This window comes from Pseudomonas sp. HMSC076A11 (genome assembly GCF_001810205.1).
Classification (GTDB): domain Bacteria; phylum Pseudomonadota; class Gammaproteobacteria; order Pseudomonadales; family Pseudomonadaceae; genus Pseudomonas; species Pseudomonas aeruginosa.
On record NZ_KV800319.1, the window covers coordinates 488415 to 538611 of the forward strand.

The following is a 50197-nucleotide window of genomic DNA, read 5'->3' on the forward strand; positions in this document are numbered from 1 at the left end:
TAATACTGTCTACTTATACAGTTGTTCGTGGCCGTCCGGCCGCCCTGACTTCGCGAGGACTTCAATGGACGAGAACAAGAAGCGCGCCCTGGCCGCGGCCCTGGGACAGATCGAACGCCAATTCGGCAAAGGCGCGGTCATGCGCATGGGCGACCATGAGCGCCAGGCGATCCCGGCCATCTCCACCGGCTCCCTGGGCCTGGACATCGCCCTCGGCATCGGCGGCCTGCCCAAGGGCCGGATCGTCGAGATCTACGGTCCGGAATCCTCGGGCAAGACCACCCTGACCCTCTCGGTGATCGCCGAGGCCCAGAAACAGGGCGCCACCTGTGCCTTCGTCGACGCCGAGCACGCGCTCGATCCCGACTATGCCGGCAAGCTGGGCGTCAACGTCGACGACCTGCTGGTCTCCCAGCCGGACACCGGCGAGCAGGCCCTGGAAATCACCGACATGCTGGTGCGCTCCAACGCGGTCGACGTGATCATCGTCGACTCCGTGGTCGCGCTGGTACCCAAGGCCGAGATCGAAGGCGAGATGGGCGACGCCCACGTCGGCCTGCAGGCACGCCTGATGTCCCAGGCGCTGCGCAAGATCACCGGCAATATCAAGAACGCCAACTGCCTGGTCATCTTCATCAACCAGATCCGCATGAAGATCGGCGTCATGTTCGGCAACCCGGAAACCACCACCGGCGGTAACGCACTGAAGTTCTACGCCTCGGTCCGCCTGGACATCCGTCGTACCGGCGCGGTGAAGGAAGGCGACGAGGTGGTGGGTAGCGAAACCCGCGTCAAGGTGGTGAAGAACAAGGTTTCCCCGCCGTTCCGCCAGGCCGAGTTCCAGATCCTCTACGGCAAGGGCATCTACCGTACCGGCGAGATCATCGATCTGGGCGTGCAATTGGGCCTGGTCGAGAAGTCCGGCGCCTGGTACAGCTACCAGGGCAGCAAGATCGGCCAGGGCAAGGCGAACGCCGCCAAGTACCTGGAAGACAATCCGGAAATCGGTTCGGTACTGGAGAAGACCATTCGCGACCAGTTGCTGGCCAAGAGCGGCCCGGTGAAGGCCGACGCCGAAGAAGTGGCTGACGCCGAAGCCGATTGAGGCCAATGGCGATCGTGCTCGATACGCCCGTCGCCGTGCGGCGGGCGGCCATGGATCTGCTGGCGCGCCGTGAGCACGGGCGCGCCGAGCTTTCCCGCAAGTTGCGCCAGCGTGGCGCGTCTGCCGAGTTGATCGATCCTGCCCTCGACCGCCTGGCCGAGGAAGGTCTGCTCGACGAATCCCGCTATCTCGAAAGCTTCATCGCCAGTCGCGCCCGTAGCGGCCATGGGCCGTTGCGCATCCGTGAGGAACTGGCGCAGCGCGGTCTGCCGCGCGCCGATATCGAAAGGGCGCTGGGTGCCTGCGAGGTCGACTGGAGTGCGCAATTGCGTGAGGTCTGGCGCCGCAAGTTCGCCCGCCTGCCGCAGGACGCCAGGGAAAAGGCCCAGCAGGGCCGCTTCCTGGCGTACCGGGGTTACTCCATGGAGTCGATCAGCCGCCTGTTGAACGGCCGCAGCGACGATTGAGCGCGTGCCGGAGCGGCAGCTTCAGTCCCAGTTTTCCGGCAGGTTGATGTAGTCCAGCAATTCCCGCAGCCGCCCCTGGTCGCGCCCGTTGAACACGAAGGCGAGGCGGGTCAGGTTGCGGAACTCCGGTTCGTCCTGTTCCTGCTCGCTGTAGGCCTGCTGCTGGAAGCCGCCGCTCAGGCAGAGGCTGGCGAAGTGTTCGTGCAGGTGCGCCAGCGCGGCTTCGTTCAGGGCGTGGTTCAGGCGAATCACGAAAGTGCCTTTCAGCCAGCGGCTGGAGTGGAAATTGCGGTAGAACTGGGCGATTTCCTTCACCGCGTCTTCGGCCGAATGCACCAGGCGCATCAGGCGCATGTCGGCCGGCAAGATATAGTGATTCTCCAGCAACTGTTCCTGCATGAACTCCAGGGCGTGTTCCCAGTAGCGGCCGCCCGGCTGGTCGAGCAGCACGATCGGCACCAGCGGACTCTTGCCGGTCTGTACCAGGGTCAGCACTTCCAGTGCCTCGTCTAGGGTGCCGAAGCCGCCGGGGCAGAGCACCAGGGCGTCGGCTTCCTTGACGAAGAACAGCTTGCGCAGGAAGAAGAAGTGGAACGACAGCAGGTTGCCGCTGCCGTCCACCGTATGGTTGGCGTGCTGCTCGAAGGGCAGGGTGATGTTGAAGCCCAGGCTGTTCTCCAGCCCGGCGCCTTCGTGGGCGGCGGCCATGATGCCGCCGCCGGCGCCGGTGATCACCATCAGATCGTAGCGGGCCAGTTCCTCGCCCAGCTTGCGCGCCAGGGCATAGACCGGATGTTCGACCGGCGTGCGCGCCGAGCCGAACACGGTGACCTTGCGTCGCCGCTTGAACTGCTCGAGGACGCTGAAGGCATGCTCCATCTCGCGCAGGGTCTGCAGCATGATCTTGGCGTCCCAGCGGTTGCGGTCGGCCTGGGCCATGCGCGTCACGGTGAAGAGCATCTCGCGGTAGAGCGCGAGATTGGGGCTGTCGCCGGGAGCCGCAAGGGCCGCCAGTTCGTCGACCTTCCGCGCCAGGTCGGTGCCGCTGGTCTGGAAGTGCCGGGAAAGATAGTCATCGGCTTCGTAGGGCATTCGCATACTCCTTCTACAACCACCCTGGACAGGCGGTCATCCGCATACTGCCACGGACTGCGTGACAGTTGCGGACGGCGGCTCAGATCTCGATGCGTTCGCCGGGCTCGGGTATCTCGGCATCCCAGTCGAGGCGCTCGCGGATCGCGCCCCGCAGCGCTTCCATCTTTTCCCGCTCGCCATGTATCAGGTATAGCGCGGGACGGTGGGCGAAGTGAGCGACCCAGTCGAGCAGCTGCGATTGCCCGGCGTGGGCGGAGAAGCCGCCGAGGGTATGGATCTGCGCCTTGACCGCGATGCGCTGGTGGAACACGCGAACCGCGCTGGCGCCGTCGACGATGTTGCGGCCCAGGGTGCCGCGCGCCTGGAAGCCGGGGAATACCACATGGCATTCCGGGCGCCAGAGGTTGTGCTTGAAGTGATGGACGATACGGCCGCCGGTGCACATGCCGCTGCCGGCGATGATGACCGCGCCGCTCTTGATCCGGTTGATCGCCATCGACTCGTCGGCGCTGCGGGTGACGCGCAGCACCGGCAGCCATTCCTCCAGGCGGGTGGTGCCGGTGCCGCGAATGTACTCGCGGTCGCGGTCGTCGAACTCGTTGCTGTGGCGCAGGTAGATGCCATTGGCACGGGCGGCCATCGGGCTGTCGAGGAATACCGCCTGTTGAGGCAGGCGGCCCTCCTGGTAGAAGCGGCCGAGGTAGTAGAGCAGGTCCTGGGTGCGACCGACGGCGAACGACGGGATCAGCACGTTGCCGCCGTCGCGATGCGCCTGGTCGAGAATCGCCGCCAGTTCCTCCAGGGTGTCGTTGCTGTCGCGGTGATCGCGATCGCCGTAGGTGGATTCGAGCATCACCACGTCGGCCCGGCTCAGCGGCGAGGGCGCGCGCATCAACGGCGAGCAGGTGTTGCCGAGGTCGCCGGAAAACACCAGGCGGCGCGGTTGCACCTGGTCGTGGAATTGCACTTCGACGATCGACGAGCCGAGGATGTGCCCGGCGTTGTGAAAGGTCACCCGCACGCCGCGAGCGACCGCCACTGTGCTGCCGAGGCTGATCGGCCGGCGCAGCTTGAGCGCGCGTTCGGTGTCGGCCTGGGTATACAGCGGCTTGATGCTCGGCTTGCCGATCCGGTTGCGCCAGCGGTTCTCCCACTCGGCGTCCTTTTCCTGGATGTGCGCGGAGTCCAGCAGCATGAGTTCCAGCAGTTCGCAGGTGGCCTCGGTGGCGAAGATCGGGCCCTTGAAGCCCTCGGCCGCCAGGCGCGGCAGCAGGCCGCTGTGGTCCAGGTGGGCGTGGGAGATGACCACCGCGTCGATGCTCGCGGGATCGAAGGGGAAGGGCGCGCGGTTGCCGTTGTCGGCTTCGCGGCGCCCCTGGCGCATGCCGCATTCGAGCAGGACCTTCACGCCATCGAGGGTTTCCAGCAGATAACAGGAGCCAGTGACCTCCTGGGTGGCGCCTAGAAACGTCAGTGATGCCATCGAGCCTCCTCCGTCAGAGCTCTGTCGACACCCCGATACCTTTCGGGGATCGTGGAATGCCATGGAACCTTCGTACAGGGCCAGGGTGAACGAATCGGGGGCGGGGAGCTTGATGCAGGTCAGCGCCCTTTGCCGTGTGCTGCCTAGACTGCAAGGCACCACTAGGGAGGCTACCCACCATGAGTCAGATTCTGCCCAGTCAGGACGAGTTGCTTGCCCATGCGGCGGCCGAGCCGGCGTTTGCCGCGTGGCTGCAAGGCCATGGTCCGCTCCAGCATAGCGCAGAGACCCGCGCCGCCGTGTTCCGCACCGCTCATCAATTGGTCCAAGCCGGGCTGCAACCGGACCTGGCCAGCGTCTACCAGCTGTTCCGCGCCCTCGACCGGCTGACCGCCAGCGCCCTGCGCATCGTCGTGCACATGACCTACGCCCGGCGCATCCGCCTGGACGGCCAGCCGTTGCAGGCCGAGGATTTCAAGACACAGCCCGAGGGCCACACCGGCGGAGCCCTGAACATGGTCCCGGCCTACGCCGGCTATCTGGCACTCAACGTCCTGACCGGCAAGACTCGCGCCTGGCTGATGGGCCAGGGCCATTGCGTGGCCGCCATCGACGCGCTGAACGTCCTCACCGGCAACCTGCACCCGGAGCAGGAGCGCGCCTATGCCGACGGCGAGGAAGGGCTGAACCGCTTGCTGCAGGACTTCTACGGCTACGCCCAGGCCCCCAACGGCGCACCGGCGGCGCCACTGGGCAGCCACGTGAATCCGCATACCGCCGGCGGTATCGCCGAGGGCGGTTACCTCGGCTTCGCCGAATTGCAGTACGCGCACATGCCGCTGCCCGGCGAGACCCTGGTGGCGTTCCTCTCCGATGGTGCCGCCGAGGAACAGCGCGGCAGCGACTGGATTCCGCGCTGGTGGCGAGCCGAGGATTGCGGGGCGGCGCTGCCGGTGATGATCGCCAATGGCCGGCGCATCGAGCAGCGCACCGAGCTGGGCACCCATGAGGGGCTGGAGGGCTTCAAGCTGCATCTGCGCCGCTGCGGCTTCGATCCGATCAGCTTCGATGGGCGCGACCCGGCCGCCTTCGTCTGTACGCTCTGGGAGATGGAGCAGCGCCTGGAGCGGCGCGTGCAGGAGAAGAACAGCGGCATCCTCCGCTACCCGCTGCCGATTCCCTACGGCATCGCCGAGACGGTCAAGGGCTTCGGCTTCTATGGCGCCGGCAGCAACGCCGCGCACAACCTGCCGCTGCCGGGCAATCCGCATAACGACGAACAGGCCCGGCAACTGTTCAACCAGCATGCAAACGAACTCTGGGTCGAGCCTGAGGCTCTCGAATTGGCCCGCCGGCTGTTCGCCGAGCAGCGCGGCGAGCGTCCCCTCGAACGGGACAACCCGCTGGCCCTGCGCCATCCCATCGAACCGATCATCCCGCCGCTGCGCTATCGCGACGACGCCTGCTCGCCGATGGCCGCGCTGGACCGCTTCTATACCGAACTGGTGGAGGCCAACCCCGACCTGCGCGCCCGGGTCGGCAATCCCGACGAATTGGCCAGCAACCGCCTCGGCGGCGTGCTCAAGGCGCTCAAGCATCGGGTCAGCGAGCCGGAGAGCGAACTGGAATCGGTGAGCGGTCGGGTCATCACCGCGCTCAACGAGGAGGCGGTGGTGTCCGCCTGCCTGGCCAACCAGGGCGGACTCAACCTGGTTGCCAGCTACGAGGCGTTCTGCGTGAAGATGCTCGGCGCGGTGCGCCAGACCCTGATCTTCGCCCGCCAGCAGAAGGAAGTCGGGCGTCCGGCCGGCTGGCTGGGCTGGCCGCTGGTCGCTACTTCGCATACCTGGGAGAACGGCAAGAACCAGCAGTCGCACCAGGACACCACCTTCTGCGAGGCCCTGCTTGGCGAGATGAGCGACATGGTCCGGGTGCTCTTCCCGGCCGATCACAACAGCGCCCTGGCGCTGCTACCGACGATCTACCGCAGCCGGGGGCAACTGGCCTGCCTGGTGATCCCCAAGCGCGACCGGCCGATGGTGTTCGAGGCCGTCCAGGCCGAGCGCCTGGCCCGCGACGGCGCGATCCTGGTCGAGGAGCGCTGCGGCTCCGATCCGCTGCTGCTGATCGCCAACGGCAGCTACCAGCTCGAACAGATGCGCCGCGCCGCGCAGCGCCTGGCCGAGGCGGGGCAGGCCTACCGGCTGGTCTACCTGCAGGAGCCGGGACGTTTCCGCGCGCCGCGCGATCGCTGGGAGGTCGAGGCGGTGGCCGACGAGGCGCTGGTGGAACGACTGTTCCCGGATAGCCATGAGCGCCGCGTGCTACTCACCCATATGCGCGCGGAAGTGGCGCGCGGTCATCTTTGGCCGATCCTGCCGGATGCCCGGCGCACCTCGGTACTCGGCTATCGCAACCGCGGCGGCACCCTCGACGAGGCGGGCATGCAGTTCGCCAACCGCGCCTGCTGGGGCAACGTGCTGGCGGCTTGCGCCCGCTTGATGGAGGTCCCGCGCACCGCGCTGCTGACCCCGGAGGAAGCGGCGGCGGTGGCCGGCAAGGGCGATCCGGCGTTGTTGCGCTGAGTTCGGCTGCGTATCGGCGGATAACGTCTGTGGCGTTATTCGCCCTGCCGAACGGGGGCGGGTGTCTGGCGAAGGCAGGGTGTGGGCAGGGTATCGGCGGATAGCGTCGGCGACGTCATTCGCCTACGGAGCGGGGGGACGAAGCGGCTTGAGCAGCCCGTCCAGCCCGTCGATCTTCAGTTCCAGGGTCAACTGCATCAGCCGCCCGAGTTCACCAGGCGGGAAGCCTTTCTTGTAGAACCACAGCAGGTACTCCTCCGGCAGGTCGACCAGCATCCGTCCCTGGTACTTGCCGAACGGCATCGGCGTCCTGGCGATCTTCAGCAGATGCTGCTTGTCCAGCATGGCGACCGCGCGGCGCGCTTACTTCTTGCCCTGGATGCGGCAGCTGCCGGCATCGAAGCGTTCGGTGGCGACCGGCTGGTTGGTCTTGTACTCGGTGAAGCTGTAGGTGAGGATCGCGCCGCGGGCGAGCAACTGGCGATAGCCGGTGTTGCTGCACACGCTATCGCCGAGCTGGCTGCGCACGCTGTCCGGGTTGGAGCGCATGCGCTCGGCGTGGCTGGCGCGTACGCTGAGGTGATTGATCAACTGGTTGCCTTCGACGGTGTAGCCCTGGTCGAGGATGTCTTCGTTGATGGCGCGGGGAGTGCCTACGCTGCTTTCCTTGGCCACTTTCTCCAGCATCTTGCTCAGTTCGAAATCCTTGAGCGAGGCGGCATGGGCGGCGGTGGGCAGGACGAAACAAAGGGCAAGGGCCATGAAGCGCGACATCGAAGATCTCCTGGGGCAATAAGCGGATTCGACCGATGGAGGGGGCGAATTGTTTCCGTCGGCCCATTCCCGGGACGGACGGTGGCGAATGGGCGCCATGTTACCGCGTTCGGGGCGGGGCACGGAAACGCAAAAGGGCGACCGAGGGTCGCCCTTTCGTCGATAGCGGTGCGGATCAGCGCAGCTTGATCTCTGTCCAGAGCTTGTTCAGGGCGCGTCGCTGGCGCGAGTTCAGGTCCTTCAGCGGCTCCAGCCTGGCCTGGGTGGTGGCGTCCGGGAACAGGGCGGCGAGCGTCTTGATTTCCGGCTTGATGAAGGGCAGGGCGGCGGCGTTGGGCGTGCCGGTACCGATCTGGTTGGTCAGCTCGGAAGCGTTCCGACCGTCGAGCATGAAGTCGATGAAGCGGTAGGCCAGGTCAGGGTTCTTCGAGCCCTTGTGGATCACCATGTTGTCGATGGCCAGCACCGCACCTTGGCGGGGCAGGGCGAAGTCGACCTTGAAGGCGCGGCCGGCAGCCTCCGCGTCGGCCCTGGCCTGGTACATGTCGCTGGAGTAGCCATGGGCGACCCAGATGTTGCCCAGGGTCAGCTCCTTGATATAGCTCGACGAGTTGAACGCGGCCCAGTACGGCTTGGCCGCGAGGATCAGCGCCTGGGCTTCCTTCCAGTGCTGCGGGTCGGTGTCGTTGGCGGAGTGACCGAGGTACTTCAGGGCGGCGCCGAACAGTTCCTGCGGGTCGTCCATCACCGTGACCCTGCCCTTGATCTTCTCCAGGACCGCCGGGTCGAAGATCACCGACCAGTCGGCGGGGTCGATGCCCAGCTTGTCCAGCTCGGTCTTGTTGTAGCCGACCAGGGTGGTGGTGAAGGCGTAGGGCAGGGAATAGCGGTTGCCCTTGTCGAAATCCTTGTCGAGGTAGCCCGCGGCCTCGTTGTTCAGGTTCGCCAGGCGACTCTTGTCCAGCTCCAGCAGGTCGCCCTTGCGGATCAGCGCCTCGACCGCGTTCTGGGTCGGGATGATCACGTCGTAGCCGCTGGCCCCGGCGGCCAGCTTGGCCATCATTTCCTCGGTGCCGGAATAGAACTCCTGCACCAGCTCGCAGCCACATTGCTGCTCGAAGCGTTTCACCGTGTCCTCGGCGATGTAGTCGTTCCAGTTGAACAGATACAGCTTCTCGGCGGCGGTGGCCTGGGCGGCTCCTGCCATGAGGGTTGCGACGAGCAACAGCTTTTTCATCATGGTTCCTTGTTACGGGGTGGCAGGGCTCCGGAAACCGGAGCAGGGCAAGGCCGCGGGCCTCTCCGGGAGGCCCGCGGGTTTCGGCGGATCAATGGCCCTTGATGGCGCTGGGGGAGAGTTTCGAGGCGATCACGATCAGCACCAGGGTGAGCAGCATCAGCAGGGTGGAGACGGCGTTCACTTCGGGCGTCACGGCGATCTTGATCATGGTGTAGATCTGCGTCGGCAGGGTGGCGAATCCGCCGCCGGCGGTGAAGAAGGTGATCACGAAGTCGTCGATGGACAGGGTGAAGGCCATCAGCGCGCCGGCGACGATGCCCGGCATGATCAGCGGCAGGGTCACCAGGCGGAAGCTCTGCCAGGGCGTGGCACCGAGGTCGCGGGCCGCCTCGGTGAGGCTTTCGTCCATGCCCGACATGCGTGCCTGCACCACCAGGGCGACGAAGCCGACCGAGAAGGTGATGTGCGCGAGGGTCACCGAGAGCATGCCCAGGCTCATGTTCAGGCCGATGAAGAAGATCACCAGCGAGACCCCCATCAGGAGTTCCGGAATGGCGATCGGGGTCAGCACCAGCAGGGGCAGCACGCGCAGCTTGAAGCGATGCAGGGCGACCCCGGCGAGGGTGCCGAGCAGGGTCGCCGCGCTGGCCGAAACCAGCGCGATGACCAGCGAGTTGGCGGCGGCCTGGAGCATGTCGCGGTTGCCGAACAGCTTGCGGTACCAGTCCAGGGTGAAGCCCACCCACTCGGCGTTCAGCCGCGAGTCGTTGAAGGAGTACAGCACCACGATCACCAGCGGTACGTAGAGGAACAGGTACACCAGCGCGGTGGCGCTCCAGAGCAGGTAGGGCCTACGCATGGGCGCCTCCCTTGCGGGCGCGCGCGGCGCCCATGCCGAGGGCGACCAGCAGCAGGATGCAGCCGGTCAGGGCGATCGACAGCGCGCTGCCGAACGGCCAGTCGCGGGAGTCGAGGAACTGGCTCTTGATCAGGTTGCCGATCATGATGCCGTCGGTACCGCCGACCAGGTCGGGGATGGCGAACATTCCCAGCACCGGGATGAATACCAGTGCCGCGCCGGCGGCCACGCCCGGCAGCGAGAGCGGGAAGGTCACCCGCCAGAAGCGTTGCCAACGACCGGCGCCGAGGTCCTGGGCGGCGTCCAGCAGGGCCGGGTCGTGTTTCTCCAGGTTGGCGTAGAGCGGCAGGATCATGAACGGCAGGTGCACGTAGACCATGCACAGGATCACCGCGAACGGGGTGAACATCAGGCTGATCGGCTGCGCGCCGAACAGGTCCAGCGCGGCGTTGATCCCGCGGGTCAGGGCACCGGACGGCGAGAGGATGATCATCCAGGCGTAGACGCGTACCAGCAGGTTGCTCCAGAACGGCAGGATCACCAGCAGGATCAGCAGGTTGCGCCACTTCGCCGGGGCCCGGGCGAGGGTGGTCGCCACCGGGTAGGCGAGCAGCAGGCAGGCCAGGGTGGTGACCAGGGCGTAGCCGAAGGATTTGACGAACAGTTGCAGGTACACCCAGCTCTCGGTGAGCCGGGTGTAGTTCTCCACGCTGAGGTCGTAGACGGTCTGCCCGTCCTCGCTGTACATCCAGGGCGCCAGGCCGCCGTAGTCGCCGGGAAAGCGGAACGAGGCGAACAGCATGATCAGCGCCGGAACCAGGAAGAAGAACAGCAGATACGCTTGCGGCGGCCAGACCAGCAGCCACTTGCCGAGGTTCTTTCTCATCGTGTCAGGCCCTGACCAGATGGCCGGCATCGAAGCGCCAGGCGGCTTCCACCGCGTCGCCCACCTCGAAGAACTTGGCTCGGCCGGGCGTGGCGTTGGGCAGCAGGGTTTCCAGGCGCTCGCCGTTCTCCAGCTCGACGATGTACAGGGTCACGTCGCCCAGGTAGAGCAGTTCGGCGACGCGACCGCGGAAGTGCACCTCGTCGCTGTCGGCGGTGACGCTCTGCGCCAGGCGGATCTTCTCCGGCCGCAGGGTCAGCACGCAGGCCTCGCCGGGCTGGGCGTCGAAGGATTTCAGCGCCTGGACCTCGCCCAGGCCCCGGAGGTCGATGCGCACGCGTTCGCCGTCGACCGCCTCGACCGTGGCGTCGAGCAGGTTGCACTGGCCGATGAAGTCGGCGACGAAACGACTGCGCGGGAAGCTGTAGATGGTTTCCGGGGCGTCCAGTTGCTCCACCCGGCCCTGGTTCATCACTGCGATGCGGTGCGACAGCGCCAGGGCTTCGCCCTGATCGTGGGTGACATAGACGAAGGTGATGCCGACGTCCTTCTGCAGGTTGATCAGTTCGATCTGCATTTCTTCGCGCAGCTTGGCGTCCAGCGCCGACAGCGGTTCGTCGAGCAGCAGCAGGCGCGGCCGGTTGACCAGCGCGCGGGCGATCGCCACGCGCTGGCGCTGGCCGCCGGAAAGCTGTGTCGGCATGCGCCCGCCCTTGTCCGCCAGGCGTACGTCCTTCAGGGCCTGTTCGACGCGGGCGTCGATCTCGCTCTTCGCCACTCCGGCCATCTTCAGCGGGAAGGCGATGTTCTGCGCTACGCTCATGTGCGGGAACAGCGCGTAGCTCTGGAACACCGTATGCACCGGGCGCTTCTCCGGCTCGACGCCGGCGAGGTCCTGGCCGTTGAGGCGGATCTCGCCGCTGTCCGGCTGGTCGAAGCCGGCGAGCATGCGCAGGAGGGTGGTCTTGCCGCACCCGGAAGGGCCGAGGAGGGTGAAGAATTCGCCGGTGTTGATCGTCAGGCTGACATTGTCGACGGCGGTGAAGTCGCCGAAGCGGCGGGTCACGTTGCGGATCTCGAGCAAGGGGGGCGTCACTCGTCTGGAGAGGCAGTAAGGTCAGCGGGCGGAGCCGGCTGCCCGGTGTCGAAAAAGGGGGCGGATTATAGGGATCGCATCCCGCTCTAACTAGACGTCTGAGGCCCCTGTGAAGAATTTTTTTTCGCGGCCTCGGAAGTTGTCCGACAAAGCAGGAGCCACGCGGGCTCTGATAGAATTTCGCGGTCGCTTTCCAGCCCGTTTCCTCGAGTCTTCGATGTTCCTTCGCCCGTCCTTTCCGTATCGGGAGCCTGCCCGATGAGCCATGCCGTTTCCCGCTTGCGCCAGGAGCGCCTGGCGCGCAGCCTGAAACCCTTCGTCGCGCGCGGTTCGCGCATGCCGCGCTGCGAAGGCTGTCGGCTGCTGCCGAGCTATTGCATGTGCGCCTGGCGGCCGCGGGTCGAGGCGCGCGCCGGCATGTGCCTGGTCATGCACGACATCGAGGCGCTGAAACCGACCAACACCGGCTGGCTGATCGCCGATACCGTGGCCGACACCTTCGCCTTCGGCTGGTCGCGCACCGAGGTCGACCCGCGCTTGCTGGAGTTGCTGGCCGACCCGCAGTGGCAGCCATACCTGGTGTTCCCCGGCGAATACGTGGCGGCGGAGCGGGTGGTGAACGAGGTCGCCCCGCTGGTGGAAGGCAAGCGACCGCTGTTCATCCTGCTCGACGCGACCTGGACCGAGGCGCGCAAGATGTTCCGCAAGAGTCCCTACCTGGAGCCGTTCCCGGTGCTCAGCCTGCTGCCCGAGCAGCTCTCGCGCTATCGCCTGCGTCGCTCGACCCGTGGCGAGCACCTGTGCACCGCCGAAGTGGCGGCGCTGTGCCTGGAGCTGGCTGGCGACGAGGCCGCGGGCGAGGCGCTCGGCGCCTACCTGGAGGTGTTCAGCGAGCGCTACCTGGGCGCCAAGCGGCACATTCCGCTGGACGAGGCCAGCCCGGCGCACCGTGCCCTGGCGCCGTTCCGTGGCTGAGTGTCAGGCCGGGCGCGCTTCGGCGGCGAGCTTGCGCGGCCACAACTGCGCCACCAGCATGCCCGCCAGCATCAGCGCGCAACCGAAATAGCCGCGCAGGTGCAGGGTCTCGGCGAGGAACAGGGCGCCGGCGATGGCGGCGAACACCGCTTCCAGGGACAGGATGATCGCCGCATGGGAAGCGATGGCGTGCTTCTGCGCCACCACCTGCAGGGTGAAGCCGGTGCCGACGCCGAGCAGGCCGCCGTATAGCAGGGCGGGACCGGCCTGGACGATGGCGTCCCAGTGGATTTCCTCGAAGACCAGTGCCAGCAGCAGGCTGACCGCCGCGCAGGTGGCGAACTGCAGGAAGGCCAGGCGGATCGGGTCGTAGCGGCTGGCGAACAGGCCTACCAGCAGGACGTGCGCGCCCCAGACCACCGCGCCGGCCAGTTGCAGCCAGTCGCCGGAGGCGACCTGGAAGCCCGGGCCGATGCTCAGCAGGGCCATGCCGAGCACCGCCAGCGACGCCCCCAGCCAGGTGCCCGCGCCGGTGCGCTGGCCGAACAGCAGGCCGAGCAACGGCACGACGATCACGTAGAGCCCGGTGATGAAGCCGGAGTTGGTCACGCTGGTGAACAGCAGGCCGACCTGCTGCAGGTTGATCCCGGTGGTCAGGGCGACGCCGAGGATCACACCGGCGAGCAACTGTCCGCGATTGAAGGGTTGCGCGCCGTCGCGTCGCGAGCGCAGCATCAGCAGTGGCACCAGCACCAGGGCACCGAGGACGAAGCGCAGGCCGGTATAGAGGAACGGCCCGATGGCGTCCATCCCCAGGCGCTGGGCGACGAACGACACCCCCCAGATCATGGCGGTGATCAGCATCAGGACATCGGCACGCAGGGCTTGGCTTCGCATGGCTCGCTCGACGGGGCGGGGAGGGTCCGCCACTCTGCCAGCAAGCCGGGGTGTTTGAAAAGACGAACGCGGTGTACGAGGTATCCCTCATTCGGCTTGACCGGTCCGCCCTCGGTCGGCATCCTGAGCGCCGCCTCGGCTGGGCCGAACAAACTAGGACATGTCATGGCTTCTTACGAGATCCTGATCGCCGACGATCACCCCCTGTTTCGCAGCGCTTTGCACCAGGCCCTCACCCTCGGGCTGGGCCCCGACGTGCGCCTGGTGGAAGCCGCCAGCATCGCCGAACTGGAAGCGCGGCTGAACGAGAAGGCCGATTGGGATCTGGTCCTGCTGGACCTCAACATGCCGGGGGCCTATGGCTTCTCCGGCCTGGTGCTGTTGCGCGGGCAATACCCGCAGGTGCCGGTGGTGATGATCTCGGCACAGGAGGAGGCCGCGGTGGTGCAGCGCTCCCGCGAGTTCGGCGCCAGCGGCTTCATTCCCAAGTCCAGCCCGCTGGAAACCCTGCAGCAGGCGGTGCGCGCGGTGCTCGACGGGGACACCTGGTGGCCGCCGCAGGATGCCGCCGCCGAAGCCCTCAGCGAGGAGGCCAAGGCCGCCAGCGCCGGGCTCGCCAGCCTCACCCCGCAACAGTTCAGAGTGCTGACCATGGTCTGCGAAGGGTTGCTGAACAAGCAGATCGCCTACGACCTGAACGTTTCCGAGGCGACGGTGAAGGCCCACGTGACGGCGATCTTCCGCAAGCTCAACGTGCGCACCCGGACCCAGGCCGCGCTGCTGCTGCAACAAATGGAGACGGTTCCCGCTTCTCATTGAGAGACGGCTTAACGCTTTTTTGACCAGCCGGCGGCTAGACTGCCGGCCTTCCGAATCGATGAGAACCCGACGTGTCGCCTTCCCCCTTCAAAGGCCAGACCGGCCTCAAGCGTATCCTCAACGCCACCGGCTATTCCCTCGCAGGTTTCCTCGCCGCCTTCCGTGGTGAAGCCGCCTTCCGCCAACTGGTGCTGCTCAACGTGGTGCTGATCCCGGTGGCCTTCCTCCTCGACGTCAGTCGCGGCGAACGCGCGCTGATGATCGCGGTGTGCCTGCTGGCGCTGATCGTCGAGCTGCTCAACTCGGCGATCGAGGCCACCGTCGACCGCGTCTCGCTGGAACGCCACCCTCTGTCGAAGAATGCCAAGGACATGGGCAGCGCCGCGCAGTTCGTGGCCCTCACCGTGATCACCGTGACCTGGGCGACCATCCTGCTGGGCTGATCTACGCGGACATGAAAAAGCCGGAGGCAGCGATGCCTCCGGCTTTTTCTTGCGTGCGAGGGCGGCGGCTCAGGCCGCCGCGTCGAAGCTGTCGGCCCGCGCCATGTTCCACATGCGCTCGTAGAACTCGCCTTCGATCTTGCCGGACAGCAGTTCGCCCGGCTTGAGGAAGTAGTGCAGCTGCGAGAACAGGCGGATCTCGGTGTCGGTGATGCGTCGCACCAGGTGCTTGGCTTCGAGCTGCGAGGGATGTTCCAGGCCCGCCGCGGCGAGCATCTCGGCCAGGCCCTTGAGGGTGTTGCGATGGAAGTTGCGCACCCGCTCGGCCTTGTCCGGCACCACCAGCGCGCGCTGGCGCAGCGGGTCCTGGGTGGCGACGCCGGTCGGGCACTTGTTGGTATGGCAGCTCTGCGACTGGATGCAGCCGATGGCGAACATGAAGCCGCGCGCCGAGTTGGCCCAATCCGCGCCGGTGGCCAGGACGCTGGCGATGTCGAAGGCGCTGACGATCTTGCCGCTGGCGCCGACCTTGATCTTGTCGCGCAGGTTGAGGCCGACCAGGGTGTTGTGGACGAACAGCAGGCCTTCGCGCAGCGGCACGCCGATATGGTCGGTGAACTCCAGCGGCGCCGCGCCGGTGCCGCCTTCCTTGCCGTCGACGACGATGAAGTCGGGGAGGATGCCGGTCTCCAGCATGGCCTTGGCGATGCCCATGAACTCCCATGGATGGCCCAGGCAGAACTTGAAGCCGACCGGCTTGCCGCCGGACAGTTCGCGCAGCTGGGCGATGAACTGCATCAGTTCGATCGGCGTGGAGAAGGCGCTGTGGCGCGACGGCGAAACGCAATCCTCGCCCATCGGCACGCCACGGGTGGCGGCGATCTCGGGGGTGACCTTGTGCTTGGGCAGGATACCGCCGTGACCCGGCTTGGCGCCCTGGCTGAGCTTGATCTCGATCATCTTCACCTGCGGGTCGAGGGCCTGGGCGGCGAAGCGCTCGGGGTCGAACTTGCCGTCGCGGGTGCGGCACCCGAAGTAGCCGCTGCCCAGTTCCCAGACCAGGTCGCCGCCGTTCTCGCGGTGATAGGGGCTGATGCTGCCCTCGCCGGTGTCGTGGTAGAAGTTGCCCATCTGCGCGCCGCGGTTCAGCGAACGGATGGCGTTGGCGCTGAGGGCGCCGAAACTCATCGCCGAGACGTTGAACAGCGAAGCGGAGTACGGCTTGCTGCATTGCGGCCCGCCGATGTCGACGCGGAACTCGCAGGGATCGCTGAGCGGCGCCGGACGCATCGAGTGGCTGATGAATTCGTAGCCGGCGGTGTACACGTCGATCAGGGTGCCGAAGGGCTTCTCCGAGCTTTCGTTCTTCGCCCGCGAGTAGACCAGCGAGCGCTGGGCGCGGGAGAAGGGCAGGGCGTCGCCGTCGGCCTCCAGCAGGTACTGGCGGATCTCCGGGCGGATGCCTTCCACCAGATAGCGGATGTTGCCCAGGATCGGATAGTTGCGGCGCACCGCGTGGGGCGTCTGGATCAGGTCGAACAGGCCGAGCAGGCTCAGGGCCACGCCCAGCAGGGTGAACGGCCAGAGCCATTCGGTGCTGCCGAGGAACGGCAGGCTGAGCAAGGTGAACAGGGCGATACAGGCGAAAAACGCATAGCGACTGAGTAGCGACAGATTCATCACGTCTCCAATCTTCAGGCTTCGGTTCAAAATGGTAGTCACCTTCTTCGAGGCGTCTACGACGGGTTCCCCCCGCGCTAACCAAGCGCTGATTATGGGAAACAAACGGGGATAGAAAGCAAGCTAATAATTGTGTCTGGATGGTCGAGCAGCCGAATGGTCGCCGGGAACTCTTTCCGGAGTTGCGAATTATTCTTATCGGAGTAATATGTAACTATATAACATTATGTAGGAGGCATCCCCATGAAACCCGGCATCCATCCCGAATACCGTCCCGTCCTGTTCCATGACACCTCGGCCGACGTGTACTTCCTGATCGGCTCCACCGCGGAGACCGACAAGACCCATACCCATACCGACGGCAAGACCTATCCCTACGTGACCCTGGACGTTTCCAGCGCCTCGCACCCGGTCTACACCGGCGAACAGCGCAAGACCAAGAGCGAAGGCCGCGTGGCCGGGTTCAACAAGCGTTTCGCCGGCTTCGTCGGCGGCAAGGGGGCCTGATGAAAGTCCTCGCCTCGCTGAAACAGGCCAAGCTGCGCCATCGCGATTGCCAGGTGGTGAAGCGCCGTGGCCGGCTCTACGTGATCTGCAAGTCGAATCCGCGCTTCAAGTGCGTGCAGGGCCGGCCGAAGCCGAAGATCAAGCGCCGCTGAGCGGCGACGGGGCGGTCGCCCGTCCCGTCAGCCCTGGGCCTGGAGGAACAGGCCGAACAGCTCGGACTGCGACTTGATGCCGAGCTTGCCGTACATGTGCTTGCGGTGGACCTTCACGGTTTCCGCCGAGATCGCCAGCTTGCGGGCGATCTCCTTGCTCGAGCAGCCGCTGAGCATCAGCCTGCCGACCTCCAGTTCGCGCGCCGTCAGCGGCGTGCCCATCTGCTCCGCGACCTTCTCCAGCGAACCCTGCCAGCCCGGCTCCGGCGCCGCGGGGCTGTTCAACACTTCGTCCTCGAAGGCCAGGCGCTGGCGCATCAGCCCGGCCACCCAGGGCCGCACCAGGCCGAGCACGGCGAGTTGCTCGGGGGTGAAGCGGCGCCGCGAGCCGAGCGACAGGCAGAGGGTGCGTTCGCCGGAGAGCTGGACGTTGATCTGGATTTCATCGGCCACCACGTTGAGGCGGAAGTAACGCTGGTAGTAATCGGTCTGCTCGAAGCATTCCGGTGCCACGTCGGCCAGACGGAACAGGCCGCTGCACGGGTTCTCGCGGCTGGCGATGTAGAACGGGTCGAGCAGGTAGAGGCCTCGCAGGTAGTCCTGGAACAGCGGATCCGGCCCGCCGTCGGCGCCCGGGCATTCGGCGAACACCTGTGGCCGGCCCTGGCTGAACAGCAGGGCCACCCAGCTGTCGAACGGAACGTACTGTTCGAGCAGGCGTACCAGGCGAATCCAGAAGTCCGGCGCATCCAGCGCCTCGACCAGTTGCCCGACGGAGCGGTGCCAGGCGATGTCCTGCAAGGTGAAACTCATCTTCTACCCCTGTTGGGTTAACCCTCGGACGTAATTATCGGCGCGGGGAGCGCCAAGCATACTGTGCCGACCCCTGCATACGAACAGCGCGCGTGCCGAACAGCGCCGAGAACAACAAGGAATTCCGATGAAAGTCGAACTCGTCCAGATCGCCGGTCGCGATGGCGACACCGCGCACAACCTGGAACGCGCCCTGGCGGCCATCGCCGACTGTGCGGCGGACACCGAACTGGTGGTGTTCCCGGAAACCCACCTGACCGGCTTCCCCAGCGAAGACAACATCGCCGCCCTCGCCGAGCCGCTCGACGGCCCGACGGTCAGCGCGGTGCAGCGCGTCGCCCGTGAACGTAACGTTTCGGTGGCGATCGGCATCGCCGAGGCGGACGCCGGCCGCTATTACAACACCACCCTGCTGATCGCTCCCGACGGCATCGCCCTGAAATACCGCAAGACCCACCTGTGGGCCTCCGACCGCGGCATCTTCACGCCTGGCGACCGCTACGCCACCGCCCTGTGGAACGGCATCCGGGTCGGCCTGCTGGTGTGCTTCGACATCGAGTTCCCGGAAAGCGCGCGGGCCCTCGGCCAACTGGGTGCGGAACTGATCATCGTGACCAATGGCAACATGGACCCCTATGGCCCGACCCATCGCACTGCGATCATGGCCCGCGCCATGGAAAACCAGGCCTACGCGGTGATGGTCAACCGCGTCGGGCATGGCGACGGCGGGCTGGTCTTCGCCGGCGGCAGCGCGGTGGTCGATCCCTATGGCCAGTTGCTCTGCGAGGCCGGGCGCGAAGAATGCCGGCAGATCGTCGAACTGGACCTCGGCCGGTTGCAGGATGCGCGTCGGGATTACCGTTACCTCGAAGAGCGTCGCCTGGTCCTGCCCGGCGAGCGCCGCGAGCACCCGGACGGCCTGCGCGAACTGCTGATTCCCTGATTCACCGCGGCGCGACAGGAGCGTCGCGTCGTCCTCCGCCCGCCAGCGAGCGGGCGAGGATCGGCCCGGAAAGCCGTAGCACAACGATGGGCGCCCGAGCGTCCGCCGGTCTCCCAGGTGAGGGGAGGCCCCTGCGCCCCGCGGCCCGGCCGGCTGCGGGCCACTGCCATAACAAACGATAATTCCGGAGTAAGCAGTAATGGCCAGACTCAAGCGCACCCTGTCGCTGGGTTCCGTGGTGCTGTTCGGCATCGCCTACATGACCCCCATCATCGTCCTCGGGACTTTCGGCATCCTCGCCGAGACCACCCAGGGACACGTCCCCGCCGCCTACATCGCCGCTTCCCTGGCGATGCTCTTCACCGCCCTCAGCTACGGGCGCATGGCCGCGGCCTTCCCCGTGGCCGGCTCGGCCTATACCTACGTGCGCAAGGCCATCGATTCCCGGCTCGGCTTCATCGCCGGCTGGGCGGTGCTGCTCGACTACCTGTTCCTGCCGATGGCGATCTGGCTGATCGGCGCCGCCTACCTGCACTCGGCCTTTCCCGCGGTACCCAACGCGGTCTGGGTGCTGGCGTTCATCGGCGTGACCACGACGATCAACATCGTCGGCCTGCGCCTGGCGAAGAACGTCAATGGCCTGCTGATGCTGGTGCAGTTCCTGGTCCTCGGCGCCTTCGTCGCACTCTGCGTGCACTACGTGCTGGGCGACCCGGGCAAGCCGTTATGGTCACTGCAACCGTTGCTCGGTGGCGACCTGCAGGTGCCGCTGGTGATGAGCGGTGCGGCGATCGCCTGCTACTCGTTCCTCGGTTTCGACGCGGTCAGTACCCTGACCGAGGAAACCCGCGACCCGCGGCGCAACATCCCGCGGGCGATCCTGCTGATCACCCTGCTGGGCGGGTTGATCTTCATCGTCACCTCGTACTTCGTGCAACTGGCGCACCCGTCGTTCGCCTTCGACAGCGCGGACTCGGCGGCCTACGAGATCGCCCGCAACATCGGTGGCGACCTGTTCGTGACCTTCTTCCTGGTCGGCCTGATCGTCGGCCAGTTCACCTCCGGTCTCTCGGCCCAGGCCAGCGCCTCGCGCCTGCTCTTCGCCATGGGCCGCGACGGCGTCCTTCCGCGGCCGTTCTTCGGTCGTCTCGGCAAGCGCTTCGAGACGCCGGTGAACAGCATCGTCCTGTGCGGTGTGGGGGCCTTGCTGGCGCTACAGATGGACGTGACCACCTCCACGTCGTTCATCAACTTCGGCGCCTTCCTCGCCTTCAGCCTGGTCAACCTGTCGGTGGTCTTCCACTACTACCTTGGCGCCGAGCGCCGCGGTCCACGGGAAACCCTGTTGTTCCTGGTATTCCCTGGCATCGGCCTGGTCGCCGACCTGTGGTTGATGGCCAGCCTCGACCATCTGGCGATCATCCTCGGCCTCTGCTGGCTGGCGCTGGGCGCGGTGTACCTGGCGGCGATCACCCACGGTTTCCGCGAGCCGCCGCCGGAGATGCGTTTCGAGGAGGGCTGAGAAAGAATCGACGCCCGTTTCGCGGCGGCAAGGCGCAGGCTCCTGGCCTAGAGTGGCTATCCATCGCCTCCCTGGTTCCGGAGCCGGCCATGTCCGACGCAGCGTTGTTCCTTCCCCTTCCCGATGACGACACCCTGTATGCCGCGCTGTTGGCGCGCGACCCCGCCTACGATGGCTTTGCCTTCGTTGGGGTGAAGAGCACCGGGGTGTTCTGCCGCCTGACCTGCCCGGCGCGCAAGCCGAAGCGCGAGAACACCCTGTTCTTCGATTCGATCAAGGGCTGCGTCGAGGCCGGCTTCCGACCCTGCCTGCGTTGCCGGCCGCTGGAGCGGCTCGGCACGCAGGGGCCGCTGGTCAGCGACCTGCTCCAGCGCCTCGGTCGGCAACCGCAGCGGCGCTGGTTCGAAGACGACCTGGCGGCGCTGGGCTATGACCCGTCCACCGTGCGCCGTGCCTTCAAGCGCGAGTTCGGCGTGACCTTTCTGGAAATGGCTCGCCTGCGCCGTCTTGGCCAGGTCGCCGAGCGGCTGTCCTCGGGCGCGCGGGTGATCGACGCGCAACTGGATGCCAGCTTCGACTCTGACAGCGGCTTCCGTAGCGCCTTCGCGCGCCTGCTGGGCGAGCCGCCGTCGCAGTTGCGCGGGCGCGAGCTGCTCAAGGCGGACTGGCTGCAGACCCCGCTCGGCGCCATGCTCGCGGTGGCCGATGCGCAGGCCCTGCACCTGCTGGAATTCTTCGACCGCCCGGCGTTGAGCGGGGAGCTGAAACGCCTGCAGAAGAGCAGCGGATCGAGCATCGGTTTCGGCCGTTTCGCCTCCATCGACAGGATCGAGGCGGAACTCGCCGACTACTTCGGCGGTACTCTAGTGCGCTTCCAGACCCCCTTGGCGCTGAACGCCTCGGCCTTCACCCGCACGGTCTGGCAGGCGCTGCGCGAGGTACCGTGCGGCAGCACGCAGAGCTACTCCGGGCTGGCCAGGTCCATCGGCTCGCCGTCGTCGGTGCGCGCCGTGGCCCGCGCCAACGGAGCCAACCAGATCGCCATCGTGATTCCCTGCCACCGCGTCATCGGTTCGGACGGTTCCCTGACCGGCTATGGCGGTGGCCTGTGGCGCAAGCGCTGGTTGCTGGAGCACGAGCGGCGCATGGGCGCTGCCGGCTAGCCGGGATCGCCGCCCAGAAGCCGGGCGGGGGCGCGCAACACCGGTTCCCGCTCGACCGCTACGGGCCGCTGTAAGTCCTCGGCGTCGGCGCGCTCGGCGGTCGACAGGTCGCTGGCGTGGAACCCGGTGATCCGCAACAGGGCCAGGGTACAGGCCAGCGAGACCAGCGCGTAGCAGGCCGAGGCCAGGGCCACGCCGACGATGCTGCCGGTACTGTTGAGAATCCACTGGGCCAGTACCGGCGTACCGCCGCCGACCAGCAGCGAGCAGAGCTGGTAGGCCAGCGACAGGCCGGTGTAGCGCACCCGCGCCGGGAAGGCTCGGGCGAGGATACCGCCCACCGCGCCGTAGAACATCGCGTGCGGCACCGTGGCCAGGCACATGCCGACCGCGGCGATCCAGTAGACCTTGGTTTCCACGGCGAAGAACATCGCCGGCATCAGGATGAACTCCGGCAGCACCATCAGGCATGCCGCCTTGCGCATGTCGATGCGCGAAGTGAGCAGCGCCCCCAGCGGCTGGCTGAGGAACTGCACCACCAGCGCGACCACGATGATGCTGAGGAAGGTGCCCTGGCTGTAGCCGAGGGTCTTGGTCGCCCAGGAGAGGGCGAAGGTGCTCTTGAAGTAGGTGACGTGGATGATCGGCAGCACGCCGGCGCCGAGCAGGACGATCTTCCAGTGCTTGCCCAGCACCTCGGCGAGCGGCAGCTTCACCGTGCGCTTCTGCGCCAGCACGCGCTTCATGTCTTCCGACTCCTCCAGCTTCAGGCGGATCACCATGCCGACGATGACCAGCACTGCGGAGAGCAGGAACGGCGCGCGCCAGCCCCAGAGAATGAAGTCCGAGGCGGGCAGGGCGCTGAGGGCGAAGAACGCCAGGGTCGCCAGCAGGTTGCCGGTGGGCGAGCCCTGCTGGGCGAAGGCGGCGTACAGGATGCCCTTGCCCTTGGGCGCGCTTTCGCTGGCGATCAGGATCGCGCCGCCCCACTCGCCGCCGACCGCGATGCCCTGGACGATACGCAGCGCCACCAGGGAGATCGGCGCCCAGATGCCGATCTGCGTATAGACCGGCAACAGGCCGATGCAGGTCGTGGCGATGCCCATCATGATCAGGGTGATCACCAGGGTGGTCTTGCGGCCGATGCGGTCGCCGAGATGGCCGAAGATGATCCCGCCCAGCGGGCGAGCGATGAAGCCCGACCAGAGGGTGACGAAGGACAGCAGGGTGGCCAGGCCCGGATCCATGTCGGCGGGGAAGAATACCTTGCCGAACACCAGGGCGGCGGCCAGGCCGTAGATGTAGAAGTCGTACCACTCGATGGTGGTGCCGATGAAGGAGGCGATACCGGCCCTGCGGGCCTTCTTGTGCAGGTCGGCGTCTTCGGGAGAGGGCGTGCGCGGCATGGGTCGAGTCCTGTTTATTGTTGTTCTCGCCGACACGCCGCGCCCTACCGCCCTTCGCTGAAAGGCGGGGCGGAAACGCTGGTTTCCGTGGAGGGAAAGCGTGCGTCGGTGTTGACCCGGGTGCCTCGGAGTCTAGGTGGCACCCCCGCAAATCAATAGTCTTTTAATCTTATGGCTCGATAAGGGATTCCATATCGACGTTTTCCGTCAGCCCTCGCTCAGGCGTCGTCCAGGCCGCTCTTCAGCGTCGCCAGGAACGCCTGCGCCGCCCGGGAAGGTTCGCTGGCCGGAAGGATCGCGTGGATCTCCGAACGCGCGCCGGCCGGCTCGATTTCCAGGTAGCGCACCTCGTTCCGCCAGGCCAGGCAGAGGGTCTCCGGGATCAGCGCGACGCCCATGCCGAGACCGACCATGGCGGCGACGGTCTGCCACAGGCGCGCCTCGTGGCGGATGCGCGGGCTGAAGCCGGCGTCCACGCAGCGGGCGATGATCAGGTCGTGGTAGTGCGGGGAGACATGGCGCGGGAAGAGGATGAAGTCTTCGTCGCGCAGTTCGGCGAGGTCCAGACGCGCCTGGCCAGCCAGGCGGTGCCCGGCGGGCAGGCAGCAGAGGAACGGGTCGCTGATCAAGGGTTCGGAGACGATTTCCGCCGGCAGCCTGCCCCAGTGCACGAAGCCCAGGTCGATCTGCCCGCGCTGCAACGCCTGGGCCTGCTCCGCGCTGTTCATTTCGCCGAGCACCACCTCCATGTTCGGGTGCTCCCGTTCGAAACGGGACATGGCCCTGGGCAGGCCGCGGTAGAGCATGGAGTTGACGAAGCCGACGCGCAGTTGGCCGACGTCGCCCTCGGCGGATAGCTGGGTCAGGCGTTTCACCTTCTCTGCCTGCAGCAGCAGGTTGCGCGCTTCCACCAGCAGGACCTGGCCGGCGCCGGTGAGCTTCACCGACTTGTTGTTGCGCAGCAGCAATTGGGTTCCGAGCTGTTCCTCCAGCTTCTTGATGTCGAAGCTCAGCGCCGGCTGGGAGATGAACAGGCGAGCCGCGGCGCGACCGAAATGCAGTTCCTCGGCGACCGCGATGAAGTAGCGAAGCTGTCTGAGATCCATGGCAGGCACCTGGTTCTACGATCTGTTTTTCTTATCGTCGATGATTTTTTTTGTATTGGATGCTTATCGAAGCACTCGCCTAGTCTCGGCGCAAGACAAGCAGGAGCCGCGCCATGACCGCCATGCCCGAAGTACTTCGCGAAGATACGCTGAACATCCCCGACAGCCGTGGGCTGAATCTCTACACCTGCGATCCGGCCCTGGAGCGGCTGCTGGAGGTATACCTGCCGCCGGCGTTGCTCGCCGAATGGCGGCCGCTCCTCGAACGGCTCGGCGCCCGTGCCGGCGGCGAGCTGGACGTGCTGGCGCTGGCGGCGGACAAGAACCCGCCGGTGCTGGCGCCGCGCACCCGCCGCGGCGAGGATTTGCAGAGCATTCGCAAGCATCCGGACTACGTCGCCCTCGAACGGGTGGCCTATGCCGAACTTGGCCTGGCTTCCATGAGCCATCGCCCGGACGGCCCGCCGCCGCTGGTGAAGTATGCGCTCACCCACCTGTTCGTACAGGCCGAGTTCGGCCTTTGCTGCCCGGTCAGCATGACCGACTCGCTGACCCGCACCCTGCGCAGGTTCGGCGCGCCAGAACTGGTCGAGCGCTACCTGCCGTCCCTCGCCTCGCGGGATTTCGACGAGCTGTTCCAGGGCGCCATGTTCATGACCGAGCAGGCCGCCGGCTCCGACGTGGCGCGGACCCGTACCGTGGCGCGGGAGCAGGGCGGCGAGTGGAAGCTCTACGGCGACAAGTGGTTCTGCTCCAACCCGGACGCCGACCTGGCGATGGTCCTGGCCCGCCCCGAAGGCGCGCCGGAAGGAATGAAGGGCGTGACCCTGTTCCTGTTGCCGAAGGTCCGCGAGGACGGCACGCGCAACGCCTATCGCATCGTCCGCCTGAAGGACAAGCTGGGCAGCCGCTCCATGGCCAGCGGCGAAGTCCGCCTGGAAGGCGCCAGCGCCTACCTGATCGGCGAGATCGGCCGCGGCTTCCAGCAGATGGCCGACATGGTCAACATGTCGCGCCTGTCCAACGGCGTGCGCGCCGCCGGGCTGATGCGCCGGGCGCTGAGCGAGGCGCTGTTCGTCGCCCGCCATCGGCGCGCCTTCGGCAAGCACCTGATCGACATGCCGCTGATGCAGAAGCAGTTGCTGAAGATGATGCTGCCCACCGAACAGGCGCGCTCGATGTTCATGCAGATCGCCACGCTGCTGCCGCGCGCCGATGGCGGCGAGGTCGAGGCGCAGAAATGCGTGCGGATCCTCACCCCGCTGATCAAGTTCCGCGCCTGCCGCGATGCGCGACGGGTCACCGGCGACGCCATGGAGGTGCGCGGCGGGGTCGGCTACATCGAGGAGTGGAGCGACCCGCGGCTGGTGCGTGACGCCCACCTGGGGTCGATCTGGGAGGGCACCAGCAACATCGTGGCGCTGGACGTCGCCCGTGCGGTGAGCCGCGAACAGGCGCTCGAACCCTTGCAGCGCCACCTGCGCCGGCTGCTGGATGACAGCGACCTGCCAGGGGACGCCCGCGACCTCTTCGACGAACTGCTGGTGCGAGTGGTCGCGACCATGGCCGACGTCGCCGAGCGCCGCCAGGATGAACAGGTGCGCCAGGCCGGCAGCGCCCTCTACCACCTGTGCACGGCGATCTTCATGGCCTGGGAAGCCAGCCGCCAGGCACCCGACCAGCGCCGCCTGGCCCTGGCCTTCCTGGTCGCCCGGCACAAGCTGCTGCCGCGCGACCCGCTGCACCTGGAGGGTTGGACCGACCAGGCCGAACTGCTGGCCAGGGTGGTCGGCGAGGTGCCGCTGAGCCAGGCCGAAGCCATGCAATTGCTGCCGGCCTGACTGCCCGCATTCCCGCTCACAACAACCAGAGAGTCGCCATGACCAATCAGACGGGCGCCCTGCGTGGCCTGAAAATCATCGATCTCAGCCGGGTCCTCGGCGGACCCTACTGCTCCCAGGCGCTGGCCGACCACGGCGCCGAGGTGATCAAGCTGGAACCCCTTGGCGGCGACGAGACCCGTGGCTGGGGGCCGCCCTTCGAGGGCGACACGGCGTCCTACTTCAAGGGCGTGAACCGCAACAAGAAGGGCATCGCCGTCGACCTGGCGACGGCGGAGGGCATCGAGCTGCTGCTGCGCTTGCTGGAGGACGCCGACGTACTGCTGGAGAACTTCAAGCCCGGCACCCTGGCGCGCTGGGGGATCGGCTACGAGGAGGTGCTTCGCCAGCGCTTCCCGCGGCTGGTCCACTGCGCGGTATCGGGCTTCGGCGCCGACGGCCCGCTCGGCGGCCTGCCCGGCTACGACGCGGCGATCCAGGCGATGGCCGGACTGATGAGCGTGAACGGCGAGGCCGGCGGCGAGGCGTTGCGCATCGGCCTGCCGATCGTCGACATGGTCACCGGGCTGAACGCCATGGCCGGCATCCTCCTCGCCCTCCACGAGCGCCAGGTCAGCGGGCGCGGGCAGTCGGTGGACATCGCCCTGTACGACTGCGGTATCTCCCTGCTGCACCCGCACCTGCCGAACTACTTTGCTTCCGGACGTACGCCCCGGCGTAGCGGCAACGCCCACCCGAACATCGCGCCCTACGACAGCTACCGCACCGGTACCGAGCCGATCTTCCTCGCCGTCGGCAACGACCGCCAGTTCGCCCGCCTGTGCGAGTACCTGGGAGCGGATGAACTGCCGGGGGACCCGCGCTTCGCCGACAACGGCAAGCGCTCGGTCAACCGCGAGGCGCTGAAGCGCGCCCTGGAGGACTACCTGGCGGCCCACGACGGCCGTGAGCTGGCCGAGCGGCTGATCCGTCTCGGCGTGCCCTGCGGAGCCATCGCCACGGTGGAGCGGGTGGTGGAGCACCCGCACACCCGCCATCGCGGGATGGTCGTCGAACTCGAGGGCTATCGCGGCATCGCCTCGCCGGTGAAGCTTTCGCGCACCCCGGCCAGCTACCGCGCCGCGCCGCCGGTGCTGGGCGGAGACACCCGGGAAGTCCTGGCGGAACTGGGATTGAGCGCCGAGGCGATCGACGCGCTGGTCCGGCGCGGCATCGTCCGCGCCTGAAACCCCTCACGGCACGGCCTGCGCCGTGCAACTCAATCCCCGGGCAATTGGAGATGGCCATGGATTCCTCCCCTGGGGCGGTGCGCCCCGAACTCGTGCTGCTGGAGCGGCCGGAGCAGGGCGTGGCCCTGTTGCGACTGAACCGCCCGGCAGTGCTCAACGCCCTGAACATGCGCCTGCGCGAGGCTCTGGCGGAGCACGTACGGCGCCTCGACGAGTGCGCCGATACCCGGGTCATCGTCCTCACCGGAAATGGCGCGGCGTTCGCCGCCGGCGCCGATCTCAACGAACTGGCGGAGGCGTCCGTGCTGGAGATCCAGCAGCGCGGGGTGGAGCGCCACTGGCAGGCCCTCGCCGCCTGCCGCAAACCGCTGATCGCCGCCGTGGAGGGCCATGCCCTGGGTGGAGGCTGCGAGTTGGCGATGCACTGCGACCTGATCGTCGCCGGTGCCTCGGCGCGCTTCGCCCAGCCGGAAGTTCGTGTCGGCGTGATGCCCGGCGCCGGCGGCACCCAGCGCCTGGTGCGAGCGGTGGGCAAGTTCCAGGCGCTGCGCATGCTGTTTACCGGTTGCACGGTACGGGCGCCGGAGGCCCTGGCCATAGGGTTGGTCAGCGAGGTGGCGGCGGATGGCCAGGCATTGGATCGCGCCCTCGAACTGGCTCGCCAGATCGCCGGCCTGCCGCCGCTGGCGCTGGCGCAGATCAAGGAAGTGGTCCTGGCCGGCGCCGACCTGCCGCTGGACCAGGCCCTGGCGCTGGAGCGCAAGGCCTTCCAGTTGCTGTTCGACAGCCACGACCAGAAGGAGGGCATGCGTGCCTTCCTGGAAAAACGCACAGCGGAGTACCTGGGAAAATGAGCGAACCACCGATCGTTCTCATCGGTATCGTCGGTACCGGTGCCATGGGCCAGGGCATCGCCCAGCTCGCTGCCTGTGCCGGCCTGTTGGTGCTGCTCTACGACAGCCGCCAGGGTGCGGCACTGCAAGCACGCGAGCAGATCGCCACGGTCCTTGCCCGGCAGGTGGAGCGGGGCCGGCTGGAGGCGGAGGCTGTCGAGCGCGCGATGGGCAATCTGCGGGTGGTCGAGGACATGCGGGTCCTACGCGGCTGCCAGTTGGTGATCGAGGCGATCGTTGAGAACCTGGAGGCCAAGCAGGCGTTGTTCCGCCAATTGGAAGAGGTGGTCGGCGACGAAGCGATCCTCGCCAGCAATACCTCCTCGCTGTCGGTTACCGCGATCGCCTCGGCCTGTCGCGATCCCGGCCGGGTCGCCGGTCTGCACTTCTTCAATCCGGTGCCGCTGATGCGTCTGGTGGAGGTGATCGACGGTCTCGCCACCCGCACCGGCATCGCCGAGCGACTGTGCGCCCTGGTGGCGACCTTCGGCCACCAGTCGGTGCGTGCCACGGACAGCCCCGGCTTCATCGTCAACCATGCCGGACGGGCCTTCGGCACCGAGGCGCTGCGTATCCTCGGCGAGGGCGTGGCGCCGGTGGCGGCGATCGACGAAGTCCTGCGCGAGGGCGCCGGCTTCCGCATGGGCCCGTTCGAGCTGTTCGACCTGGTCGGGTTGGACGTCAGCCTGCCGGTGATGGAGTCGATCTACCGGCAGTACTACGAGGAGCCGCGTTATCGTCCGCATCCCTTGCTGCGCCAGATGCTCGCCGCCGGCCGCCTGGGGCGCAAGAGCGGCCAGGGCTTCTACCGCTACGACGGCGCTGGGCAGGTGCCCGCCGCCGCCCCGGCGGTTGCGCCAGGCGCGGCGTTGCCGCCGGTGTGGCTGGGCGTCGACGACGAACATGACCGCGCGCCATTGCTGACGTTGCTACAACGTCTGGGCGCCGAGGTGGAGAGCGGCGAGCGTCCTTCCGGGGCGGCGTTGTGCCTGCTTGCGCCGCTGGGCGCCGACGTCAGCGCCGCAGCGCGGCGGTTCGCCGTCGATCCGACGCGCAGCCTGGCCATCGACGTGCTGTCGGACCTGGAGCGACACCGCTGCCTGATGGCCTGCCCGGCGACCCGAGCGGAGCTGCAGCAGGCGGCTCGCACCCTGTTCGCACGGGACGGCGTGGGCGTCACGCTGATTCGCGACAGCGCCGGGTTCATCGTCCAGCGCACCCTCGCCTCGATCGTCAATCTCGCCTGCGACATCGCCCAGCAGGGTATCGCTTCGGTGGAGCACATCGACCTGGCGGTGCGCCTCGGTCTCGGCTATCCGCTGGGGCCGCTGGAGTGGGGCGACCGAATGGGTGCCGGGCGCGTGCTGCGCATCCTCGAACGCCTGCATGCGCTCAGCGGCGACCCGCGCTATCGCCCCAGCCCCTGGCTGCGCCGGCGCGCCCAACTGGGCCTTTCCCTGCGCCAGCCGGACAGCCCGTTGGCCTCCTGATCCCTTCGCGGAGAAACACACCATGCTCGATGCCTATATCTACGCCGGCCTGCGTACGCCTTTCGGCCGGCATGCCGGTGCACTCTCGACGGTGCGTCCGGACGACCTGGCCGGCCTGCTGCTGGCGCGTCTCGCGGAAACCTCCGGGTTCGCCGTCGACGACCTGGAGGATGTGATCCTCGGTTGCACCAACCAGGCCGGCGAAGACAGCCGCAACCTGGCGCGCAACGCGCTGCTCGCAGCCGGCCTGCCGGCGCGGCTGCCCGGGCAGACGGTCAACCGCTTGTGTGCCAGCGGACTGTCGGCGGTGATCGACGCGGCGCGCGCGATCAGTTGCGGCGAGGGTCGGCTGTACCTGGCCGGCGGCGCCGAAAGCATGTCCCGGGCGCCGTTCGTCATGGCCAAGGCGGAGAGCGCCTTCAGCCGCACGCTGGAGGTCTTCGACAGCACCATCGGCGCGCGCTTCGCCAACCCCAGGCTGGTCGAGCGCTATGGCAACGACAGCATGCCGGAGACCGGCGACAACGTGGCCCGCGCCTTCGGCATCGCCCGCGAAGACGCCGACCGTTTCGCCGCTTCTTCCCAGGCGCGCTACCAGGCTGCGCTGGAGGAGGGCTTTTTCCTCGGCGAGATCCTTCCGGTGGAGGTGCGTGCCGGACGCAAGGGCGAGACGCGGCTGGTGGAGCGCGACGAGCATCCGCGACCGCAGGCCGACCTGGCGGCCCTGGCGCGCTTGCCGGCGTTGTTCGCCGGTGGGGTAGTGACCGCCGGTAATGCGTCTGGGATCAACGACGGGGCGGCGGTAGTGCTGCTGGGCGATCGCGCGATCGGCGAGCGCGAGGGCATCCGGCCGCTGGCGCGGATCCTCGCCAGCGCCAGCGTCGGCGTCGAGCCCCGGTTGATGGGCATCGGCCCGCAGCAGGCGATCCTCCGCGCGCTGCAACGCGCCGGCATCGACCTGGACGAGGTCGGCCTGATCGAGATCAACGAAGCCTTCGCGCCGCAGGTCCTGGCCTGCCTGAAGTTGCTCGGCCTGGACTACGAGGACCCGCGGGTCAATCCCCATGGCGGCGCCATTGCCCTCGGCCATCCGCTCGGCGCCTCCGGTGCGCGCCTGGTGCTCACCGCCGCCCGCGGGCTGCAACGCATCGAGCGGCGCTACGCGGTGGTCAGCCTGTGCGTCGGGCTCGGCCAGGGCGTGGCGATGGTGATCGAGCGCTGCCGATGAGACACCGTTCCCCCTAGAAAAAGAGGCGCCCAGGCGCCCGTTCGGAGTGCGTATGAACAACAACAAGAAATGCGCGTTTTTCCTGCTGCCGATCCTTGCCGGCGATAGCGTTCCCGCCCTGGCCGAGGGCTTCCTCGAAGACTCGCGGGCCAGCCTGGCCTTGCGCAACTTCTACATGAACCGCGACTTCCGCGATGGCGCGGGGCGTGCGAAAAGCGAGGAGTGGGCCCAGGGCTTTCTCTTCGACTACCGCTCGGGCTATACCGAGGGCACCCTCGGCGTGGGTCTCGACCTGCTGGGCAAGCTCGGCGTCCGACTCGATTCCGGCGCGGGGCGTAGCGGCACCGGCCTGCTTCCGCTTCGCGACGATGGCAGCGCGGCGGGCGACTACGCGCGGCTGGACGCGACCGCCAAGCTGCGCCTGTCGCGCAGCGAGCTGAAGGTCGGCGGCCTGGTGCCGAAGCTACCGACCATCCAGCCCAACTACGGGCGGCTATTCCCCCAGGTGTTCCAGGGCGCGCTGCTGACTTCCGGCGAACTGAGCGGACTGAGCCTGAACCTGGGACGGCTGACCGAGGTCAGCCAGCGCAACGAGGCGGGCACCAGCGACCTGGCGCTGTTCAACCGCAACCGGCGTTTCGCCGGCGCGGCGCAGGCGGACCGTTTCGACCTGGCCGGCCTGGACTACCGTATCGCCCCGGACTGGACCGGCAGCTACCACTATGGCGAACTGGAGCAGGTCTACGCCCAGCATTTCCTCGGTCTCAAGGGGCGCATCGGCGTCGCCGCGGATAGCCTGGAGAGCGACTTGCGCCTGGCGCTCAGCCGGGATACCGGCGGCGCTCGCGGCGGGCGCATCGACAACCGTTCCTTCAGCGGGTTGCTCACCTACCGCCTGCGCAACGGCCAGGCCTTCGGCCTGGGCTACCAGCGGATGAGCGGCGACCACGGTTTCCCCTACCTGGAGGGGACCGATCCGTACCTGGTCAATTTCGGCCAGTACAACGACTTCGCCGAGGCCGGCGAGTCCTCCTGGCAACTGCGCTACGACTGCGACTTCGCGCCGCTCGGGGTGCCCGGCCTGAGCCTGATGACGCGCTATTTCAGCGGCCACGGCGCGAAACCGAAGGGCGCCGACGGCAGTCGCGAGTGGGAACGCGACAGCGACCTGCGCTACGTGTTGCAGGGCGGTGCGCTGAAGGGACTGGGGCTGGTCTGGCGCAACGCTACCTACCGTTCGGCCTTCAGCCGCGACATCGACGAGAACCGCCTGTACCTGACCTATGAGCTGCCGCTGTTCTGAGCCGCTCAGCCCTTGGCGGCGCTGACCCCTTCGAGGGTGGCGAAGGAGGTGTCCTTGGCGGTGAGCAGGAAGTCGCGCATGAATGGCGCATCGAACATGTCGGTGCGGATGGCGGCGAAGAGCGTGCAGTACAGGCCCTTTTCACCGAGGCGCCGGGCCGTCACGTAGCCGCGCGAGCTGTACTCGTGCAGGGCCCAGTTCGGCAGGCAGCAGACGCCGCGACCGGAGGCCACCAGCTGCATCATCATCACGGTCAGCTCGGCTATGCGCACCTGCGCCGGCTCCACGTCGGCGGGGTCGAGGAAGCGGGTGAAGACGTCGAGACGGTCGCGTTCCACCGGATAGGTGATCAGGGTTTCCCGCTCCAGGTCCTCCGGGACGACGTACGGCCGGCTAGCCAAGGCATGCTGATTGGCCACCGCCAGCAGCGCTTCGTAGGTGAACAGCGGCACGTAGGTGATGCCGGGCAACTCGACCGGGTCGGCGGTCACCACCAGGTCGAGGTCGCCGCGGGCCAGGGCCGGCAGCGGCGCGAAGGAGAAGCCCGAGGCCAGGTCCAGTTCGACTTCCGGCCAGGCGTCGCGGAACTGGTCGATGGTCGGCATCAGCCACTGGAAGCAACTGTGGCATTCGATGGCCATGTGCAGGCGCCCGGCGGTACCGCCGGCGAGCCGTGCCAGGTCGCGCTCGGCGGTGCGCAGTTGGGGCAGCAGCGAGTCGGCCAGTTGCAGCAGGCGCAGCCCGGCGCTGGTGAAGCGTACCGGCTTGGTCTTGCGCACGAACAACTGCATGCCCAGGCGCTCTTCCAGTTCCTTGAACTGGTGCGACAGCGCCGACTGGGTAAGGTGCAGGCGCTCGGCGGCTTCCACCAGGCTGTCGGCTTCGCGCAGCGCGTGCAGGGTCTTGAGGTGGCGAAGTTCGAGCATGGCGGCCTCTGTATGAGCAAAACTTGATAGCGGTGCGGATTCGTTGAGTTTGTCTCATACGCCAGGGGCTGTCGACAAGCGATGGCCTCGATCCCGCAGAGCGTGCGATCGTGGAGCGACGGGGAGAAGAGCCCGGCACACGGGACGGCGGCACGGAGCAGCGGCGCAACGCCGCAGAGCCACAACGCCACGACCGCCTGGCGGCATTCATCAAACTGTCACGCTACTGTGGCAGCGCGCTGGACGAAATTTAATCAGAATCGCGCTCCACTGGGGTTTTGCGTTCTGGGTTTTCTTCATGCGTGCTTTCATCTTCCTGGCCGCCTTGTTGTGCAGCCTCTCCTCCTTTGCGGCGGCGCGTTGCGACGCACGCGTACCTACCGAGACGGTCGAACTGGGCGACGTGCGCCTGGCCTACCAGAGCATCGGCCGCGACAGCGATCCGGCCCTGCTGCTGGTGATGGGCCTGGGCGGGCAACTGATCCACTGGCCGGACGAGGTGGTCAGCGCCCTGTGCGAGCAAGGCTTCCGGGTGATCCGCTACGACAACCGCGACGTCGGCCTGTCGGCCTGGAACGTGCCGGTGCCCAGTTCGCGGCTGACCTACGAAGTGGTGCGTTATCGCCTCGGCCTGCCGGTCAGCGCGCCCTATACCCTCACCGACATGGCCGGCGATGCCCTGCATCTGCTCGACGCGCTGGATATCCCCCAGGCCCATGTGCTCGGCGCCAGCATGGGCGGGATGATCGCCCAGCACATCGCCGACATGGCGCCGCAGCGCCTGCTCAGCCTGACCCTGGTGATGACCAGCTCCGGCGCCGAAGGCCTGCCGGCGCCCAGCGAGTCGCTGCTGCGCCTGCTGGCGCGGCGCGAGGCGGCCAGCCGCGAGCAGGCGGTCGAGCAGCAGGCCGACCTGCTGGCGGCGCTGGGCAGCCCGGAAGTGCGCGATGATCGCCAGCAGCTCCTGTTGCAGGCCGCACGTTCCTACGACCGCGCGTTCAACCCGGAAGGCGTGCAGCGGCAATTGCTGGCGATCCTCGCCGAACCCAGCCGGGTGCCGCTGCTGAACCGTCTGCAGGTGCCGACCCTGGTGATCCATGGCACCGCCGATCCGCTGCTACCGGTGATGCACGGCGTGCACGTGGCGGCGCATATCCGTGGCTCGGAGCTGAAGCTGATCCCCGGTCTCGCCCATCGCTTCCAGGAGGCCTTCAAGGAGCCGTTGCTGGCGGCGGTAGTGCCTTACCTGAAGGCCCATCGGCAGGCCAGCGTCGTCCAGCTCTGAAGCCGCGCTCGCGGTCTCAGGCGTGCAGGCGTACCCAGAGGCCCACCAGCACGCTTGCCGCCACCAGCCAGGCCAGCGCCGCCAGGGCCAGCGAGGTCTCCAGGCGGAAGCGCTCGACCAGCAGGTAGAGCGCGGCGAGATAGACGAAGTAGGGGATGATCGACCACATGCCGAAGACGATGGTGGTCTTCAGGTCGTCCAGCGAACGGCCCTTGCCGACGATGTAGTGGGCAATCAGGGCGAAGGTGGGAAACAGCGGCACCAGGCCGGCGATGTAGTAGTTGCGGGTCTTCGACAGGACGGCGAGGAGCACGACCACGGCGGCGCCGATCAGCGCCTTGAACATCAGGTCCACGGGATTCTCGACTGCGGCGGCGCCACCGGCTTGGTGGCGTCGCGCATTATGCCCGGATCGTCCCGTACCCTTCCATAACGAACGAGGCCCGCAAAAGCGGGCCTCGACGTTTCTGGCTGGCGATCAGGCCGCATGCACCCGCGGGCGATGCGGATGCTCGCTCTGCAGGTACTGGCCGAGGCGCACCTGCTGGCTCGGCGAGAGGAACAGGCCGAGCTTGCTGCGGCGCCAGAGGATGTCCTCGGCGTCCTGGGCCCACTCGTGCTTGCACAGGTAGTCCACTTCGCGGGCATACAGGCCGCCGCCCAGGTGCTCGCCGAGATCGGCTTCGCCATTGACCCCGTCCAGCAGGCGCCACACCCGGGTGCCGTAGGTGCGCGCCCAGCGCAGCGCCAGTTCGCGGTCGAGCCAGGCGTAGCGGTTGGCCAATTGCTCGGTGAGCGCCTCGACGCTCTGCATCTGCTCGCCGCCCGGCAGCGGTGCCTTGGCGGTCCAGGCCGGGCCGAGATTGGCGAAGAACGGCTGGAGCTGCGCCAGCGCCGATTCGGCCAGCTTGCGGTAGGTGGTCAGCTTGCCGCCGAACACCGAGAGCAGCGGCGGCTCGCCGTTGCCGGCGGAGAGCGACAGGGTGTAGTCGCGGGTGATCGCCGAAGGCTCGTCGGACTCGTCGTCGCACAGCGGACGCACGCCGGCGAAGCTGTGCAGGATGTCGGCGGCCGCGAGTTGCTGCTTGAAATGGGCGTTCACCACTTGCAGCAGGTAGGCGGTTTCCTCTTCGCTGATCGCCACCTTGGCCGGGTCGCCCTGGTACTCGCGATCGGTGGTGCCGATCATGGTGAAACGGTCCAGATAGGGGATGGCGAAGACGATGCGGCGGTCTTCGTTCTGCAGGATGTAGGCGTGCTCGCCTTCGTACAGCTTCGGCACGATGATGTGGCTGCCCTGGATCAGGCGGATACCGTAGGGCGACTTCTGTTTCAGGTCGTCCTGGATGAAGCGCGCTACCCAGGGGCCGGCGGCGTTCACCAGGGCGCGGGCGCGGATCGAATACAGGCTGCCGTCGCCGCGCTCCAGGTGCAGGTGCCAGAGTCCCTTGCTGCGACGGGCGCTGACGCAGCGGGTGCGGGTATGGACGTGGGCGCCGTGCTCGCGGGCGGAGATCGCGTTGAGCACCACCAAGCGCGCATCGTCCACCGCGCAGTCGGAGTACTCGAAGCCACGGCGGATCTCGGCCTTCAGCGGGCTGCTGCCGGTGAAGCGCAGGCCGCGCGAGGCGGGCAGCTTCTCGCGCTTGCCGAGGTGATCGTAGAGGAACAGGCCGGCGCGGATCATCCAGGCCGGGCGCAGGTGCGGACGGTGCGGCAGGACGAAGCGCAGCGGCTTGACGATGTGCGGCGCCTTGGCCAGCAGGACCTCGCGCTCGGCCAGGGCTTCGCGGACCAGGCGGAATTCGTAGTGTTCGAGGTAGCGCAGGCCGCCGTGGATCAGCTTGCTGCTGGCCGAGGAGGTGTGCTGGGCCAGGTCGTGCTGTTCGCAAAGGAACACGGACAGGCCGCGCCCGGCTGCGTCGGCGGCGATCCCTACACCGTTGATGCCACCGCCGACCACGGCGACATCGTAGACTTCGGCGAGTGGAGCGGAGGGGGTGTGCGCTTGACTCATGTGAAAGGCCCTGAAGTCGAAAGTGAACGTAGTTTTGTTCGAATTCGAAAATAGCTTAGTCGATTGCGCAGTTATTGACCAGCCCGATGCATCAGGCTTTTTCAATTTCGAAGGGTTGCCCGGGCGCTACCGGTTTGCCCGTCCGCGCTGGAACAGCCCCTCTTCCGCGTGCGGGAAAGCGGCCGCCGAGGGTCGTGGCGCATGGGCAGGGGGCGGCAGGTGGCTTTTCTGAAACGAACATTCACGGCGCCGAACGGCGCCGTGGCAGGGGAAATGCCTCAGACCAGGTCCAGGTGAACCTTGTGCTGTGCCATCAGGCGGGCGATGGCGGCGGGCGGCGGGCTGTCGCTGATGACCCGGTTGACCAGCGAGATCGGGCCCAGGCGGACCACCGCGTTGCGCCCGAACTTGCTCGAGTCGGCGGCCAGGAACACTTGCCGCGCGTTGTCGATGATCGCCTGGGATACGCGCACTTCCTGGTAGTCGAAGTCGAGCAGGCTGCCATCCTCGTCGATGCCGCTGATGCCGACCAGGGCGAAGTCGACGCGGAACTGCTGGATGAAATCCACCGCGGCCTGGCCGACGATGCCGCCGTCGCTGCGTACGGTGCCGCCGGCGACCAGCACTTCGAAGTCTTCCTTGGCGCTGAGGGTGGCGGCCACGTGCAGGTTGTTGGTGATGATCTTCAGATTGCGGTGGTTGAGCAGGGCGCGGGCGATGGCCTCGGTGGTGGTGCCGATGTTGATGAACAGCGAGGCGTTGTCCGGCACCAGGCTGGCCACGGCTTCGGCGATGCGCTGCTTCTCGTCGCGCATCTGGTCGGCGCGCATGGTGTAGGCGGTGTTCTCGATGCTCGAATCGTAGGCCGCACCGCCGTGGTAGCGGCGCAGCAGTCCCTGTTCGGCGAGCTGGTTGATGTCGCGGCGGATGGTCTGCGGGGTGACCGCGAACATCTGCGCCATCTCCTCGATGCTCAGGTAACCGCGCTCGCGGACCTCCTCGATGATGCTTTGCTGTCGGGGGGGCAGGTTCATGGGTTGTTCTCGTGCTGCCGGGCCGGGACCCTGGAAAGTCGCCAAGAATGCCGCACGCGGGGGGCCGTTGTCAGCCGTGCATGAGTCGTAGAGGGCGCCGCGGCGGCACCCGGCCGCCGCGCGCAAACGTTACCCAGGGCATGCCAGAGCGGCGCCGGGGAACACGCCATTCGCCGCATCGCGGCGGACGAATGGCGCCAGCTCGTCACAGTTCGCCGTCGTCCCAGCCGCGAGTGCGCTCCACCGCTTTTTTCCAGCCGGCATAGAGCTTTTCGCGCCGGGGCTCGTCGCACTCCGGCTCGAACACCCGCTCGATCACCGCCTTGCTCTTCAGCTCGTCGAGGCTGCCCCAGAAGCCGCAGGCCAGGCCGGCCAGGTAGGCGGCGCCGAGGGCGGTGGTCTCGCGCATCACCGGACGTTCCACGCGGGTGCCGAGGATGTCGGCCTGGAACTGCATGAGGAAGTTGTTGGCCACCGCCCCGCCGTCGACGCGCAGAGCGCGCAGGCGTTCGCCGGCATCGCGCTGCATGGCGTCGAGCACGTCGCGGGTCTGGTAGGCGATGGATTCCAGGGTGGCGCGGATCAGGTGGTCGGCCTTGACTCCACGGGTCAGGCCGAACACTGCGCCGCGCGCATAGGGGTCCCAATAGGGCGCGCCGAGTCCGGTGAAGGCCGGTACCAGGTAGACGCCGTTGCTGTCCTTGACCTTGGTGGCGAAGTATTCGGAATCGAAGGAGTCGTTGATCACCTTCAGTTCGTCGCGCAACCACTGCACCGTGGAGCCGCCGTTGAACACCGCGCCCTCCAGGGCGTAGCCGACCTCGCCGCGCGGGCCGCAGGCGATGGTGGTGAGCAGGCCATGGGTGGACTTCACCGCCTTGTCGCCGGTGTGCATCAGCAGGAAGCAGCCGGTGCCGTAGGTGTTCTTCGCCTGGCCCGGTTCCACGCACATCTGGCCGAACAGGGCGGCCTGCTGGTCGCCGGCGATCCCGGCGATCGGCAGCTCGCCGCCGCCGACCCCGCCGATCCGGGCGTTGCCGTAGACCTCCGAAGAGTTGCGCACCTCGGGCAGCATCGAGCGGGGAATGTCGAGCACCTCGAGCATCCGTGCGTCCCAGTCGAGGCTGTGGATGTTGAACAGCATGGTCCGCGAGGCATTGGTGTAGTCGGTGACGTGGACCTTGCCTTCGGTGAGCTTCCAGATCAGCCAGGTGTCGATGGTGCCGAACAACAGGTCGCCGTTGCGCGCGCGTTCGCGGGCGCCTTCGACGTTGTCGAGGATCCACTTCAGCTTGGTCCCGGAGAAGTACGGATCGGTGACCAGCCCGGTGGTTTCGCGGATGTAGTCTTCCAGCCCGTCGCGCTTGAGCTGCGCGCAGATCGCCGCGCTGCGCCGGCACTGCCAGACGATGGCGTTGTGGATCGGCCGACCGCTGTGACGGTCCCAGACCACCGTGGTCTCGCGCTGGTTGGTGATACCGATGGCGGCCACCTGGTCGTGCTCGATGCTGGCCTGGGCGAGGGCCTCGACCAGGGTCGAACTCTGCGTGGCCCAGATTTCCATCGGGTCGTGCTCGACCCAGCCGGCCTGCGGATAGAACTGGGCGAACTCGCGCTGGGCCTGGCTGACCACGTTGGCATCGCGGTCGAAGACGATGGCGCGGGAGCTGGTGGTGCCCTGGTCCAGGGCGACGACGTATTTCTTGTTGTGCTTGTCGGTCATGGCTGTGGCCTTGTGGCTATGGCAGGAAAGAGCGGGCGGTCAGGAAGCGCGAACCTTCTCCGGCTCGGCTTCGGCGGGCGCCGCGGCGCTCGGCAGATGGCGCGCGATCAGTACACGATAGCCGCCGGCGCCGAGGCAGGCACCGAGGATCGGGGCGAAGATCGGCACCAGGAAATAGGGAATCTCGCGGCCGCCGGTGAAGGCGATGGGCCCCCAGCCGGCCAGGTAGGTCATCAGCTTGGGGCCGAAGTCGCGCGCCGGGTTCATCGCGAAACCGGTCAGCGGGCCCATGGCGCTACCGATCACGGCGATCAGCAGGCCGATCAGCAGCGGCGCCAACGGACCGCGCGGCAGGCCGTTGCCGTCGTCGGTAAGGGCCATGATCACCGCCATGAGGATGGCCGTGATCACCACTTCGACGAGGAACGCCTGGCCGACCGACAGCGCCGGGTGCGGATAGGTGGAGAACACCGAGGCCAGGGCCAGGCTGTCCTGGCTGCCGCGGACGATGTTCTGCGCCTGTTCGAACTCGATGAACAGGCTGCTGTAGAGGGTGTAGACCAGCGCTGCGGCGCAGAACGCACCGGCCACCTGGGCGGTGATGTAGAACGGCAGCTTGCGCCCCTCGAAGCCGGCGAACAGCCACAGCGCGATGCTCACCGCCGGGTTCAGGTGGGCGCCGGAGACGCCGGCGCTGAGGTAGATCGCCATGCTCACGCCGACCCCCCAGATGATGCTGATTTCCCACAGGCCGAAGCTGGCGCCGGCGACCTTCAGGGCCGCGACGCAACCGGTGCCGAAGAAGATGAGGAGGGCGGTGCCGAGGAACTCGGCCAGGCATTGGCCGAACAGGGACGGGGTCGGGGCGGCGGTGGTCATGGGGCCTCTCTTGTCTGTTCTTGTAATTATGGCGGGCAGCCGTGAAAATTGTTCAGTTTCGAAAAAATATATTCACAAAGGAATGCTGTCAAAGCGCGAAGATGAACGTTTGTCCGAAAAACGACCCTCCGGTTTCGTTTTCGCGGCCAATCGAATATCGCTACCGAGGCACGCGGGCCGCGGCATCGGCGCCCGTGCAGCAGGGGCGGCGATGGCTTAAGGTAGGCGCCGGTTTTCAGCCAACGTTCTTCTCCGGGAGTGACCATGACCCCTGCCATCGACCTGCTGAAAAAGGCCCGCGCCGCGCACAAGGTGCTCAGCTACAGCCACGACCCCAAGGCACCTTCCTATGGCCTGGAGGCCGCGGAAAAGCTCGGCCTGGACCCGCAGCGGGTGTTCAAGACGCTGCTCGCCGCCACGGAGAAGGGCGAGTTGCTGGTGGCGGTGGTGCCGGTGATCGGCAGTCTCGACCTGAAGGCCCTGGCCCATGCGGCGGGGGCGAAGAAGGCCGACATGGCCGATCCGCAGGCGGCGCAGCGGGCTACCGGCTACCTGGTGGGCGGGATCAGCCCGCTGGGGCAGAAGAAGCGCCTGCGTACCTTCATCGATGAAAGCGCGCGGCAGTACCCGAGCATCCATGTCAGCGCAGGACGGCGCGGGCTGGAAGTGGAGCTGGCGGCCGAGGTGCTGGCCCAGCTGACCCAGGGTTCGTTCGCCGCCATCGGCCGTGAATGAGCCGCTAATCCCGCCGGCCTAGCGGTCGGCATTCGTCTTACTTTTCAATCTGTCAGGTTTTCCATGTCCCACTATCTCCTCGCCATCGACCAGGGCACCACCAGCTCCCGCGCCATCGTGTTCAGTGCCCAGGGCTTGCCGGTGGCGAGCTGCCAGCAGGAATTCAAGCAGTACTTCCCGAAGGACGGCTGGGTGGAGCACGACGGCGAGGAAATCTGGCTGACCACCCTCCAGGTCTGTCGCGACGCGCTCGCCCGCAAGGGCTTGCGCGCGGCCGACATCGCCGCCATCGGCATCACCAACCAGCGCGAGACCACGCTGGTCTGGGACGCCGCCAGCGGCGACCTGATCCACCCGGCCATCGTCTGGCAGGATCGTCGTACCGCCGACTACTGTGCCGAACTCAAGGCCGCCGGCCACGAGGCGAACGTCAGCGCGCGCACCGGGCTGCTGATCGATCCGTATTTCTCCGCCACCAAGCTGCGCTGGATCCTCGACAACGTGCCCGGCGCCCGCCAGCGCGCCGAACGCGGCGAGCTGCGCTTCGGCACCGTCGACTGCTTCCTGCTCTGGCGCCTGACCGGCGGCCGCTCCCATCGCACCGACGCGACCAACGCTTCGCGCACCCTGCTGTTCAACATCCACAGCCAGGACTGGGACGAGGAATTGCTGGCGCTGTTCGAGATCCCGCGCAGCCTGCTGCCGGAGGTACTCGACTGCGCGGCGGAGTTCGGCGTCAGCGAGCCGTCGCTGCTTGGCGCGGCGATCCCGGTGCTGGGCATGGCCGGCGACCAGCAGGCCGCGCTGATCGGCCAGGCCTGCTTCCAGCCGGGCATGGTGAAGAGCACCTACGGCACCGGCTGCTTCATGATCCAGAACACCGGCGAGCAGCCGGTGACCTCGAAGAACCGCCTGCTCACCACGGTCGGCTACCGTCTGGACGGCAAGGTCAGCTACGCGGTGGAGGGCAGCATCTTCGTCGCCGGCGCCGCGGTGCAATGGCTGCGCGACGGCATCAAGCTGATCGACCACGCCCACGAGAGCGAAGCCCTGGCGATCCAGGCCGGCGACTCCAACGGCGTCTACCTGGTGCCGGCCTTTACCGGCCTCGGCGCGCCCTACTGGGACCCGAAGGCGCGCGGCGCGATCTTCGGCCTGACCCGCGACACCGGAATCAAGGAGATCGTCACCGCCGGTCTGCAATCGGTCTGCTACCAGACCCGCGACCTGCTCGAAGCGATGCGCCAGGACGGCACGCCGCCCAGCGCGCTGCGGGTGGACGGTGGGATGGTGGTGAACAACTGGGTGATGCAATTCCTCACCGACATCCTTGGTGTCACCGTGGAGCGCCCGGAAGTCACCGAGACCACCGCCCTCGGCGTGGCCTACATGGCCGGGCTGAAGGCAGGCTTCTATCGCGACCTGGACGACATCGCCAGCCACTGGCACCTGCAGCGCCGCTTCGCCGCACACATGGCCGAGGAGCGCCGCGGCGAACTCTACGCCGGCTGGCAGAACGCGGTGCGACGGGTGCGCAGCGAGGCCTGAGCGGCGTTTCGCGGAAAAAGGCGGCGTTTTTGCCGGCGGCTTCACAACGCCGGCAGGTCGCCGCAAACGCCCGCTCGGGCAATGGGTCGAAGGCAGGGCGAAGTCCCACTGTTACGATCGGAAAAGATCGCACTGTATCGCCCATCCCGGAGCCTGCGGCGGCATGCTGTGGCGATCGTTCCCAGGAGGTCTGCCATGCAGCTCGAGTTCCACCAGGTCGACGCGTTTTCTTCCCGTCCGTTCAGCGGCAATCCCGCCGTGGTCTATCGCCTCGACGCCTGGCTGGCGGACGAGCTGATGCAGATGATCGCGACCGAGCACAACCTCTCCGAGACCGCCTTCGTCGTTCGCGAAGGAGAGGCCTGGCGGATCCGCTGGTTCACCCCGAGCGTCGAGGTGGCGCTCTGCGGCCACGCCACACTGGCTGCGGCCCACGTACTGTTCGAGGTCTACGACGAGCCGGGCGAGCGCCTGGAATTCATCTCGCGCTCCGGTGCGCTGCGGGTCAACCGCGAGGACGAGCGGCTGGTCCTGGATTTCCCCGCGCAGTATCCGAGCGAGGTCGGTAGCACCGTCGAGCTGGAGCAGGCCCTGGGCCTGCCGCCGGTGGACGTGCTGGGCTCCACCGACAAGCTGCTGGTGCTGCTCGAGTCCGAAGAGGCGGTGCGCGCCTGTCGCCCCGACTTCGCGGCCCTGGCGCGGCTGCCCTGGCGTGGAGTGATCGTCACCGCGCGGGGCCTGCAGAAGGATTTCGTCTCGCGCTTCTTCGCCCCGGCGATGGGCGTCGACGAAGACCCGGTCACCGGCTCCGCGCATTGCAGCCTGATTCCCTACTGGGCCCAGCGCTTGAACAAACTGTCGCTGACCGCCCAGCAGTGCTCGGCGCGCGGCGGCGAGCTGTGGTGCCGGTTGGAGGGCGAGCGGGTGAGTATCGCCGGGCATGCGGTGCTGGTGGCGAGCGGAAGGATTCGATTGGGCTGAGGGGCGCTTCAGGAGGGGGATGACCTCGTGCATGCCAGACTTCCACATACCGAAGCCCTGATCCGTAGAGTGAATAACCGCTTGCGGTTATCCGCCCTACGGATCGGGTTCCTGGCATGCACGAAGTGAGGCTTGCCCTCCAAGTGGTGGGGCGGCAAACCCGCCCCGTCAGGAGGCCGAGCGGAATCGTTGCGGAGGGGGATGAGTGGCAGGATGCCGGGGCGAGTCTTTTGGTTCCTTTTGGACGCTTGCAAAAGGAACTCGCCTGGGAAGGCGAAACAAGAGGTCAAGGCAGGCACAGAAAACAGCTTGACCACCAAACATGACGCCCGCTCAAGCGCTAAGCAACAGCGCCCCCCCTCACTGCCGTGTAGCTAAGAAATCGCGAGCGATATAGTCACGTAGGGCGAATACCGCCACAGGCGGTATCCGCCGATGCCCCGGACAGCCGGCGGATAACCGCAAGCGGTTATTCGCCCTACGGATCGGGCTCCTGGCATGCCCTCCGAGTGGTGGGGCGAGTCTTTTGGATGCTTGCAGAAGGAACTCGCCTGGAAAGGCGAAACAAGAGGCCAAGGCAACCACGACGCCCGCTCAAGCGCTAAGCAACAGCTTCCCCCCTTAGTGCCGTGCAGGCAGCGACGGGAGCTGGGGGCCAGTGCACGCATTCACGGCCCGCCAGGCAGTCCCCGTGCACCCGGTGCCGAAACGCCACCTTCGTGCCCTGAGTCATGGCCAATGCTCCACGGCAAGTCGCTACCCCTCAGTACCCATCCGCCACCGGTGCCAGGTAGAGCCCGCCCGCACCGAGGGTAATGCGCAGGTTGCGGATCTCTCCGGCGCGCAGGGTCAGGGTCTGTCCGGCGAGGATGGTCATGCCGTTCCGGCAGGCGTCGCCAGGACCGTTCGGCGCAAGACGCACGTCCACCGCGCCGGGTTGCAGGTTCAGGGCCAGGCTGGCGCCCGGTTGCAGGTTGCCGACCAGTTCGTCGTGGACGTACAGGCCGACATCGCAGGCAGTGCCGGACTCGACCCGCTCGCGGGAAACGTTCAGCACCGCATAGCCGATCGGCGCCGGGTCGGGTTGCGCCCAGCCACCGCTGGCCGGTTGCGGGTCCGCGGCGAGCGCCGGGAGGGCGCAGGCCAGGGCGGCGGTATGGAGCAGCGGGCGAAGAATGGAGAACATGGCGGGCCTCGGCGGCGGGGGCGTAGGGAAAAGCTTGGCCGAAGCCGGGGCCCGGGACAAGTCGGGACGGGCATCCGCGTGCCCGTCCGTCGCTGGGGTCAGGCGCCGCGTTGCGGCAGCATGGCGCGCAGTACGTCGTCCTTCTGCACGCGGTGGTGCCAGATGGCCGCGGCGGCGTGGCCGAGGATCAGCGCGAAAAGCAGGTACTGGACGGTGACGTGGGTGCCGCCGGCGAACGCCTTGAAGGCTTCCGGCAGGTCGAACGGGCCGATCTGCACCAGCCAGAACAGGTCCAGCGGACGCTTGCCGGCGAGCATGCCGGAGAGCGGCATGACGATCAGCACCGCGTACAGCAGGAAATGCCCGGCCTTGGCGGCCGCGCGCTGCCAGTCCGGGTTCCCCTCCAGGGTATCCGGGACACCTTGGACGCGGCGCAGCGCCAGGCGTGTCAGGGTCAGCAGGAGTACCGCCACGCCCAGCGACTTGTGCAGGGTGAAGACGTTGCCCTTGCCGCCGAGCAGGCCGGCGAAGAAGTCGGCGCCGTAGGGCAGGGCGATGATCAGCAGGACCGCGACGGCGCTGAGCCAGTGCAGGGCGATCTGTGACGGGGAATAGCGGCGGATGGATATGGTTCTACCTCGTGAAGAACAAGGTGAACATGTTAACCATGTGCTTTGTAGGGTTTAAGCCTCTTTACTCCGCCTTTACCCGTTCTTGACGCTTTGTCGGTTACCGGATATTTCGAGGATTGACCTTGACACCATGTCAAGGTCGAAAATCGCCCCATCGATGACCAACAGGAGGCAATACCATGCAAGTCTTCAAGGTTCAGGGCATGACCTGCGGCCACTGCGTACGGGCGATCACCCATGCGGTGCAGGCGAAGGATTCGGCGGCGGACGTCCAGGTGGATCTTGGCGCCGGCGAAGTCCGGGTCGCCAGCCGGCTCGACAGCACCCAGGTACTCGAGGCGATCCGCGAGGAGGGCTACGGCGCCGAGCTGGCCTGACCCCAGTCGCGCACCAGGCCACGGAACATCGGCTCCAGCAGGTGTTCCGCGTCCGTATCCGGGTCGAACAGGCGCGGGTCGCGCAACCAGTCGTTGAACAGGCCCAGGATCAGCGCGTGCAAGGCGCGCGAGGCGATCCTCGGGGTCATGCCCGGATGCAGCCGCACACGGCATTCGTCGCGGGCGAACAACTGCTCGCAGAGTTCGATGAACATCTGCACGAAGGCGTTGTTGCGTTCCTGCGCCTCGCGCAGTTCCTCGGTGAATTCGCAACGTTGCATCAGGATGGTCAGGATGCGGCGCTTCTTCTCCTGCGTCAGCAACGATTGCACGGCCTCCAGGCAGAGGTCGTAGAGCGAGCGCAGCGGGTCGCTGCCATCGCAGCCGGACAGGCGCTCGGTGAGTTGCTCCGGCGGCAGGCGTACCTGGTTGAGCATCTCGTTGAACAGGTGGGCCTTGTTCTGGAAGTGCCAGTAGACGGCGCCACGGGTCACCCCGGCGGCCCTGGCGATCTGTTCCAGGCTGGTATGGGACACGCCCTTTTCCAGGAACAGTTCCTCGGCGGCCAGGAGGATGGCCGTACGGTTTTTTTCAGAATCTTCCTTTGTGCGTCGCATGCTGTGCTGGGTAGTCGAATCGGTCTCGGCAACGGGGCGGGGAGTGTACCGATTTTAGCCGCGCTCGGGCGGACTCGAAGTATTTCGACACCACCTTTGTCTAATGCTGCTCATTCATGAGTCGTGGATTCCGCGGTTCCACGGTCTCCGGCCATGATCGGCGGGCGTCTTCGGTGTTATGCTGCGCGCTGCTTTTTCGGCGACTCCCCGGCTGTCCGTAGCATCTTCCCGCCAGTACCGGCCTTCAGGCCTGGAGCCGCCCGCCCTCACAGACGATTCAATGATAGGCGTCGTCGTCCCGCTTGCCGGGAGCCGCGCAGGGAAGTGCCTTGCCTGCCACCGACGCGCCCCGTGCCGAGCGATCCATGAACCTGCGCATCCTGCTGATACTGGGAGCCCTGAGCGCCTTCGGGCCACTGGCCATCGATTTCTACCTGCCGAGCTTCCCGACCCTGGCCAAGGCCTTCGCCACCGACGTCGAGCACGTCCAGCTGAGCCTGGCCGCCTACTTCGCCGGCCTGTCCATCGGCCAGTTGCTCTATGGCCCGGTGGCCGACCGCTATGGCCGGCGCCTGCCGCTGCTGGTGGGGGTGAGTATCTTCACCCTGGCCTCGGCCGCCTGCGCCCTGGCGCCGAGCCTGGAGTGGCTGATCGCCGCGCGCTTCGTCCAGGCCCTCGGCGGCTGCGCCGGGATGGTCATCTCGCGGGCAGTGGTGCGTGACCTGTGCGATCCGATCGGCGCCGCCAAGGCGTTTTCCCAGTTGATGCTGGTAATGGGCCTGGCGCCGATCCTCGCCCCCGTGGCCGGCGGCCTGCTGCTGGACTGGCAGGGCTGGCAATCGATCTTCGTCTGCCTGACCCTGTTCGCCGCCCTGGCCGGCCTCGGCGTGGCGTTGTGGCTGCCGGAAACCATCCCGGCCGACGGCGAGCGACCGCCGCTGTCCGGCGCGCTGGGGCAGTACCGGCGGCTGTTCGCCGACCGCCTGTTTCTCGCCTATGGCCTTTCCGGCGGGGTGGCGATGGCCGGGATGTTCGCCTACATCGCCGGTTCGCCCTACGTGTTCATCCAGCTCTACGGGATTCCCGCCGAGCACTATGGCTGGCTGTTCGGCAGCAATGCCGCGGGCTTCATCGTCATGGCACAGGTCAACGCGCGGCTGCTGCGCTATCGCGGGCCGGCGTTCTGGCTGCGGCGGATCATCTGGGGCTACCTGGCGTGCGGCCTGGCCCTGCTGGGCATCGCTTCGCTGCAACCGGCCACGCTGTGGCCGCTGCTGGTTCCGCTGTTCGGATGCGTGGCCAGCCTCGGCTGCATCATTCCCAACGCTTCCGCCTGCGCCATGGCCGGACAGGGACAGCACGCCGGCAGCGCCTCGGCGCTGATGGGCAGCCTGCAGTTCAGCGTGGCGGCGGGCGCTTCGGCGCTGGTCGGCGTGCTCCACGACGGCACGGCGATCCCCATGACTCTGGTGATCGCCGTCTGCGGCGCGGTCGCGACCCTGCTCGCCTGGCAGACCGGGCGCCTGGAGCGCCAGGCCGCCTGAGCGCGGATCAGGCCGTTCGCTGTTTCAGTTCGGGCAGCACATGGGGCGCGCGCAGGCGCGCCTCGAGGCGGTCGACGAAACGCCGGGCCTCGCTTTCGCTACGGAAGTTGACGGCCTGCTGGTCGAGGCAGACTTGCCAGCATTGGCCTTTCGGGGTTTGCGACGGGCGGACGAGGATGTTCATGGCGATTCATCCATCGGGGCTGGAAAGGGAGCTTCAGTCTAGTCCTGTCGGCCCGGAAAACACTGACCGGGATCAGTTTGCCGACAACTGGTCGCCGCTTCGTTTACAGCCCCGCCGCAGAGCGCTTCAGGCTCCTCCCTCGCCCTGCCTTACCCGCTGCCGGTAGGCGCTCGGCGACAAACCCATGACCTTGCTGAACAGGCGCGAGAAGTAGTAGCTGTCGTCGTAGCCGACCGCCTGGCCGACCCGAGCCACGCTCTGGTCGCTGCTGTCCAGCAACTGGCAGGCGTACTCGATCTTCAGGTGCAGGAAGTGCTGGATAGGCGTACGGCCGGTGATCGCCTTGTAGCGACTGACGAAATGGAACTTCGACAGGTTGCAGAAGGCCGCCAGGCGTTCCAGTTCGAGGCGCGCATGCAGGTGTTCGCGCATGTAGGCGTGCAGCCCGTCGAGGTCCAGGCTGCCCTCGCGCAGCGGGCGCAGCAGCGGTAGCTGGCAGAGCAGGCTGCGCAGGCGGCTGGCGGCGAGCAGGAAGTGCTGGAAGCGGTAGCCGCTGTGGCGCACCTCCAGCAGTTGCTCGAAGCCGCCGAGCAGGGCGTGTTGCAGGCCCCAATGGCGCAGCGGGGTGTCGCGGTAGCCGGCGCTGTGTTGCAGCCAGGTGGCGCTGTCGCCGCGCAGGTGGGTCCAAAAGATGGTCCAGGGTTGGCGGTCGTCGGCGGCGTAGTCGTGGGCCATGCCCGGCGGCAGCCAGAGCAGGTCACCGCTGCCGACCCGGTATTCGCGCCAGGCGTCGCCCTCGCGCACGCGCAACAGGCCCTGGCCTTCGCTGCAATAGATCAGCAGGTGCTCGTCATGGCGCTCGCGGCTCATGCGGTGGTCGCGGGCGCGCCGGTAGTGGCCCAGGGAGGTGGGGTAGAGGTCGCGGCTGAGCGGGTGGACCGCCAGTTTCTCCAGCAGCGCCGCCGGGATCGGCAAGCGCAGGCTGTCGGCCGGCAGGGGCCAGTCGGAGGTGTGCGACATGTCGGTAGCCGGCTCCGCAATATAGTCCATGAACAACACAATTTAGTCGATCTCGCGACCTTCCGCCCAGTGATAGCTTCTTGGCCAAAGCGAGGTCCGAATCGACCTCGTACCAGTCCGCCACAACAATAAAAGCCGGCCTGGCCGGTGCAGGAGGGTTCATGTCAGTCCCAGTCCGCCACCTCATCGCGGGAGCCTTCGTCGAAGGTCTCGGCGCCCAGCGCATCCCGGTCAGCAATCCCCTCGACAACAGCACCCTGGCGGAGATCGCCTGCGCCAGCGCGGAGCAGATCGAGCAGGCGGTGGCCAGTGCCCGCGAAACCTTCGCCAGTTGGAAGGAAACCCCGGTTTCCGAGCGCGCGCGGGTGATGCTGCGTTACCAGGCGTTGCTCAAGGAACACCACGACGAACTGGCGAAGATCGTCTCCAGCGAGCTGGGCAAGACTTTCGAGGACGCCAAGGGCGACGTCTGGCGCGGTATCGAGGTGGTCGAGCACGCCTGCAACGTGCCCTCGCTGCTGATGGGCGAGACGGTGGAGAACGTCGCCCGCAACATCGACACCTACAGCATCACCCAGCCGCTGGGCGTGTGCGTTGGCATCACCCCGTTCAACTTCCCGGCGATGATCCCGCTGTGGATGTTCCCGCTGGCCATCGCCTGCGGCAACGCCTTCATCCTCAAGCCTTCCGAGCAGGTGCCGCTGACCAGCGTGCGGCTCGCCGAGCTGTTCCTCGAGGCCGGTGCGCCGAAGGGCGTGCTGCAGGTGGTGCATGGCGGCAAGGAACAGGTCGACCAGTTGCTCAAGCACCCGCAGGTGAAGGCGGTGTCCTTCGTCGGCTCGGTCGCCGTCGGCCAGTACGTCTACCACACCGGCACCGCGCACAATAAGCGCGTGCAGAGCTTCGCCGGGGCGAAGAACCACATGGTGATCATGCCCGACGCGGACAAGGCACAGGTCATCAGCAACCTGGTCGGTGCCTCGGTGGGCGCGGCCGGGCAGCGCTGCATGGCGATCTCGGTGGCGGTGCTGGTGGGGGCCGCCCGCGAGTGGATTCCGGAAATCCGCGACGCGCTGGCCAAGGTCCGCCCCGGCCCATGGGACGACAGCGGCGCCAGCTACGGCCCGGTGATCAACCCGCAGGCCAAGGCGCGCATCGAGCGCCTGATCGGCCAGGGCGTGGAGGAGGGCGCGCAACTGCTGCTGGATGGCCGCGGCTACAAGGTCGAGGGATACCCGGACGGCAACTGGGTCGGCCCGACGCTGTTCGCCGGGGTGCGCCCGGACATGGCGATCTACCGCGAAGAGGTGTTCGGCCCGGTGCTCTGCCTGGCCGAGGTCGACAGCCTGGAGCAGGCGATCCGCCTGATCAACGAAAGCCCCTACGGCAACGGCACCTCGATCTTCACCAGCTCCGGCGCCGCGGCGCGGACCTTCCAGCACCACATCGAGGTCGGCCAGGTGGGCATCAACATCCCGATCCCGGTACCGCTGCCGTTCTTCTCCTTCA

Annotated in this window: 48 protein-coding genes; 24 read left to right on the forward strand and 24 right to left on the reverse strand. The window is 67.2% G+C overall.

From position 1 onward, the window contains the following. Positions 1-64 precede the first annotated feature (64 nt). Positions 65-1105 (forward strand): recombinase RecA, encoded by a 1041-nt coding sequence (recA, locus tag HMPREF2716_RS26675; RefSeq protein ID WP_070622057.1) that lies wholly within the window; start codon positions 65-67, stop codon positions 1103-1105. Positions 1106-1110: 5 nt separating this feature from the next. Beyond that, a complete protein-coding gene (gene recX, locus HMPREF2716_RS26680; RefSeq protein WP_003098485.1) occupies positions 1111-1572 on the forward strand; it encodes a recombination regulator RecX in 462 nt (153 codons plus the stop codon). A 21-nt stretch (positions 1573-1593) separates the two neighbouring features. Here the strand turns inward: recX and HMPREF2716_RS26685 are convergent, their stop codons facing one another. Beyond that, the gene (locus tag HMPREF2716_RS26685; protein WP_003092255.1) at positions 1594-2664 is read right to left on the reverse strand and encodes an LOG family protein; all 1071 of its coding nucleotides are present in this window, start codon (positions 2662-2664) and stop codon (positions 1594-1596) included. Between the two features lie 82 nt (positions 2665-2746). Beyond that, on the reverse strand, positions 2747-4150 hold the full coding sequence (locus tag HMPREF2716_RS26690; RefSeq protein ID WP_023517891.1) for an MBL fold metallo-hydrolase RNA specificity domain-containing protein: 1404 nt from the start codon (positions 4148-4150) through the stop codon (positions 2747-2749). Between the two features lie 179 nt (positions 4151-4329). On the opposite strand from HMPREF2716_RS26690, the gene HMPREF2716_RS26695 reads away from it, so the two are divergent. Beyond that, entirely contained in the window at positions 4330-6735 is a 2406-nt protein-coding gene (locus tag HMPREF2716_RS26695; RefSeq protein WP_023517890.1) for a phosphoketolase family protein, read from the forward strand. Positions 6736-6858: 123 nt separating this feature from the next. Here the strand turns inward: HMPREF2716_RS26695 and HMPREF2716_RS26700 are convergent, their stop codons facing one another. The 6 genes from HMPREF2716_RS26700 to HMPREF2716_RS26725 form a co-directional block, all read right to left on the reverse strand. Beyond that, a complete protein-coding gene (locus HMPREF2716_RS26700) occupies positions 6859-7080 on the reverse strand; it encodes a DUF3820 family protein (protein WP_003092249.1) in 222 nt (73 codons plus the stop codon). An 18-nt stretch (positions 7081-7098) separates the two neighbouring features. Then, the gene (locus HMPREF2716_RS26705) at positions 7099-7509 is read right to left on the reverse strand and encodes a quorum-sensing-regulated virulence factor family protein (RefSeq protein ID WP_003092248.1); all 411 of its coding nucleotides are present in this window, start codon (positions 7507-7509) and stop codon (positions 7099-7101) included. Between the two features lie 175 nt (positions 7510-7684). Continuing rightward, entirely contained in the window at positions 7685-8749 is a 1065-nt protein-coding gene (locus tag HMPREF2716_RS26710) for a polyamine ABC transporter substrate-binding protein (RefSeq protein WP_009876906.1), read from the reverse strand. A gap of 88 nt (positions 8750-8837) precedes the next feature. Continuing rightward, entirely contained in the window at positions 8838-9608 is a 771-nt protein-coding gene (locus tag HMPREF2716_RS26715; RefSeq protein WP_070622058.1) for an ABC transporter permease, read from the reverse strand. Continuing rightward, the gene (locus tag HMPREF2716_RS26720; RefSeq protein WP_003092241.1) at positions 9601-10494 is read right to left on the reverse strand and encodes an ABC transporter permease; all 894 of its coding nucleotides are present in this window, start codon (positions 10492-10494) and stop codon (positions 9601-9603) included. The genes HMPREF2716_RS26715 and HMPREF2716_RS26720 overlap by 8 nt, the downstream gene beginning before the upstream one ends. Positions 10495-10498: 4 nt before the next feature. Next, positions 10499-11590: an ABC transporter ATP-binding protein gene (locus HMPREF2716_RS26725; RefSeq protein ID WP_003119359.1), complete on the reverse strand. Its 1092-nt coding sequence runs from the start codon at positions 11588-11590 to the stop codon at positions 10499-10501. A gap of 258 nt (positions 11591-11848) precedes the next feature. Here HMPREF2716_RS26725 and HMPREF2716_RS26730 point away from each other — a divergent pair, with 258 nt between their 5' ends. Continuing rightward, positions 11849-12565, forward strand: a complete 717-nt coding sequence (locus tag HMPREF2716_RS26730) for a tRNA-uridine aminocarboxypropyltransferase (RefSeq protein ID WP_003098478.1) — start codon at positions 11849-11851, stop codon at positions 12563-12565. Positions 12566-12568: 3 nt separating this feature from the next. On the opposite strand, the gene HMPREF2716_RS26735 is transcribed toward HMPREF2716_RS26730, so the two are convergent. Then, positions 12569-13495 (reverse strand): DMT family transporter, encoded by a 927-nt coding sequence (locus HMPREF2716_RS26735; protein WP_003119360.1) that lies wholly within the window; start codon positions 13493-13495, stop codon positions 12569-12571. Positions 13496-13627: 132 nt separating this feature from the next. Here HMPREF2716_RS26735 and erdR point away from each other — a divergent pair, with 132 nt between their 5' ends. Beyond that, complete coding sequence (gene erdR / locus HMPREF2716_RS26740) at positions 13628-14281, forward strand: response regulator transcription factor ErdR (protein ID WP_003092229.1); 654 nt, start codon at positions 13628-13630, stop codon at positions 14279-14281. Between the two features lie 71 nt (positions 14282-14352). Continuing rightward, the gene (locus tag HMPREF2716_RS26745) at positions 14353-14724 is read left to right on the forward strand and encodes a diacylglycerol kinase (protein ID WP_003092226.1); all 372 of its coding nucleotides are present in this window, start codon (positions 14353-14355) and stop codon (positions 14722-14724) included. Positions 14725-14793: 69 nt separating this feature from the next. Here the strand turns inward: HMPREF2716_RS26745 and HMPREF2716_RS26750 are convergent, their stop codons facing one another. Beyond that, the gene (locus tag HMPREF2716_RS26750) at positions 14794-16404 is read right to left on the reverse strand and encodes an FMN-binding glutamate synthase family protein (RefSeq protein ID WP_003092223.1); all 1611 of its coding nucleotides are present in this window, start codon (positions 16402-16404) and stop codon (positions 14794-14796) included. Positions 16405-16647: 243 nt separating this feature from the next. Here HMPREF2716_RS26750 and HMPREF2716_RS26755 point away from each other — a divergent pair, with 243 nt between their 5' ends. Both HMPREF2716_RS26755 and ykgO read left to right on the forward strand, forming a co-directional pair. Then, on the forward strand, positions 16648-16911 hold the full coding sequence (locus HMPREF2716_RS26755; RefSeq protein WP_003092213.1) for a type B 50S ribosomal protein L31: 264 nt from the start codon (positions 16648-16650) through the stop codon (positions 16909-16911). After that, a complete protein-coding gene (gene ykgO, locus HMPREF2716_RS26760) occupies positions 16911-17063 on the forward strand; it encodes a type B 50S ribosomal protein L36 (RefSeq protein ID WP_003092209.1) in 153 nt (50 codons plus the stop codon). Before HMPREF2716_RS26755 ends, ykgO begins: the two co-directional genes overlap by 1 nt. Before the next feature lie 27 nt (positions 17064-17090). Here the strand turns inward: ykgO and HMPREF2716_RS26765 are convergent, their stop codons facing one another. Continuing rightward, positions 17091-17876: a helix-turn-helix transcriptional regulator gene (locus HMPREF2716_RS26765; RefSeq protein WP_003092207.1), complete on the reverse strand. Its 786-nt coding sequence runs from the start codon at positions 17874-17876 to the stop codon at positions 17091-17093. A gap of 127 nt (positions 17877-18003) precedes the next feature. Between HMPREF2716_RS26765 and HMPREF2716_RS26770 the strand changes: the two genes are divergently transcribed. The 3 genes from HMPREF2716_RS26770 (at position 18004) to HMPREF2716_RS26780 (ending at position 21504) form a co-directional block, all read left to right on the forward strand. Then, entirely contained in the window at positions 18004-18819 is an 816-nt protein-coding gene (locus HMPREF2716_RS26770; protein WP_003092205.1) for a carbon-nitrogen hydrolase family protein, read from the forward strand. 199 nt (positions 18820-19018) lie between these two features. Further along, on the forward strand, positions 19019-20341 hold the full coding sequence (locus HMPREF2716_RS26775) for an APC family permease (RefSeq protein WP_070622059.1): 1323 nt from the start codon (positions 19019-19021) through the stop codon (positions 20339-20341). A gap of 89 nt (positions 20342-20430) precedes the next feature. Beyond that, positions 20431-21504 (forward strand): bifunctional transcriptional activator/DNA repair enzyme AdaA, encoded by a 1074-nt coding sequence (locus HMPREF2716_RS26780; protein ID WP_023085485.1) that lies wholly within the window; start codon positions 20431-20433, stop codon positions 21502-21504. Here the strand turns inward: HMPREF2716_RS26780 and HMPREF2716_RS26785 are convergent. Beyond that, entirely contained in the window at positions 21501-22910 is a 1410-nt protein-coding gene (locus HMPREF2716_RS26785) for an MFS transporter (protein WP_003113881.1), read from the reverse strand. The two genes, HMPREF2716_RS26780 and HMPREF2716_RS26785, sit on opposite strands and share 4 nt — an antisense overlap. Positions 22911-23128: 218 nt before the next feature. After that, positions 23129-24016: a LysR family transcriptional regulator gene (locus tag HMPREF2716_RS26790; RefSeq protein WP_003092195.1), complete on the reverse strand. Its 888-nt coding sequence runs from the start codon at positions 24014-24016 to the stop codon at positions 23129-23131. 113 nt (positions 24017-24129) lie between these two features. On the opposite strand from HMPREF2716_RS26790, the gene HMPREF2716_RS26795 reads away from it, so the two are divergent. Genes HMPREF2716_RS26795 through HMPREF2716_RS26820 form a run of 6 tightly spaced genes read left to right on the forward strand, consistent with a single transcriptional unit; the run spans position 24130 to position 32000 of the window. Then, a complete protein-coding gene (locus HMPREF2716_RS26795; RefSeq protein WP_003098471.1) occupies positions 24130-25857 on the forward strand; it encodes an acyl-CoA dehydrogenase family protein in 1728 nt (575 codons plus the stop codon). A gap of 38 nt (positions 25858-25895) precedes the next feature. Next, positions 25896-27083: a CaiB/BaiF CoA transferase family protein gene (locus tag HMPREF2716_RS26800; RefSeq protein WP_003143270.1), complete on the forward strand. Its 1188-nt coding sequence runs from the start codon at positions 25896-25898 to the stop codon at positions 27081-27083. Between the two features lie 59 nt (positions 27084-27142). Beyond that, positions 27143-27940 carry an enoyl-CoA hydratase gene (locus HMPREF2716_RS26805; protein ID WP_010793349.1) on the forward strand — a complete coding sequence of 266 codons (798 nt, stop codon included), beginning with the start codon at positions 27143-27145 and terminating at the stop codon, positions 27938-27940. Next, the gene (locus tag HMPREF2716_RS26810; RefSeq protein WP_023088113.1) at positions 27937-29469 is read left to right on the forward strand and encodes a 3-hydroxyacyl-CoA dehydrogenase; all 1533 of its coding nucleotides are present in this window, start codon (positions 27937-27939) and stop codon (positions 29467-29469) included. Before HMPREF2716_RS26805 ends, HMPREF2716_RS26810 begins: the two co-directional genes overlap by 4 nt. Positions 29470-29491: 22 nt before the next feature. Next, positions 29492-30697, forward strand: a complete 1206-nt coding sequence (locus HMPREF2716_RS26815; RefSeq protein WP_003109714.1) for a 3-oxoadipyl-CoA thiolase — start codon at positions 29492-29494, stop codon at positions 30695-30697. 52 nt (positions 30698-30749) lie between these two features. Beyond that, positions 30750-32000, forward strand: coding sequence for an OprD family porin (locus HMPREF2716_RS26820; RefSeq protein WP_033943034.1), 1251 nt, complete (start codon positions 30750-30752; stop codon positions 31998-32000). Between the two features lie 5 nt (positions 32001-32005). Here the strand turns inward: HMPREF2716_RS26820 and metR are convergent, their stop codons facing one another. Continuing rightward, positions 32006-32926 (reverse strand): transcriptional regulator MetR, encoded by a 921-nt coding sequence (metR, locus tag HMPREF2716_RS26825; RefSeq protein ID WP_004345413.1) that lies wholly within the window; start codon positions 32924-32926, stop codon positions 32006-32008. Positions 32927-33224: 298 nt separating this feature from the next. On the opposite strand from metR, the gene HMPREF2716_RS26830 reads away from it, so the two are divergent. Then, on the forward strand, positions 33225-34211 hold the full coding sequence (locus HMPREF2716_RS26830; RefSeq protein WP_003098462.1) for an alpha/beta fold hydrolase: 987 nt from the start codon (positions 33225-33227) through the stop codon (positions 34209-34211). 16 nt (positions 34212-34227) lie between these two features. On the opposite strand, the gene HMPREF2716_RS26835 is transcribed toward HMPREF2716_RS26830, so the two are convergent. The 5 genes from HMPREF2716_RS26835 to glpF form a co-directional block, all read right to left on the reverse strand. After that, positions 34228-34557 (reverse strand): GlpM family protein, encoded by a 330-nt coding sequence (locus HMPREF2716_RS26835; protein WP_003119370.1) that lies wholly within the window; start codon positions 34555-34557, stop codon positions 34228-34230. Positions 34558-34689: 132 nt separating this feature from the next. Next, positions 34690-36228, reverse strand: coding sequence for a glycerol-3-phosphate dehydrogenase (glpD, locus tag HMPREF2716_RS26840; protein ID WP_070622060.1), 1539 nt, complete (start codon positions 36226-36228; stop codon positions 34690-34692). A gap of 278 nt (positions 36229-36506) precedes the next feature. After that, entirely contained in the window at positions 36507-37262 is a 756-nt protein-coding gene (locus tag HMPREF2716_RS26845; protein WP_003092173.1) for a DeoR/GlpR family transcriptional regulator, read from the reverse strand. A gap of 205 nt (positions 37263-37467) precedes the next feature. Continuing rightward, positions 37468-38985, reverse strand: coding sequence for a glycerol kinase GlpK (gene glpK, locus HMPREF2716_RS26850; protein ID WP_070622061.1), 1518 nt, complete (start codon positions 38983-38985; stop codon positions 37468-37470). Positions 38986-39024: 39 nt separating this feature from the next. Beyond that, positions 39025-39864 carry a glycerol uptake facilitator protein GlpF gene (glpF, locus tag HMPREF2716_RS26855; RefSeq protein WP_003092166.1) on the reverse strand — a complete coding sequence of 280 codons (840 nt, stop codon included), beginning with the start codon at positions 39862-39864 and terminating at the stop codon, positions 39025-39027. A 264-nt stretch (positions 39865-40128) separates the two neighbouring features. On the opposite strand from glpF, the gene ybaK reads away from it, so the two are divergent. From ybaK to HMPREF2716_RS26870, 3 genes are all read left to right on the forward strand, one after another. After that, the gene (gene ybaK, locus HMPREF2716_RS26860; protein WP_003098459.1) at positions 40129-40599 is read left to right on the forward strand and encodes a Cys-tRNA(Pro) deacylase; all 471 of its coding nucleotides are present in this window, start codon (positions 40129-40131) and stop codon (positions 40597-40599) included. A 63-nt stretch (positions 40600-40662) separates the two neighbouring features. Beyond that, positions 40663-42147, forward strand: coding sequence for a glycerol kinase GlpK (gene glpK / locus HMPREF2716_RS26865; RefSeq protein WP_003092161.1), 1485 nt, complete (start codon positions 40663-40665; stop codon positions 42145-42147). 195 nt (positions 42148-42342) lie between these two features. Next, positions 42343-43128 (forward strand): PhzF family phenazine biosynthesis protein, encoded by a 786-nt coding sequence (locus HMPREF2716_RS26870; protein ID WP_003159513.1) that lies wholly within the window; start codon positions 42343-42345, stop codon positions 43126-43128. A 763-nt stretch (positions 43129-43891) separates the two neighbouring features. Here the strand turns inward: HMPREF2716_RS26870 and HMPREF2716_RS26880 are convergent. Both HMPREF2716_RS26880 and HMPREF2716_RS26885 read right to left on the reverse strand, forming a co-directional pair. Next, positions 43892-44314, reverse strand: a complete 423-nt coding sequence (locus tag HMPREF2716_RS26880) for a hypothetical protein (protein WP_003113888.1) — start codon at positions 44312-44314, stop codon at positions 43892-43894. 98 nt (positions 44315-44412) lie between these two features. Then, entirely contained in the window at positions 44413-44943 is a 531-nt protein-coding gene (locus tag HMPREF2716_RS26885; RefSeq protein ID WP_003092155.1) for a cytochrome b, read from the reverse strand. Positions 44944-45125: 182 nt separating this feature from the next. Between HMPREF2716_RS26885 and HMPREF2716_RS26890 the strand changes: the two genes are divergently transcribed. After that, complete coding sequence (locus HMPREF2716_RS26890) at positions 45126-45323, forward strand: heavy-metal-associated domain-containing protein (protein WP_003092153.1); 198 nt, start codon at positions 45126-45128, stop codon at positions 45321-45323. On the opposite strand, the gene nalD is transcribed toward HMPREF2716_RS26890, so the two are convergent. After that, positions 45302-45940, reverse strand: coding sequence for an efflux system transcriptional repressor NalD (gene nalD, locus HMPREF2716_RS26895; RefSeq protein WP_031687995.1), 639 nt, complete (start codon positions 45938-45940; stop codon positions 45302-45304). The genes HMPREF2716_RS26890 and nalD overlap by 22 nt on opposite strands. Positions 45941-46305: 365 nt before the next feature. Between nalD and HMPREF2716_RS26900 the strand changes: the two genes are divergently transcribed. Next, entirely contained in the window at positions 46306-47484 is a 1179-nt protein-coding gene (locus HMPREF2716_RS26900) for a multidrug effflux MFS transporter (protein WP_003092150.1), read from the forward strand. A 7-nt stretch (positions 47485-47491) separates the two neighbouring features. Here HMPREF2716_RS26900 and HMPREF2716_RS26905 read toward each other — a convergent pair whose 3' ends face one another. Together HMPREF2716_RS26905 and mmsR are read right to left on the reverse strand one after the other, a co-directional pair. Continuing rightward, the gene (locus HMPREF2716_RS26905) at positions 47492-47668 is read right to left on the reverse strand and encodes a hypothetical protein (protein WP_003104346.1); all 177 of its coding nucleotides are present in this window, start codon (positions 47666-47668) and stop codon (positions 47492-47494) included. Positions 47669-47794: 126 nt separating this feature from the next. Beyond that, positions 47795-48718, reverse strand: a complete 924-nt coding sequence (gene mmsR / locus HMPREF2716_RS26910) for an MmsAB operon transcriptional regulator MmsR (protein WP_004345397.1) — start codon at positions 48716-48718, stop codon at positions 47795-47797. A gap of 131 nt (positions 48719-48849) precedes the next feature. Between mmsR and mmsA the strand changes: the two genes are divergently transcribed. Beyond that, a partial coding sequence (mmsA, locus tag HMPREF2716_RS26915; RefSeq protein ID WP_070622062.1) for a CoA-acylating methylmalonate-semialdehyde dehydrogenase occupies positions 48850-50197 on the forward strand: 1348 nt, incomplete at its 3' end.

Excerpts from the sequence above, each read along its gene's own strand:
- recA (WP_070622057.1), top strand. The coding sequence starts at position 65 with ATGGACGAGAACAAGAAGCGCGCCCTGGCCGCGGCCCTGGGACAGATC.
- recX (WP_003098485.1), top strand. The coding sequence starts at position 1,111 with ATGGCGATCGTGCTCGATACGCCCGTCGCCGTGCGGCGGGCGGCCATG.
- HMPREF2716_RS26685 (WP_003092255.1), bottom strand. The coding sequence starts at position 2,664 with ATGCCCTACGAAGCCGATGACTATCTTTCCCGGCACTTCCAGACCAGC.
- HMPREF2716_RS26690 (WP_023517891.1), bottom strand. The coding sequence starts at position 4,150 with ATGGCATCACTGACGTTTCTAGGCGCCACCCAGGAGGTCACTGGCTCC.
- HMPREF2716_RS26695 (WP_023517890.1), top strand. The coding sequence starts at position 4,330 with ATGAGTCAGATTCTGCCCAGTCAGGACGAGTTGCTTGCCCATGCGGCG.
- HMPREF2716_RS26700 (WP_003092249.1), bottom strand. The coding sequence starts at position 7,080 with ATGCTGGACAAGCAGCATCTGCTGAAGATCGCCAGGACGCCGATGCCG.
- HMPREF2716_RS26705 (WP_003092248.1), bottom strand. The coding sequence starts at position 7,509 with ATGTCGCGCTTCATGGCCCTTGCCCTTTGTTTCGTCCTGCCCACCGCC.
- HMPREF2716_RS26710 (WP_009876906.1), bottom strand. The coding sequence starts at position 8,749 with ATGATGAAAAAGCTGTTGCTCGTCGCAACCCTCATGGCAGGAGCCGCC.
- HMPREF2716_RS26715 (WP_070622058.1), bottom strand. The coding sequence starts at position 9,608 with ATGCGTAGGCCCTACCTGCTCTGGAGCGCCACCGCGCTGGTGTACCTG.
- HMPREF2716_RS26720 (WP_003092241.1), bottom strand. The coding sequence starts at position 10,494 with ATGAGAAAGAACCTCGGCAAGTGGCTGCTGGTCTGGCCGCCGCAAGCG.
- HMPREF2716_RS26730 (WP_003098478.1), top strand. The coding sequence starts at position 11,849 with ATGAGCCATGCCGTTTCCCGCTTGCGCCAGGAGCGCCTGGCGCGCAGC.
- erdR (WP_003092229.1), top strand. The coding sequence starts at position 13,628 with ATGGCTTCTTACGAGATCCTGATCGCCGACGATCACCCCCTGTTTCGC.
- HMPREF2716_RS26750 (WP_003092223.1), bottom strand. The coding sequence starts at position 16,404 with ATGAATCTGTCGCTACTCAGTCGCTATGCGTTTTTCGCCTGTATCGCC.
- HMPREF2716_RS26755 (WP_003092213.1), top strand. The coding sequence starts at position 16,648 with ATGAAACCCGGCATCCATCCCGAATACCGTCCCGTCCTGTTCCATGAC.
- ykgO (WP_003092209.1), top strand. The coding sequence starts at position 16,911 with ATGAAAGTCCTCGCCTCGCTGAAACAGGCCAAGCTGCGCCATCGCGAT.
- HMPREF2716_RS26765 (WP_003092207.1), bottom strand. The coding sequence starts at position 17,876 with ATGAGTTTCACCTTGCAGGACATCGCCTGGCACCGCTCCGTCGGGCAA.
- HMPREF2716_RS26770 (WP_003092205.1), top strand. The coding sequence starts at position 18,004 with ATGAAAGTCGAACTCGTCCAGATCGCCGGTCGCGATGGCGACACCGCG.
- HMPREF2716_RS26775 (WP_070622059.1), top strand. The coding sequence starts at position 19,019 with ATGGCCAGACTCAAGCGCACCCTGTCGCTGGGTTCCGTGGTGCTGTTC.
- HMPREF2716_RS26780 (WP_023085485.1), top strand. The coding sequence starts at position 20,431 with ATGTCCGACGCAGCGTTGTTCCTTCCCCTTCCCGATGACGACACCCTG.
- HMPREF2716_RS26785 (WP_003113881.1), bottom strand. The coding sequence starts at position 22,910 with ATGCCGCGCACGCCCTCTCCCGAAGACGCCGACCTGCACAAGAAGGCC.
- HMPREF2716_RS26790 (WP_003092195.1), bottom strand. The coding sequence starts at position 24,016 with ATGGATCTCAGACAGCTTCGCTACTTCATCGCGGTCGCCGAGGAACTG.
- HMPREF2716_RS26795 (WP_003098471.1), top strand. The coding sequence starts at position 24,130 with ATGACCGCCATGCCCGAAGTACTTCGCGAAGATACGCTGAACATCCCC.
- HMPREF2716_RS26800 (WP_003143270.1), top strand. The coding sequence starts at position 25,896 with ATGACCAATCAGACGGGCGCCCTGCGTGGCCTGAAAATCATCGATCTC.
- HMPREF2716_RS26805 (WP_010793349.1), top strand. The coding sequence starts at position 27,143 with ATGGATTCCTCCCCTGGGGCGGTGCGCCCCGAACTCGTGCTGCTGGAG.
- HMPREF2716_RS26810 (WP_023088113.1), top strand. The coding sequence starts at position 27,937 with ATGAGCGAACCACCGATCGTTCTCATCGGTATCGTCGGTACCGGTGCC.
- HMPREF2716_RS26815 (WP_003109714.1), top strand. The coding sequence starts at position 29,492 with ATGCTCGATGCCTATATCTACGCCGGCCTGCGTACGCCTTTCGGCCGG.
- HMPREF2716_RS26820 (WP_033943034.1), top strand. The coding sequence starts at position 30,750 with ATGAACAACAACAAGAAATGCGCGTTTTTCCTGCTGCCGATCCTTGCC.
- metR (WP_004345413.1), bottom strand. The coding sequence starts at position 32,926 with ATGCTCGAACTTCGCCACCTCAAGACCCTGCACGCGCTGCGCGAAGCC.
- HMPREF2716_RS26830 (WP_003098462.1), top strand. The coding sequence starts at position 33,225 with ATGCGTGCTTTCATCTTCCTGGCCGCCTTGTTGTGCAGCCTCTCCTCC.
- HMPREF2716_RS26835 (WP_003119370.1), bottom strand. The coding sequence starts at position 34,557 with ATGTTCAAGGCGCTGATCGGCGCCGCCGTGGTCGTGCTCCTCGCCGTC.
- glpD (WP_070622060.1), bottom strand. The coding sequence starts at position 36,228 with ATGAGTCAAGCGCACACCCCCTCCGCTCCACTCGCCGAAGTCTACGAT.
- HMPREF2716_RS26845 (WP_003092173.1), bottom strand. The coding sequence starts at position 37,262 with ATGAACCTGCCCCCCCGACAGCAAAGCATCATCGAGGAGGTCCGCGAG.
- glpK (WP_070622061.1), bottom strand. The coding sequence starts at position 38,985 with ATGACCGACAAGCACAACAAGAAATACGTCGTCGCCCTGGACCAGGGC.
- glpF (WP_003092166.1), bottom strand. The coding sequence starts at position 39,864 with ATGACCACCGCCGCCCCGACCCCGTCCCTGTTCGGCCAATGCCTGGCC.
- ybaK (WP_003098459.1), top strand. The coding sequence starts at position 40,129 with ATGACCCCTGCCATCGACCTGCTGAAAAAGGCCCGCGCCGCGCACAAG.
- glpK (WP_003092161.1), top strand. The coding sequence starts at position 40,663 with ATGTCCCACTATCTCCTCGCCATCGACCAGGGCACCACCAGCTCCCGC.
- HMPREF2716_RS26870 (WP_003159513.1), top strand. The coding sequence starts at position 42,343 with ATGCAGCTCGAGTTCCACCAGGTCGACGCGTTTTCTTCCCGTCCGTTC.
- HMPREF2716_RS26880 (WP_003113888.1), bottom strand. The coding sequence starts at position 44,314 with ATGTTCTCCATTCTTCGCCCGCTGCTCCATACCGCCGCCCTGGCCTGC.
- HMPREF2716_RS26890 (WP_003092153.1), top strand. The coding sequence starts at position 45,126 with ATGCAAGTCTTCAAGGTTCAGGGCATGACCTGCGGCCACTGCGTACGG.
- nalD (WP_031687995.1), bottom strand. The coding sequence starts at position 45,940 with ATGCGACGCACAAAGGAAGATTCTGAAAAAAACCGTACGGCCATCCTC.
- HMPREF2716_RS26900 (WP_003092150.1), top strand. The coding sequence starts at position 46,306 with ATGAACCTGCGCATCCTGCTGATACTGGGAGCCCTGAGCGCCTTCGGG.
- HMPREF2716_RS26905 (WP_003104346.1), bottom strand. The coding sequence starts at position 47,668 with ATGAACATCCTCGTCCGCCCGTCGCAAACCCCGAAAGGCCAATGCTGG.
- mmsR (WP_004345397.1), bottom strand. The coding sequence starts at position 48,718 with ATGGACTATATTGCGGAGCCGGCTACCGACATGTCGCACACCTCCGAC.